Consider the following 55467-nt stretch of genomic DNA (forward strand, 5'->3'; position numbering starts at 1 on the left):
CCGTCGGCAGCTTGCCCTTGGTGAGGACCCAGCGGACCTCGTCGTCCAGGATCTCCGCCGCGGTGCCGGGGATCGAGTCGAGCCCGGCCTCCTTGGCGGCGATCAGCCAGTCGCGGATGGACATGCCGGTGCGGGTGGCCCCGTTGACGACCTCCATCGGGGAGAAGGCGTGGACGTGCATGCCGGGCACGCGTTCCTTCACCGCCCGCGCGATGTCGAAGTACGCGGTGCCGGGCAGGTCCGGGTGGATCCCGCCCTGCATGCAGACCTCGACCGCGCCGACGTCCCAGGCCTGTGCGGCCCGGTCGGCGACCTGGTCCAGGGAGAGGGTGTACGCGTCGGCGTCGGTGCGCCGCTGGGCGAAGGCGCAGAAGCGGCAGCCGGTGTAGCAGACGTTGGTGAAGTTGATGTTGCGCGTGACGATGTACGTGACGTCGTCACCGACCACGTCACGGCGCAGGGTGTCCGCGATCCGGCACAGCTCGTCCAGGGCCGGTCCGTCCGCGTGGAGCAGGGTCAGTGCCTGGGCGTCGGTCAGCTTCGTCGGATCGTCGGCGGCCTGGCTCAGCGCGCCCTTCACGTCGGTGTCGATGCGGGACGGGACCATGCCGGGCGCCGCCGCCTCGCGGAGCGCCTCCCAGTCCCCGTACACCTCGTCGAAGTCGTCGCGGCGGTCGCCGGTGCGGCCCTCGGTGTCGATGGTGCGGTGCAGATCGGTGCGGCCGGAGGAACCGAACTCCTCGTCCGGTTCCTGCCAGGGCAGGCCGACCGGGATCGCCCCTTCCTTCGCGAGCCCGGTCTCCGGGTCGGCGAGGGCGCGGACGTGCGGGAGGAGGCGGGGGTCGAGCCAGGGCTCGCCGCGCTGGATGAACTCCGGGTAGATGGTGAGGCGTTCGCGCAGCTCGAAGCCCACCTCGGCGGTCCTGGCGGCCAGCTCGTCGATGTGCGGCCAGGGGCGCTCGGGGTTCACATGGTCCGGGGTGAGCGGCGAGACGCCGCCCCAGTCGTCGATGCCGGCGCCGACGATCAGCGCGTACTCCGCGTCGACGAGGTTCGGCGGGGCCTGGATGCGGGCGGACGGGCCGAGGATGTGGCGGGCGACGGCGATGGCGGCGGCCAGCTCCTCCAGCTCCGCGTCCGGCATGGCGCGCATCGCCGTGTCGGGCTTGGCGCGGAAGTTCTGGACGATGACTTCCTGGATGCCGTGGTAGGCGCGGGCGGTCCTGCGCAGCTCGAAGAGGGAGTCGGCGCGCTCCTCGTACGACTCGCCGATGCCGATGAGGATGCCGGTGGTGAACGGGACGTTGGACCGGCCGGCGTCTTCGAGTACGCGCAGCCGCACGGCCGGTTCCTTGTCCGGGGAGCCGTGGTGCGGGCCGCCGGGCTCGGACCACAGGCGGGTCGCGGTCGTCTCCAGCATCATGCCCATGGACGGGGCGACGGGCTTGAGGCGCTGGAGGTCGGTCCAGGTCATGACGCCCGGGTTGAGGTGCGGGAGGAGGCCCGTCTCCTCGAGGACGCGGATCGCCATGGCGCGTACGTACGCGAGGGTGTCGTCGTACCCCTCGGCCTCCAGCCACTCCCTGGCCTCCGGCCAACGGTCCTCCGGCCGGTCGCCCAGCGTGAACAGCGCTTCCTTGCAGCCCATCGCCGCACCCTCGCGGGCGATCGCGAGGACCTCGTCCGGGGACAGGAACATGCCGTGGCCCTCGCGCCGGAGCTTGCCGGGGACGGTGACGAAGGTGCAGTAGTGGCACTTGTCGCGGCAGAGCCGGGTCAGCGGGATGAAGACCTTGCGGGAGTACGTGATGACACCGGGCCGGCCCGCCGCTGCCAGGCCCGCGTCGCGCACCCGGGCGGCGGACGCGGCGAGATCCGTCAGATCGTCGCCGCGCGCCTGGAGCAGGACGGCGGCCTCGGTCACGTCGAGGGCGACACCGTCTCTGGCACGCTTGAGGGCACGTCGCATGGAGTTGGTGGTGGGGCGTCCGCGCTGAGGATCGGTCATGAACCGAGCATACGAGCGAGTAGTCGGCCGGTGACCGGCCGGATCTCCCGCAGGTCACCCACGCCCCTGGCGCCTCGGCCGCGCAGCGGCTCTCGCCCCGTAGGCTCGGCCCGGTGATGGAAACGATCGTCTTCGACATCGGCGAGACACTCGTCCGCGACGACCGCTACTGGGCGTCCTGGGCCAACTGGCTCGGCGTCCCGCCGCACACGCTGAGTGCGCTGGTCGGGGCCGCGGTCGTCCAGGGCCGGGACAGCGCCGACGCGCTGAGCATGCTGCGCCCCGACATGGACGTCACCGAGGCCTCGCTGGCCCGCGCCGCCGCCGGGCGCGGTGAGCACCTGGACGAGTCGGACCTCTACCCGGACGTGCGGCCGGCGCTGGCGGAACTGCGGGCGCTGGGCGTACGGGTGGTGGTCGCGGGCAACGGGACGGCACGGGCCGGGGAGCTCCTGCGGGCGCTGGACCTGCCCGCGGATCTGGTGGCCACCTCGGACGAGTGGGGCGTCGCCAAGCCCGACCCGGCCTTCTTCGCGCGCATCCTGGAGCTGACCGGTTCGGACCCGCAGTCCACGCTGTACGTGGGCGACCACCCGGCGGGCGACCTGTTCCCGGCCAAGTCCTCGGGGCTGCGGGCGGCGCACATCCGGCGGGGCGCGTGCGGGTACTGGTGGGCGGACCACCCGGACGTGGTGGAGACCGCCGACTTCCGCATCAACGCGCTGACGGAGCTGCCGGCGCTGCTGAGCAAGGGCGCGGACGCACCGGAGCCGCCGCGAGCGAGGTTGCTGCGGGCGCTGTAGCCGGGTGCCCGCCGGCCGGACTCCGGTACGTCTGCTGAGCGAGGTTGCTGCGGGCGCTGTAGCCGGGTGCCCGCCGGCCGGACTCCGGTACGTCTGCTGAGCGTCGGCGGGCCGGGCACCGGGCAACCGGCCCGTCGACGCGGCTCCTCAGAGGTACGGCCGCTGGTCCGACTTGGCCTTCACGTACGCCTCCCGGGCCGTCCTGGTCTCCGGCGCGTCGGAGACCTCCGCGACCGGCACGTCCCACCAGGCTCCGGAGGAGGGCGAGGGGGCCAGCGGGTCCGTTTCGATGTGGATCACCGTGCACCGGTCGGCGGCCCTGGCCTTCGCGAGGGCGCCCCGGAGTTCGGCGATGCCGGTGACGCGCAGGACGTCCGCGCCCAGGCTCGCCGCGTTGGCCGCCAGGTCGACGGGCAGCCGGTCGCCCTCCAGCGCTCCGCTGTCCGCGTCGCGGTAGCGGTACCAGGTGCCGAAGCGCGGGGCCCCCACCGTTTCGGAGAGCGCGCCGATCGACGCGAAGCCGTGGTTCTGGACCAGGACCACGATGAGCTTGACCCCTTCGGCCACGGCCGTCACCAGTTCCTGCGCCATCATCAGGTAGGAGCCGTCGCCCACCATGACGAAGACCTCGCGCTCGGGGGCGGCGAGCTTCACGCCGAGCCCGCCGGCGATCTCGTAACCCATGCAGGAGTACCCGTATTCGACGTGGTACTGCTTCGGGTCCGCAGCCCGCCAGAGCTTATGCAGGTCGCCCGGGAGCGATCCGGCCGCGCAGACCACCACACCGTCCTCGCCGGCCGCCTCGTTGACCGCTCCGACCACCTCCGACTGGGCCGGCTTCGGGGTGTGGCCCAGGTGGTACGCGGCGTCCACGGCCGCGTCCCAGTCGCGGGCCAGGGCGGTGGTCCGGGCGCGGTGCTCCGCGGGGACCTGCCAGTCGGACAGTGCGGCGGTCAGCGCCTCCAGGGCGGTGCGGGCGTCGGCGACCATCGCCAGGCCGGCGTGCTTCACCGCGTCGAGCCGGGCCACGTTGATGTTGAGGAACCGGACTCCGGGGCCGGCGAACTGGGTGTGCGAGGCGGTCGTGAAGTCGCTGTAGCGGGTGCCGATGCCGATCACCAGGTCGGCCTCCCGGGCCAGCGCGTCGGCCGCCGTCGTGCCGGTGTGCCCGATGGCGCCCGCCGCACACGGGTGGCCGTGCCGGAGCGCGCCCTTGCCCGCCTGCGTCTCGGCGACCGGGATTCCGGTGGCGCGGGCGAAGGCGTCCAGCGCCGCGGTGGCGCCCGCGTAGACGACCCCGCCGCCGGCCACCACGAGGGGGCGGCGGGCGGCCCGGATCATGCGGACGGCGTCGGCCAGCACCTGGGGCTGCGGGGCCGGCCGGTCGATGCGCCAGACCCGGTGGGCCAGGAACTCCTCCGGCCAGTCGTACGCCTCCGCCTGCACGTCCTGGGGCAGCGCGAGCGTCACCGCGCCGGTGTCCACCGGGTCGGTGAGCGTGCGTACGGCCGCCAGCGCGGCGCCGATCAGCTGCTCGGGGCGGCTGATCCGGTCGAAGTACCGGGAGACGGGGCGGAAGGCGTCGTTGACCGTCATGTCGCCCGCCCACGGCATCTCCAGCTGCTGGAGCACCGGTTCGGCGACGCGCGTGGCGAAGGTGTCCCCGGGCAGGAGCAGCACGGGCAGCCGGTTGATGGTGGCCCCCGCGGCGGCGGTGATCATGTTGGTGGCCCCGGGCCCGACCGAGGCGGTGCAGGCGAACGTCGAGAGGCGGTCGGACATCCGGGCGTACGCGGCAGCGGTGTGCACCATCGCCTGTTCGTTGCGTGCCTGGTAGTACGTCAGGTCGCGGTTCTCCCACAGCGCCTGCCCCAGGCCCGCGACGTTGCCGTGGCCGAAGATGCCGAAGCAGCCGGCGAACAGGCGCCGGCTCTCCCCGTCCCGTTCGGTGTGCTGGGCGACCAGGAAGCGCACCAGTGCCTGGGCGACGGTCAGCCGGATCATGCCGTTCCTTCCGCGGAGGGTGTGGCCGGAGTGGAGCTCCAGGTTTCGCGGACCCAGGCGTGTGCCGGGTCGTCGGTGATCCGCCAGGCGCGCTCGTCGTGCGGGCCGGCCATCACGTTGAGGTAGTACATCGGGTAGCCGGGCAGCGCGGCCGACGGGCCGTGCCAGCCGTACGGGACCAGCACGACGTCACCGGTGCGGACTTCGGCCGTCTCGCCGGCGGGGCCGGGCGGGCTGCCGCCGAGCCGGTGCTGGCCGAAGCCGCCGCGGCCGATCTCGAAGTAGTAGACCTCCTCCAGCTCCGACTCGGTCGCGGTGTGCTCGTCGTGCTTGTGCGGCGGGTAGCTGGACCAGTTCCCGTCCGGGGTGAGGACCTCCACCACGATCAGCCGGTCGCACGCGAAGCCGTCGGCGCTGGCCAGGTTGTTGACCTGCCGGCGGCACGAACCCGTACCGCGCGTCTCGACCGGCACGTCCTTCGCCGGGCCGTGGCGGAACGGCAGGTCGCGCCGTGCGGTGCCGCTCGCCACCGCGAAGCGGCCGCCCCCGGGGCTGCTGATGACGGCGTCGCTGCGCCGGGGGACGTACGCGAAGTCGCTCACGCCCTCGAAGACACCGGGGCGGCCCGCCAGTTCGAACTCCTCGGCTCCGCAGCGCACCGAGCAGGCCCCGGACAGGGGCAGCACGATCACCTCGCGTTCCTGCGTACCGAAGGACTGCGCGCCGCCGGGGTCGAGTTCCAGCACTCTGAGTCCGGTGTGCCGCATGCCGGTGTCCACGGACCAGGGGCCGTGTGCGGTGCTGCCCGCGGGCTGGTGGCCGTCCATGGCGTCTCCTCTCACAGCAGGCCGACGGCGGTGTCCACCGCGGCGGCCACGTCGTCGTCGGGCGGGTAGAGCAGCGAGCGGCCTGCGACCAGGCCGCGCACGGTGGGGAGCCGGAGCGCCTTCTCCCACGAGGCGTACGTCTCGTCCGGGGTGCCCGGAGGGTCGCCGCCCAGCAGCAGCGCGGGCAGTGTCGACGCCTCCATCACCGCCTCCATGTTCTCGACCACCGGAACCTTCAGCCAGGTGTAGGCGGAGGTGCGGCCGAGTCCCTGGGCGATGGCCAGCGCGCGCGTCATCGCCTCGGGCCGCAGGTCGTTGGCCGCTCGCCCGTCGGGCCCGCGCCGGACCCAGAAGGGCTCGACCAGGGCCGTCAGCCTGCGGTCCGCGAGGGAGGAGACGGCGTCCGCGCAGCCGACCAGGGTGGTGGCGGTGGCGGGGTCGGTCGGGTCGATGCGCAGGAGCATCTTCCCGGCGTTGAAGCCCATCTCCTCGATCGAGGCGGCGTCGTAGGCGGTGAAGCGGTCGTCCATCTCGAAGACGGTCTCGGGCACGCCGCCGCGGTTCATCGAGCCGATGACGACCTTGTCCTCCAGGGCGCCGAGCAGCAGCAGGTCCTCCAGTACGTCGGGGGTGCCGAGCACGCCGTCCACGCCCGGGCGTTCCAGGGCGGTCAGCAGACGGTCGAGGAGTCCGGCGCGGTTCGCCATCGCGTCGGGCCTGCCGCGTACGGCGAGGGCGCCGCGGGCCGGATGGTCGGCGGCCACCAGCATCAGCCGGCCGGACGGCTGGATCATCGGGCGACGGCTGCGCCGCTGGGCCGCCTCCAGGATCGCCTCGGGCCGCCGGGCCCGGGTCTCCATCAGCGTCTGGAGTGCTCCGTCACGCATGCGGTGCCGCTTCGGGGGTGTGGGCGTGGTCCATCATGTCCTCCACCTGGGGGGTAGTCGGCATGTCGGGAGCGCAGAAGAGCCGCCCCGCGACGTAGGCGCCTGCGGCGTTGGCGAAGCGAAGGGTCCGCGTCAGTGGCCAGCCCGCGAGCAGGCCGTGGCAGAGGGCGCCGCCGAAGGCGTCGCCCGCTCCGAGGCCGTTGACGACGCGGACGGGGTGGGGTGCGACGACGACCCGCTCGGTGGCGGTGCGTGCCAGCACCCCCGCGGGTCCTTGTTTGACCACGGCCAGGTCGATGCCGGTGGCGAGCAGGGCGTCCGCCGCGGCGTCCGGGTCCCGTACGCCGACGGCCGCCTCGCACTCGTCGAGGTTGCCGACGGCCACGGTCGCCCCGGCGAGGGCGGCCCGCAGGGCGGGTCCGGCTGCCTGCGGGGAGGGCCAGAGGCCGGGCCGGTAGTCGAGGTCGAGGACGGTGATCCCCGACCGGTCGCGGGCGGTCAGGGCGGCGAGGTGGGCGGCGGCGCTGGGTTCGGCGGACAGTCCGGTGCCGGTGACCCAGAGCAGTCCGGCCGTGCGCACCTCGTCCAGGTCCAGTTCCTCGGGGTGGATCCGGAGGTCCGGGGTGCCGGGCGGGCGGTAGAACCAGATGGGGAAGTCGTCGGGCGGGAACACCTCGCAGAAGGTGACCGGGGTCGGGGGCCCCGCGACGGCGTGGACCCGGGCGGCGTCGACTCCGTAACGGCCGAGCTCGGCCCGGAGGTAGTCGCCGAAGGGGTCCTGCCCGGTGCGGCTGATCAGGGCGGTACGGCGGCCGTGCCGGGCTGCGGCGACGGCGACGTTGGCCGCGCTGCCGCCCAGCTGCTTGCCGAAGGTATCGACGTCGGCGAGGCCCACCCCCTGCTGGAGCGGGTAGAGGTCCACGCCGAGCCGCCCCATGACGAGCACCTCGGGTGCGTACCGGTCCGGGTCCGGTTCCGGGGCTGTCACGACGTCACCTTGCGCAGATGGGCGAGGGATGCCACGACGTCGGCCGACGGGCCTTCGCCCAGCGCGGGTTCGGCGTCGAGGACGGTGTCCTGTTCGAGTACGTACCACCCGTCGTAGCCGGCCCCGTCCAGGGCGGTGGTGATCGCGGAGATGTCCACGTCACCGCGGCCGAGCGGCTGGTAGAGGCCGGTCCGGACGGCTTCCGTGTACGTGACGTCCCCGGCCCGGACGCGGGCGGCGAGCGCGGCGTCGACGTCCTTGAGGTGGACGTGCGCGATGCGGTCGGCGGCCCGGCGGGCCAGGGCGACGGGGTCGTTGCCACCGGCCAGCAGATGGCCGGTGTCCAGGCAGAGGGGGACGGAGCTGCCGGTGAGGACGCGGTCGACCTCGTCCGGGCCCTCGACCATCGTGCCGATGTGCGGATGGAGGGTGGCGGTGATGCCCTCGGCGCCGGCGTGGGCGGCGATCCGGTCGAGGTTGGCCAGCAGGGTGTCCCATTCCCGTGCGGAGAGTTCGGGGCGGGCGTCGTAGCCGTCGGACCCGGTGGCGGCGGCCAGGACCAGCGTCCGCGCCGACCCGAACCCGGCCAGGGCGCGCCGGACTTCGGGCAGCGGGTCGCGGCCGGGGTCGTGGAGGACGACGGGGACGAATCCGCCGACGGCGGCCAGGCCGTGTCCGGCGAGCAGTTCCGCGCGGGCGTCGGGGTCCTGCGGCAGGAAGCCGTCGGGCCCGAACTCGGTGGCGGCGAGACCGGCGGCGGCCATCTCGTCGAGGACCCGCTCGGGGGCCATCTGGTGTCCCCAGCCGGGGACTTCGCACACGCCCCAGGAGATGGGGGCTCCGGCTACGCGGATCATCGGCCCGCCTCCTCTACTCGTACGGGACGGCCGGTGCGGCACGACAGGTCGGCGGCCTCGGCGACCAGCAGGGCGGCCAGCGCGTCGTCCCCCGTGCAGGGGCTGGGGCGGGTGCCCGCGGCGACTTCGGTGAAGGCGGTCAGCTCGGCGACGTACGCGTCGCGGAAGCGGCTGAGGAATCCGTCGTGGGAGACGGTCGCGGGCTGCGGTCCGCCGGCGGTGAAGCGGAGGGGGGCGTGGGGGTCGAGGCCGGTGGCCAGGGTACCGGCGGAGCCGGCCACCTCCATCCGTACGTCGTAACCGGCGCCGTTGTAACGGGTGGCGGTGCACGTCACCAGCGTGTCGTCGTCCAGGGTGAGGACGGTGACGGCGGTGTCGACGTCACCGGCGGCGGTGAAGTAGGGCTCGCCCCGGTTGGAGCCGGTGGCGCTGACCTCGACGACCTCGCGGCCGGTGACCCAGCGCACGATGTCGAAGTCGTGCACGGCGCAGTCGCGGAAGATGCCGCCCGACGCGGGCAGGTATCCGGCCGGTGGCGGCGCGGGGTCGGCGGTGCAGGCCCGGATGGTGTGGAGCCAGCCCAGTTCACCGGCGGCGACGGCGTCACGCAGCGCGGTGTAACCGGCGTCGAAGCGGCGCTGGAAGCCGACCTGGAGCGGCACGCCGGTGGAGTCGAGCTCGGCCAGCAGGGCACGGGTGTCGGCGAGGGTGCCGGCGATCGGCTTCTCGCAGAAGACCGGCACTCCGGCGGCGGCTGCGGCCCGTACGAGGTCCGCGTGGGCGGCGGTGGGAGCGGCGATCACGACGGCGTCCGGGCCGGAGGCCAGCAGTCCGTCGAGGTCGGCGGCGTGCTCGGCCCCGAGTTTGGCGGCCAGGTCGTGTGCCTGGCGTTCAAGGGCGTCGTGGAGGACGACCCGCGTCACGGCGGGCAGTCCGATCAGGGTCTCGGCGTGGAACGTGCCGATGCGGCCGGTACCGATGAGTCCGATGCGCATGCGCAAATGCCTCCGGATCGAGGAGGAGTGGATGCCTGTCCCTGATTTGTATCCTCGGCACTCACAACGAGTCAAGCATTTGTTCTGACATATATACGTACAGAGCTTGAGTCGAAGTGTGCGGCATACTGAGGGCCTGGTTCTACGTATCGAGGAGTCCCATGGAATCGATCACCAGGCTGATAAGCATCGACCGCAGCAGTCCCGTACCGCTGTACTTCCAGGTCGCGCAGCAGCTCCAACAGCTCATCGAGTCCGGCACGTTGGCGCCCGGCACCCGGCTGGAGAACGAGATCGCCCTGGCGGACAAGTTCGGGCTCTCCCGTCCGACGATGCGTCAGGCCATGCAGCACCTCGTCGACAAGGGGCTCCTCGCACGCAAACGCGGCGTGGGTACCCAGGTCGTCAACAACCGGGTACGCAGGCAGGTCGAGCTGACCAGTCTCTTCGAGGACCTCAAGCGGGACGACCGCCGGCCCCGCACCGAGGTGCTGTCCATGGCGACCGTGCCCGCCGCGGGCGCCGTCGCGGCCGCGCTCGCGCTCGAACCGGGCACGCCCACCGTGGCACTGCGCCGGCTGCGTTACGCGAACGACGAGCCGATAGCCGTCATGCAGAACCACCTTCCGGCGGACCTGCTGACCCTGACCGAGGACGAGCTCACCCAGTACGGGCTCTACGAACTGCTCAAGCGGGCCGGCATCGCCCTGCGCACCGCCCGTCAGAACATCGGGGCGCGCAGGGCCACCGCGGCGGAGGCCCGCCTGCTGGACGAGGGCCGCAGCGGCACGCTGCTCACCATGGAGCGCACGGTCCTGGGCGACGCGGAACGCCCGGTGGAGTTCGGCTCCCACCTCTACCGGGCGTCGCGGTACTCCTTCGAGATGACGCTCACCGCGCACTGAACGGCCCGGCGGGCAGCCCGCCCACCAAGGTGATGCTGATCTCCGACGGCCGGAACCCCGCTCCCCTCGCCGATCTGGTGACCCACCACTGCCCGGACGCCCTGCTCGTCCAGTCGGAGGACACGTACCTGGAGGTCCTGCCCCCCGGTGCCGGCAAGGAGTCCGCGCTACGGGAGTTGGCCGCCCGCTACGGCATGGACATCACCCGGATCGCCGCCATCGGGGACAACCCTAACGACACCGGCATGGTCCGCCTCGCAGGACTCGGCGCGGCGGTCGGCGACGGTCACCCGCAGGTCCTGAAGGCCGCGGACATCGTGGTCGCGCCCTGTTCCGAGGGAGCGGTGGCCGACCTGGTGGGCCGCATCCTGGACGGGCCGCTGCCGTGACCGACGCGCCCCGGCCTTCGAGGCGGCCGGGGCGCGTCACTCACGCTCCACCGCCTCGACCCGCCGGGCCAGGGCCTCGTTCATCGCACGGAACTGCGGGAGCGTGTCGGCCCTCAGCTGCCCTGCCACGAACGGCACGGCGACCCCGGTGAAGGACTCGCTCTGCGTGAGGCGGACCCGACCGCCCTCGATCTCCTCGATCACGAACCGGTGCTCCCCGTCCGCGATCCAGCCGGGCCCCATCTTCCCGATCCACCGCAGCTCCCGGCCCGGCTCCAGGGTCAGGACTTCCGGGGTGAAGACGGTGTCCCCGGTCCTGTCGTGCATCACGTTGCGCAGGGTCGCGCCCTCTTCGAGGCGGCCGCCCTGCGAGGTCACCTCCGTCGAGGTCATGAACGGGTTCCACTGCGGATAGGCGGCGAGGTCGGTCAGCACCTGCCAGACCTCGTCGGGCGACGCCTCGATCTCGATGGAGGCGGTCAGCCGGACGGGGTGGGTGTTGCTCCACGCCGTGTACCCGCCGAGCAGGGCGACGAGCGCCGCTCCAGCTCCGAGGAGTACGCGACGCCTGCGGCGCCGGGCGGGAACGGCGGCCGGAGCCTGAGCCGGATCCCGGGGTGCCTCGGCCGGCGTGGACGGTGTGGACGGTAAGGCGGCGGTCATCGTCGTACTTCCTCTCGTCAGGGGTTACGCGGTCCGGGGCCCGGCCCGCCTCAGGCGGCGGCACCCCGCAGCACACTGGTCACCAGCCGGTCGACGTACGCGGGGCCGAGGGGGCGGCCGGTGATGAGCAGCCGGTAGTACAGGGCCCCGGCCAACTGGTCGAAGAGCACCTCGGGCTCGGCGTCCTCACGCAACTCCCCCGCATCCCGGGCCTGTTCGATGAGCCGGAGCACCAGGGCGTTGCGCCGGACGAACATGGCCTGCACGGCGGAGCCAATGTCCGCGTGCCGCGCGGCGGCGGCGGCGACCTCCGCGACGAGCCCGGCGGACGCGTCACCCGACGCGGCGGGGCGCCCGGCGAGCCGCATACGTTCGAGGCCGTCGACGATCGCGTTGAGGTAGCGCGTGAGATCGGCGCGCACGTCGCCCCGGTACTCGACGGGGACCTCATCCTGCATCCGCGCCACGACGGCGACGACGAGGTGGTCCTTGGTGGGCCATCGCCGGTACAGCGTGGTCTTGGCGACCCCGGCCTTCACCGCCACTTCGTCGACCGAGAAGGCGTCGTAGCCGCGTGCGAGCAGCAACTCCAGGGCCGCGCCGATGAGGCGGGCATCCGCCGCCTCACTGCGCGGCCGACCGCGCCGGACTACCGGTTCCACGGGCCCACCCCTTATCGCTACAACCGTTTCGTAAAACGAAGGTAGCGCCGGCCGGGGCATTACGCAACGGCTGTAGCGAAAATTGCTCCTGGGTAGCCACGGCCCGGAACGGTGATCAAGTGCACACTTCATTGCATGAGTGACACACTGCCGATCGCAGAGGCCCGCGCACACTTCGACTCCCTTGTCCTCAGGGCCTCGAGCGCGCGGGAGCGCATCACCCTCACCGACCACGGCCGGCCCGCTGCCGTACTGATCAACCCGCAGGAACTCGCTGAACTCGAAGACGCACTGGCCCTCGCCCAGTACCAGGCACGGCAGGCACCCGGCACCGTCGAAACGGTTCCCCATGACCAGGTCCGCGCGCGACTCGGCCTGGCGCGGCGTCGCCGTACCTGATCAAGCCCAAGTCTCCGTGATCGTGATGCACGTCGGTCGCGTCGGCTGACCGTCGCCGCGCGGTCGCGCGAAATCCAAAGTTGAGAGCGAAGTGGACAGATCAGGCGCCCACATACGAGACGCTCCGGCCCCGAACTACACCCACATCGCTCTCAACTCGGTCTACAGACGATGCCCGTCAGCCGAGGCGGAGCGGCAAGCGCGCGGCCAGGCCGCCGAGTCGGGCCGTTTCCGCCGCGGTCGGGGCCCGTCGCCCGGTGCCGATGAGCACGGCGTCCCGGTGATCTCGCACGCTGCTGGACGTCGCCCGCAAGGACCCCACGCGGGACCGGGGCGAACTCATCGACCGTCTGCACGCGGTGAATACGCGGGCGATCGACCTCACCGAGGCGCTCCTACTGCTCAGCCGCGGCGACCGCTCCACCTTCACGAGGGAAAGCGTCGACCTCTCCCTCCTCGCCGAGGAGGCCGCCGAAACGCTGCACCCCCTCGCCGAACGGCGCCGGATCACATTCGCCGTCCCCGGCGGACCGGCCCTGACCAGGAGCTCCGCGGAGCTCCTGCTGCGGATGGTGACGAATCTCGTCCAGAACGCGGTCGTCCACAACCGCCCCACGGACGGCATGGTGACGGTCCACACCGAGGCGCACGGCGACACGAGCGTGCTGCGGGTCGAGAACACGGGCCGCCGGCTTCCCCCGGAACTCGTACCGCCCCTGACCGAACCCCAGCGCGGTACGGAACGCGTACGCACCCACGAACACGCGGGCGTCGGGCTCGGACTGGCCATCGTGCACAGCATCGTCCGCGCCCACGCCGGAACCCTCGACCTCATCGCCCGCCCCACAGGCGGTCTCCTCGTGACGGTCCGGCTTCCGGGCACGGGGCCTCGGACAGCACCGAGGACGCACGAGTAGCCGCTGCGAGTGGACCGTCTGTCAGACCTGCCTGGGATGCTCCGAGCATGGAAATGACAGTGCAGCTGACGATCGACTGCTCCGATCCGCAGAGAATGGTGACTTTCTGGGCCGAGGCCCTGGGCTACGTCCCTGAGCCTCCTCCGGCCGGGCACACCACGTGGCGTGCCTACTGGGCGGAAATGGGGGTGCCCGAGGCGGAGTTGCCACCCGGCGCCGGGGATATTCCGGAGTCGATCATCGATCCCGCGGAACACGGACCGCGGGTGTGGTTCCAGCAGGTTCCGGAGCCGAAGGCCGCCAAGAACCGGTGGCACTTCGACCTGAAGGTCGGTGGCGGCCGCGATGTCCCGCTGGACGTCCGCACACAGCGGGTCAAGGCAACGGTGGAACGGCTGGTCAAAGCCGGTGCCACCGTGCTGCGGATCAAGGACGAGCCGGACATGGGGCTCTTCGCCGCCGCCATGCAGGACCCCGAGGGCAACGAATTCGACGTCGTCTAAGGGCTGTTGCGGCGGCGCCCGCCACAGTTCGCCCGCAACAGCCGCCCTGTCCGGGCCCGGGGCAACTCGTATGCGCCCCGGGCCCTCAGGAGTGCGCGGCCCCCTCAGTAGTGCACTGCGGCCCCGCCGGCCCGTCCACGTCGGCCGCTGCCCGGGCGAAGCCGCGGACGAGTGGGGACTCGCTCGCGGTGCGCCATGCGAAGGCCCAGCGGCAGGGTGGAGCGTCCCGGATCGGGACGAAGGCCAGGCTCGGCCAGGTGTAGAACTCGGCCACCTCGGCCGTCACCCCGGCGGTGGCCTGGCCCGACGAGACGACGCTGAGGGCCTCCTGCCAGGTGGAGACCTTCGGGCCGCGGCGGACGGGACGGCCGGCAGGGGTGTACCGGGGATTGAAGACCTCCTCCATGCAGACGGGGATCGACCCGCCTTCGACCACGGCGCAGTCGCCGAGATCCTCCAGGCAGATGGATTCACGCGTCGCGAAGGGGTGGTCCGCGGAGGTCATCAGCAGCACCTCGGAGGCAAACGATGTCGGGCTGATGCTCAGGTCCGGCTCGCCGACCGGAAGCCACAGGTGTGCCACGTCCACGTCGCCCGATTTCAGCAGGTCCAGCGGAGAGGCGGGCTGTATTTCGCGGTGCTGGATACAGGCGTTCGGGTGGCGGGCCAGGAACAGCTCCAGCGTGTCCTTGATCTGCAGGGAGTACGGGCCGAGCGTGCCGAGGGCCAGCGTGCCCGAAGCACCCTGAGCGGTGGCCCGGGCCGTCGCGACCCCTTGCATGATCTGCTGGTATCCGCCCCTGAGCGCTCTGTACAGCTCCTCGCCGAGGGGAGACAGGTGCACGGTACGGGTGGTGCGGTAGAAGAGGGGCCCGCCGATGCGGCGCTCCTGCTTCCTGATCGACTGGCTGATACGGGCGGGGCTGATGCTCAGCCGCTCGGCCGTACGGCTGAAGTGCAACTCCTCCGCCAGCGTCAGGAAGATCTCGATCTCCCGCATCTCCATGCGTGCGCCCCGGATTCTGTATCTCAGAGTTAAAAGACGTTATCAGGACCGTAGTTGATGCAAAACGTGGGCGGCGGGAAGATGTGGGCGCACCCGCGCGGGAACGCGCTGCGGGCGGCGGGACACGGGCCGAGCGGCGCGCGTTCGAATCGACGTGACGGGGGAAGTCGGCGTGGCGGTACCGATGGGGTACGTGGTGACGATATCGATCCTCGCCTGGTGCACGTTCTTCTCCGTGGTCGCACCCCGCCGACCCCAACCACTCGCGAAGCTGAGCTTCTTGTTCGGCATGGTCCTCAACGAGGTGCCGTTCCTCGGCATCCTCGTCGCGATCGCCTCCACGGCCCTGGCCGCCGCCCAGGACGATCTGGGTTCGACGGTCGCCAAGGCGACGGTCGCAGTGGCCGCGGTCGTCACCGCGGGCCTGGCCGTGTCGGCGTGGGGTGGGCTGCGCACGGACCAGGCCGTCACGCGGGCTCTCGACGAGGGGCTGGGCACCGGCTGGCGGGATCGTGTGCATGTGCCGCTGCGCCGCCATCGGCCGTGGCTCCGCATAGTGCTGCTGGTGGGCTTCATGCGGCGGCGTGGTGTGAAGCGGATCCCGAACATCAGCTACGGGGACGCGGGACGCCGGAATCTCCTCGACGTCTACCGCCACCGCGACACACCGCCGGACGCGCCGGTCCTCGTCTACTTCCACGGCGGCCACTACACCAGCGGTGCGAAGAACCGCGAAGCGCGCCCCCTGCTGTACCAGCTCGCCTCCCAGGGCTGGATGTGCATCAGCGCCAACTACCGGCTCCGCCCCCAGACCACCTTCCCCGGCCATCAGATCGACGCCAAGAAGGTCATCGCCTGGGTCCGTGAGCACGGCTCCGAGTACGGCGGTGACCCGTCGAAGCTGTTCGTCGCGGGCAGCTCCGCCGGGTCCAACATCGCGGGACTGTGTGCGCTCACGCCGAACGACCCGACGTTCCAGCCCGGATTCGAGTCGGTCGACACCTCGGTCACCGCGGCGATCTGTTTCTACGGCTTCTACGGCCACTACTTCGGCACCGCGCCGGATGAGCCGCCGCCCCCGCCGCAGCCGCAGGGATACATCCACGCCGGCGCACCCCCGTTCCTCATCGCCCACGGCACCAAGGACGCGCTGGGGACCGTCGAGGGCGCCCGGGACTTCGCCGCTCAACTGCGCCGAACCTCGGACAACGCGGTGGTGTACGCCGAACTGCCGGGTGGTCAGCACTCGTTCGACATCTACCACTCCGCCCGCTCCGAGGCGGTCGTGGACGGCGTCGAGGCCTTCACAGCGTGGGTACTGGGCGCACCGCAGCGCACACCGGACTCGGCCGGCCGGTGAACCGGTAGGCCAGGCGCGCTACCGTCGCTCCCCCTTCCCTGCCCGGTCGGCCGCATCACGGGTCAGCCGGGCGCGCTCCGCCGGGTCCAGCGCGGCCCGTGCCGCCGTCAGGGCCAGGCCGAACGCGCCGTCGAGGATCGCCGCGTCCGCGGACGGCGACGTGCCGTGGTCCGCGAACGCGGCGGTGTGCGGCGTCGCGTCGCCCACCTCGTACCCGAGAAGCGGATGGATGGCCGGGACGACATGGGACACGTTGCCCATGTCGGTCGACGCGACCGCGGCGTCGGACATCTCGACGGTGCGGCCGCGAACGGCCATCGCGTGCCGGTAGGACGTGGCCAGCGAGGTGTCCTGGCGGAGGTCGGCGAAGTCGTTGCCGACCCGGGTCAGCGCCATGGTGCAACCGGTCGCGAGGGCGCCCGCCTCCAGACAGGCGCGCACGCGTCGCTGGATCACCCGGAGGCCGTCGATGGACGGGGACCGCATCTCGAACGCCGCCCGGGCCCGCTCGGGTATCACGTTGACCGCGCTGCCGCCTTCGGTCGTGATCGTCGAGACGACGGACCCCGGAGGGAGCTGTTGCCGGGCCAGCGCGATGGCCGTCTGCGCGATCACGAGGGCGTCGAGCGCGTTGACGCCGCGGTCCGGCGCCGCTGCGGCGTGGGCGGGAGCCCCGGTGAAGGTGACGTCCCACCGGCACAGGGCGAGCGAGCGCCCGCCGACGGCGTCGTGGTTCGACGCGTGGGCCATCATCGCCAGTGCCACGTCGTCGAAGTGGCCGCTGTCGATCAGACTGGCCTTGCCTCCGAAGGTCTCCTCCGCAGGGGTGCCCAGGACCTTGACGCTCACGTCCAGCGTCTCGGCGAGAGGGCCGAGGGCGAGGGCCGCGCCGACCGCGGCGGCGGCGTTCACGTTGTGCCCGCACGCATGGCCCATCCCCGGCAGCGCGTCGTACTCGACGCAGATGGCCACCACCATGGGCGCGTCGCCCTTCCGGAAGCAGAACGCGGTGGGAAGGTCCGCCGGTGTCGGCTCCCGCTCGAAGCCGGCCCCGCTCAGCAGGGCGCTGACGCGCTGTGCCGCGCGGACCTCCTCGCCACCGAGCTCGGGGTCGGCGTGCAGGGCGTGGCTCAGGGCGACGAGCGGTTCACGGTGCTCGTCGATGAGGGCGGAGACCCGGTCGACGATGCCTTCCGGCACACCGGCGAGGCGTGTCACGCGATCACCTCGTCCGGGTCGACGGCCGCGGGCCGTACGTAGCGCAGACCGATCAGGGAGGCGACCAGCGCACCCGCCGCCAGTGTCATCCAGATCGCGACCAGTCCGCGCGAGGTGATGTGGCCGTCGGACAGGAAGGCCGACGACAGCAGTTTGACGACGGCGGCGCCGACCGCGATGCCTATGGACAACGCCAGCTCGTTGATCCCGGCAGCGGTGGCGGTCAGTCCGGGAGCCACGCCTTCGACCGAAAGGGCGCGCGTGGAGGCCTGGTAAAGGCCGAGGCCGACGCCGAAGAGCGCGAGCCCGACGCAGTACCCGGGCAGTGAGCGGTGGAGCAGGGCCATCGTGGCGAATGCCCCGCACAGCACCAGTCCGGAGCCGGCCAGGGCGGAGCGCTCGCCGAGCTTGCGCATCAGCCGGGTGGTGAGCAGCGAGGCGGCGAAGGACGTCGCGGACACGACGAGGAACAGGGAGGCGATCTGCAGCGAGCTGAGACCGAACCCGTAGCCGGCCTCTTCGGAGTGGGAGAAGAGGAAGAGGGCGTTGGTGCTGATGTAGCTGATCGAGGCGAAGCCGAAAAAGAACGTAGCGCCCGACACCACGCGCACCTGCGGCAACTTGAACATCGACAGGTCGACGAAGGTGCGCTGCCGCGTGGTGTCCCACCGGACCCAGACCACGAGCAGCAGCAGCCCGCCCACGCCCGCCGCGACGGTGCGCGGATCCGCCCAGCCCCAGTCCGAGCCCATCGAGATGGCCGTGACGGACCCGATGAGCCCGAGCGAACAGGTCAGCAGGGGGACGACGGCGATCGGTTCGTGGGTGCGGGCGTCGACGTCGGGCACGAGCCGGACGAGGACGAGGGCGACGACGGCGAAGGGAACGGCGACCCAGAACCCGTGGGTGGGCGTGTCCCTGCCCACCAGTCCGGCGAGCAGACCGCCGAGCCCGACGGTGGCCATCAGCACCGCGATCATCGCGCTGACTCCGGTACGCGTATGGCGTGGTCCGGCCAGGCGCACGATGCCCATCATGAGCGGGATGAACCCGACGACGCTGGTGAGCAGGACGACGCCGGTCATGACGGTCCACAGCCTGGGGTGCACGGCCATCAGGACGACCCCGACCGTCACCAGCACGATGTTCGCGCGCAGAACCGGGCGGTACCCCCAGGAATCGCCGAGCTTCGAGATGATCGGTGTCAGCACGGCGAAGCCGAGCTGCGACAGCAGGAAGATCCCGTTGATCGTCGCGTCGTTGATCGACAGCACGGGGCCCAGCGCTGGCAGAAGCGGGTTGATGTAGCCCTGTGTGATGCCGCTGAGAGCCTCGATCAGGGCCATCGCCACGATGACGGTGCCGATGCTTCGGCTGATCGGCAGTGGTGCGTCGGCCCGGGTTTCTGTCCCCATCGCGTCCTCACTCTCCACTCTCACTCATCCGGCTGCGGTAGAAGGAGTGCCAAGCTAGGTTGCCGCCCATAGGAATCCAGGAATCCAACGAGAACAGCCATGGGGAACAGAGAGATGCAAGAATCAGCCATCTTGTCGGAGCTGGATCTCGCGATCATCAACGCGCTGCAGATCAGTCCCCGCGGCGAGTGGTCCCGCATCGGCGCGGCCCTCGGCATCTCGGGTGCCACCGCGGCACGTCACTGGGAACGGCTCACGCGGGAGCGTCTCGCCTGGATCGCGACCATGCCCGGCCCCCGGTTCGCCGACGACGGGACCGCCGCCCACGTCTTCCTCTCCGCCGCGCCCAGATACCACGCCGAACTCGCCGAACGGCTGTGCGCGGAGCCGGCCGCGGCCACGGTCGCACGCGTCACCGGGGGACACGACTTCCGCGTCGACTGCTTCACGCGTACGCACGAGAGCCTGGACCAGATCATTTCCGAGCGGCTCTCCGGGCTCCCGGGCGTCACCCGCACGGAGACCGCGTACGTCACCCGGGTGCACCGGCAGAGTTCCTCATGGCGCAGCGGTGTCCTCGACCAGCAGCAGTCCCGGTCCGTGGCCGTCGCCTCCCTGTCGGCGCACCGCCGCAGGACAGCCTTCGACGCGGTCGACTCGACACTGCTCGATGCACTCGGCGGCGACGGCCGTCTCAGCTGGGCAGAGCTGGGCGCGCTCTGTGCCATCTCCCCGCAGACCGCACGCAGGCGGGTCGAGCAGCATCTGGCATCCGGGTACCTCGTCCTGCGCTGCGAGTTCGCGACGTCCGTGGGCCGGCCGACCCGAGAGGCGAGCCTGATCCTCAACGTCCCCGCGAGCCACCTGGAGGACGCCGGCCGGTACGTGGCCGGCCTGCCCAACTGCCGGGTCAGCATCCAAGTGCTCAGCGTGCACAACCTGGTGGCGACGTTCTGGGTCCACGACCTGAACGAGATCCACGCGTACGAGACGGAGATCGAGGCCCGCGCTCCCGGCACGGTCGCGATCTCCCGGAGCGTGACCGTGCGCACCTACAAGCGGGTCGGCCACCTCCTGGACCGGGAGGGCCGCAGCATCGGACGGGTGCCCCTCCCGATGTGGCAGCCGGAGTGAACGGCTGCGCTCCCGCGCACATGCGCTACGTGGCCGAGGCCCTCGGGAGTACTTCAGGTGGTCCCGAAGTCCTCGGGACTACCTGAAGCACTCCAGGATCAGCGGCAGGTCCTGCAGCCACTCCCGGAGCCGGGCCCGTTTGCGGGCCGCGAGCACGCACGGGTAGGCGGCGCCGTTGCGGAGGCGAACCGTCACCCCGAGGTGTTTCGGGCTCAGGGCCGCGTACTCGACGGTACTGATATCCGCCCAGGTGAACCGCACGTCACCGGCAGGCGTTCCGAGCTCGACCCCCACCGCGTCGATCAGGAGAAAGCTGTCCGAGCTGACCGCCATGAAGTCGAGGTCGGCCCCGGTGTCGGGCTCCTGGTAATTCGGCGGACCGAATCCGGTGGGCGCCTGGTGGAATGGGACGGGCCCGGCCGGGGCGTAGGAAGGCAGTGGCGGTACCGCCGGCGTCGGGGCGTACGTCGGGGTGTACGTCGCACCACCCGGCACGAACAGGTCCAACAGACGCCCGGGCGTCGGGCGTTCACCGGGCTCCTTCGCCAGGCACGACGCCACGATCGGCCGCAGACCGTCCGGCACCACGGCCAGATCCGGGGCCTCGTGCACCGACCGGTACATCAGGCCCATCGGCGTGCCCGCCCCGAACGCGGCCCCGCCCGCCGCCGCGACGAGCACGGCGCCGAGCGCGAACACGTCGGCAGCCCCGCCGACCTCCTGCCCCTGCGCCTGCTCGGGCGCCAGGAACCCCGGTGTCCCGAAGGCCACCCCGGTGGCCGTCAGACGCGTCGACTCGAGCGCCCGCGCGATGCCGAAGTCCAGGACCCTCGGCCCGTCCGAGGCCATGATGATGTTCCCGGGCTTCAGGTCGCGGTGCACCAGCCCGCAGCCGTGGATCGCCCCCAGCGCCTCGGCGAGCGCCGCGCCCAGCTGCCGTAGCCGCACCTCACCCATCGGCCCCTCGGCCTCGATCAGCGCGCCGAGCGTGGGCCCGGGGATGTACGCCGTGGCCAGCCAGGGCGCCGCCGCTGCCGGGTCCGCGTCCACCACCGGTGCCGTATGGAAGCCGCCCACGCTGCGTGCGGCCTCGACCTCGGCGCGGAACCGCTCCCGGAAGTGCGGGTCGGTCGCCAGCTCCGAGCGCGCCACCTTCACAGCCACCGCACGCCCGCCGCGCGAACGCGCCAGATAGACGACGCCCATCCCGCCGGCGCCCAACTCCCGCTCCACGGCGTACCCGCCGACACTCTCCGGCAGGCTCACACCGTCCGCCCCGTACCCCATGCGCTGCACGCCCCCTGTGTTCCGGCGGCTCAGTATGACGCAGGCGCGGTGGAAGGGCTCAGCCGGTCGCGGTGTTGTCGACCTTGAAGTCCATGCTGACCTTGCCGCCCACGACCGACTTCGCGGTCACCGTCACGCCGTACAGCTTGCCCTCCGACGCCAGCTGGCAGCGGATGGTGGCACCCACCTTCGCCGGAAGGTCCGCGGGGCAGGAGAAGGCGTCGGGCGCCTTGCCGACCTGCGCGGTCAGCGCGGCCTTGCCCTGGCGGGCGACCTCCGCCCTGCTCACCGACTGACCACCGGCGCCGGTGTCAGTACCGGTGCTCGCCGCATCGGTGGGCGTCGGGTCCGCGGAGCTGCCGGCACCCGCCGAGCCGTCGACCTTGAAGTCCATGTTGACCGTCTTGCCGTCGACCGACTTCGCGGTGACCGTCATGCCGTACTTCTTGCCGTCCGCGGTGAGCTCGCAGCGTACGGTCGCGCCCACCTCGGCCTTGAGGTCGTCCTCGCAGGTGACGTCGTCGGGCTCCCGGCCGACCTGCTTGCCCAGGGCCGCCGACGCCTGCTTCGCGACCTCGTCCTTCTTCACTTCCTTCGATCCCACACTCGCCGAACAACCCGCCGCGAACGCCACGGCCAGCAGCGCCCCTGCTGCCCGCACCACGATCCGGCTCCCCGTCGACTGCTGCACTGGGCCCCCTAAGTCAAGAAATGTTCACGTCAAGCTCCTGGACGCGCAAACTCGCCGCACTGGTTCCCGATTGCAACGTCCGCCCACACCGTCTTCCCGACCACCCGCTCGGCCACGCCCCACTTCGCCGCCAGCGCCTCGACGAGACGGAGACCGCGCCCCGCCTCCGCGTCGATCGCCTCTGCGCACAGTTCGGGCCGCCGTTCCCTCCGCGCGTCCGACACCTCGATCCGGAGCCCGCCCGCGCCCGCCGTCAGCCGCAGCTCGAAGTCGCGCCCCGGCACGCACCCGTGCACCACCGCGTTCGTCGCCAGCTCGGCCACGATCACCGCCACGTCGTCGGACAGCTCACTCCCGTACGGCACTCCCCACTCGTACAGCCGGTGCACGGCCAACCGGCGCGCGAGCCGGGCACCACGGTGGGTGGAGCTGAAGCGCTGGACGAACTCGGCGCCCGCAAGGGTGATTTCGACGTTCATGTGACTCAGCGTGGCCGCGTAACCGTACGCTGACCAGGAGTGACACCACGACGCCGTGAAGCTGTACGGGTCCTCCCTGCCGGCTGTACGGGCGTGTCGGGCCGTGACCGGACGGACAGAGGCGGTACGGGGCAGATGGCGAACGCGGAACGCGAAGAACGGCCGGAGCGGCCGGCCGAGTCGGACGGTACGGCGCAGCTGTTCAGGGCGCTGGGCAAACAGATCAAGTTCCTGCGCGAACGTGCGGGCATGAGCCAGCGGGATCTGGGACTCGCGGCGCATTGCGGGGAGGACCTGGTGTCGGCGGTGGAGCGGGGGGTGCGGACGCCTCAGCCGGATTTCCTTGAGCGCGTGGACCGGGTTCTCGACGCGGGCGGGGTGCTGGTGGCGGCGGCGGATGAGGTGCGGGAGGCGTTGGCGCGGGCGCGGACTCGGCATCCGGCTTGGTTTCGGGACTACGCGCGAACCGAGGCGGAGGCAGTGGTCCTCCACGAGTACAGCAATCAGGCAGTACCTGGGCTGCTTCAGACTGAGGACTATGCCCGTGCCGTCTTCACGCAGCGGCGTCCACTTTTGGACGAGGCCACGATCGAGAAGCGGGTGGCCGACAGGATTGCGCGCCAGCAGATCTTCGAACGATGGCCTGCCCCCACCTTCAGCTACGTACTCGAGGAGTCGGCCTTACAACGACCCATCGGGGGGCGAAATGTTCAGCGGCAACAGTTGAAGCGGATTCAGCAGGTTGGTCTCATGCGGACAGTTCAGTTGCAGGTGATGCTCACCGACTGCGAAGAACACCCGAGCCTGGGTGGCTCCTTCACCCTGCTGACCCCCAGAGGACGGCAGCAGGTCGCATACATGGAGGTGCAGGGCTACCCCAGGTTGGTCACCGACCCGGATGAAGTCAGCGTGTTCGCGGAGCGCTATGGGATCATCCGAGCGCAGCCTCTCACCCCGAGGGAGTCCCTGACGCTGATCGAGAAGATGCTGGGAGAGCGATGAACACCGAGCAACTGCGCTGGTTCAAGAGCAGCTACAGCGACGGTGAGGGCGGCAACTGCATCGAGGTCGCCTATGACTGGCGCAAGTCCAGCTACAGCACCGGCGAAGGCGGCAACTGCATCGAGGTAGCCGCCTCCCCCGCCACCATCCACATCCGCGACTCCAAGAACATCCCCGGCCCCCACGTGGACGTGGCCCCCGCCGCCTGGTCCACTTTCGTCGCGTACGCCTCCCGGGGCTGACCCGGAGTTGAGAGCGATGTGGGCGCATTCACACGCCCCCGGCCGCATCTGCGACGCCCAATTCACTCTCAACTTCCCACCGCCACCACGGCTCCACCCTCCAGTCGGAAGCCCAGCGACGACCCGGATCGGATCGCACGCCACCGGGTCGCGGGAATCCACGATCCGGTCTCCGCGTCGTGGATTCCCGCGTCCCGGTTTCCCGCGACGTAAAAGCTTTTAAGGGCTCTTGGAAGAGAACTAAATACCCACCCAACCCGCCCGGCGTCCTCGTCACCCGCACGAGTGAGGTTCGCGAACTGGGCTGGATCTGCACCCGGTTGCGTGGCATATGCTCGCCGCACCAAACTTCAGACAGCTGACGGCCCCCGCCGGGACGACAATCCCGAGCGGGGGCCTGACCAACACGGAAGAGACAACTTCCTGATGGCTACCTCGCAGGTTATCGCGCGCCCTTACGCCCCGCCCTCTGGCGTCGAGCATGTCAACGTCCGCCACACGGAGCGCTTCACCGTCGTGGGCAATCACCTCAGCCAGCACCCCGAACTCTCGCTTGCCGCCAGGGGTCTCGCCCTCCACATCCAGTCGCTGCCGCCCGGCGCCAAGGTCGGCATCAAAGCCCTCGCCGCCCGCCTGCCCGCCGACAGCGAGCACCGCATCGCCGAGGCCCTGCGGGAGCTGGAGGAGCACGGGTACTTGAAGCGCACCCGGGTGCGTTCGCCGGAGGGCAAGGTGTACACGCGCACGGTGTCGTACAACCACCCGGACCCCGCCGCCCTCGACAAGGCACAGACGCAGACGGTCAAGCCCCGCAAGCCCCGCCCGACCCCGGCCCCCTCGCCGAAGCCCACCCCCGCACCGCCCCCGCCTCCGTCGCGGCCCGCAGAACCCGCCCCCCTCCCCCGCGTGCCCGCGCCCACCGCCAAGAAGCCCCCGCGCCCCCCGCTTCCGCAGCCGCTCAATCCCCGGCCGCAACTCCTCCACGCCGCAGCGCTCCTCCTCGTCGGGCTACAGAACCAGGACCGCGAACTCGTCCTCACCGAGGAGCAGATCGACTTCCTCACCCCTGGTGTCGCCGCCTGGTTCGAGCGGGACGCCTCGCCCGCCGCCGTACGCAAGGCGCTCACCGAGGATCTGCCCCGGCCCGTGCGGTTCCCGGCGCAGTTGCTGAGGCATCGCCTCACCGTCTCCCTGCCGTCCGGGCGCTCCCTGCCCGCCGCCTATCGGGCCGTACCCATGCAGAACTGCGACGACTGCGACCGCGGGTTCAGGGCGTCCGAACCAGGCAGGTGCGACGACTGCGGGAGTGAGAGGCGCAGCGCTCCGTCAGCCTGAAGCCGTGGGCCGGGCAGCGTCTTGGTGTTGAGGGCCGTATCCACAGCGGGCAGGATGGTGGCAACGTCGCGTTGAGGGGAAGCGGGTGGGGTGATGAGGCCGGGGGGCCGGCTCTGCGCCGGTCTTGGCGGGGTGGTCCTGGTAGCGGTCGCCGCAGTGTCCGGCTGTCAGGAAACCGGCGGCCCCCGTCCCGATGTGGAGGACTCGGGCATCACCATCCGGTACGAGACGCCGGCGGGCTCCGACCGTGACGATGCCGCGTTCCTGCGCAGGCGGAAGGTCGTGGAGGAGGCCGCGTCGGCGGTTGCTGCTCTGGTCGAGGTGGACCAGCGGATATCCGTCGGCGTGGTCTCGTGTGACGGCGAAGGATCCTCCTACGATCCCGAGCTCACTCACGTGGAGATCTGTTACGACGAAGTCTCCGAAACCCGGGAGCTTTTCCGGCGGGCCGAACCCGAGCGGGCCGAACCCCAGCGGGCGGACGACAACGTGGTGGCCGTCATGCGGGAAACACTGTTCCACGAAACGGCGCACGCCCTCGTGGACACTCTCGAACTGCGCGTGCACGGCCGGGAAGAGGACTTCGCCGACCAGTTCGCCGCCCTGATGCTGCTGCGCAGGAGCGTCACCGGCGAACAGCAGCTGCTCGCGGCCGCCGAGGCCTGGTACCTGTCCGACGTCACGAACGAGGACGTCGACGACGAGCCCGACGAGCACTCCTCGGACGGTCGGCGTGCGGTCAACCACCGCTGCTACGTCTACGGCGCCGCTCCCGGCCGCCACCGGGACTTGGTGAGCCCCGATGCTCTGCCCGCCGAGCGGGCGAAGGGATGCGGCACGGAGTGGAACGCCGTACGCGCGTCGTGGATGACAGCACTCGCACCGCACCTGCGGAAGGGCTGAACCTTCCGCACGCATCCCGCCGCGATGACTGCCCCCGCTCAGCCGACGACGGAGAAGAAGATCGCGGCGTCCTCGGCCCGCAACCCGGCGCCCACGTGGGTGGCCCAGTCCGAGTGCCACCCGTCGAGAGCCTCGATCAGCTCCGACAGGTCGTACCTGATGTCGGCATCGATCCGGTCCAGCACCTCGCGGTAGGCCTGAATCGCAGGCCCGGCCTTCTCCATCGGCCAGCACCCGATCTCCGGTGAGCCCTCCACGGGCCGGGGAATCGGGAACGTGATCTCGGACGGCGGGCCGCTGTAGATGTACTGGCTGGGCAGCAGATCCGCCGCAACGCCCGCCGCACTCAGTACGTCGTCCAGAGCGGTGAAGACAGTGATGGGGCTCCGGTAGCTCGCCAGAGTGGACATGTCACTGCCGTTGTGGTCGATGACGATCTGGAGAGCCGAGTAGTAGGCGTTTCCGGCCCATTCAGCCGTGGAGTCGGCACGCCCCGAGACGAGGTGCTCCAGAGCCTCCTGCACCGGAAGCCCCCAGTCCACGTCCTGATCATCCAGATCCTCCTGGCGTGCTCGCGCCGCCCCCCGCATGCGGTCCAACCACCGCACATCGTCGGCACTCAGACTCTGTCCGGGAAGAAAGCGTGCGATTCTTCCGCGGCTCGCCATGCTGTAGTTCACGATCTTGCTCATGGAGCCATGCTCTCAGGAGGCTCCCGGCTGATCCCGTACGGATGCGGCCCACGTCGCACAGCGACAACTGCGACCGCGGATCGGGGCCCGGGCCAAGTAGGACGTCGGGAGGTCTGCAGCCCTCCGGTCGTACGGATTCGACGATCCCCGGTCCGCCGGTCAGCTCAGGCGGGCCTCGGCGTACGCCTCCATCGCGTCGCGCTGGTACGCGGCCAGGCCGTCGGCGATCCGGTCGAAGTTGGCCCGCATACGGGGGTCTTCGACGTACGTCCGGCCCAGGCCCCGGTAGGCCTCCGCGTTCGGGGTCCAGAACCGGCAGATGCCTTGGTAGTGCGCTTCCGTCTCCGCCTGCACGGCGGGGTCGTCGGCCGGGGTGCCCGCCACCATGAACTCCGCGAAGCGGATCATCTGCGCGGTGGCCTCGAGCTGCCACGCCTCCTGGTCCGCATCAGTCATCGTGTCCTTGGCCCCGCGGGCCTCCTCCCACGCCTCGGGCCATCGCTCGCGCACCTCGGCGTCGTCCTCCGCCGTGTGCTCAAGGCCCTCGAACAGGTTCTCCGGCCTGTTGATCTTCGCCATGGTGTTGCCGTCCTTTCCTTCCTCCAGTTCGGTGATGGTCCGCTCGACCGTGCGGACGAGCGTGTCCAGTCGGTCACGCTCCTCGCGCAGCCGCCTGTGGTGCTCCCTCAGCGCGCTCACCGGGTCGGTGCGCTCGTCCAGGACGCGGCGGATCTCACGCAGCCCCAGGCCCAGCTCCCGCATCAGCAGGATCCGCTGCAGTCGCAGCAGTCCGGCCTCTTCGTAGGAGCGGTGCCCGTTGCTCCCGAAACCCGCAGGCGGCAGCAGGCCGATCTCGTCGTAGTGCCGCAGCGTCCGGGACGTCACCCCGGACATCCGCGCCACCTCCGCGATCGACCAGGCCATGGCCGCGACTCCCTTCACCGGGCCGGTTCCTCCGGCCACACACACGACCGTAGGAGTTGACGCAACGTAAAGCGCAAGCCGGCGACGGGAACGGGGGGCGGAGCTCGTTCCCGGACGGGGAGGCCGGGTGACCGCACGGCCGTGCGACCATTCCGCCGTGGCCCCTGAACAGATACCCGGATCGGCCGGTCCGGACGAACGCCGGCTGACCGGTCTGGCACTCAACCCGGCCGCACCCGTCGACGTCCTGCTGCGGCTGCTCGCGCTCGAGTTTGCAGCCGTACGGGTGGCGCTGTGCCGGGACCGGGTGCTGCCCGGGCCCGTGGTGGACGCGGTCGTGGCCCACCCGGACTGGAGGACCCGCGGCTTCTTCGCCGAGAACCCGTACGCGGATCCGGAGCAGCGGGCACGGCTGGTGGACGATCCGGAGTATCGCGTACGAGGGCGTCTGGCCCGGGAGCCCCGGGCCGCCGACGATGTGTGCGCGCCCCGGCCGTTGCCGGACCGGACCGTCGTACGGATCATCGAGACGTACGAGAGCGACAACCTGTGGGAGCTCAACCGGCTGATCTCACCCGGTCTGCAGCGTGCGATGACCACTCACCCCTCGGCGAAGGTCCGCTGCATGGGGATCGGCCGCCTCTCCTGGGAGTCCCTGACACCCGACGTACGGGACGCCCTGCTGGCCGACCCGGACCCAGGGGTACGGAAGGCGGCCGACGCGACCAGACACTATTACGAACGGCTCCGCGACCCGGACGCGGTGCGGGAGGACCTTCCCGCGCACCACTGCCATGCGCGTACTCACCTGTTGATGTACGGAGCACTCGCCCCGGATGTCGTGGCGGAGGCGCTGTCGCAGAACGCGTGGCTGATCGCCTTCAACGACAGCACGCCGCCGGAGACCGTGGCCCTGCTGGCCGCCCACCCGGACCCCGAGGTGCGTGCCCAGGTCGCCGCCCGGCCCGACCTGGGGCCCGCCGAGCGCCGAGCGCTCGCCGTGGACCCCGACCCGGGGGTGCGGCTCGCACTCTCCGTGCATCCGGCGCTGAGTGAGGCGGAACGGGCCGCGATCGACTACGAGGTGGAGCAGGACGAGGCGTACTGCCTCTGGCCGGTGTACGACCCGGAGTCGGTGCCCGACCTGGAGATCGTCCGCGCCCAAGCGCTGTCCGCACACCCGCTCCTGCGTCGGCGGGCCGCCGACGAGCCGCATCTCCCCGCCGACCTGGTCGCGCTCCTCGCGGACGACTCCGACCTCGGCGTAAGGGTCCTGCTCGGCCAGAACCATCCGGACGCCCCGGCCGCGCTGCTGCTCCGCTGCTTCCTGGAGCACACCGGGCGCGACCGGTGGCATGTGACCCGTCACGGCAACTTCCCCCGCGCCGGGCTCGCCCGGTTCGCCGGCGCCGAGGATCCGGCGGTCCGGCGGCTGGCCCTGCTCGACCCGGCGATCCCGGCGGAGACCGCCGACCGGCTCACCCGCGACCCCGACCCGCAGGTCCGCGAGGATGCGGCACGCCACCCGCGCCTGCCGCAGGACCGCATCGTGGCGCTCCTCGACGCCCCCGAGCTCGCCCACCGGGCCGCCGCGAACCCGGCGCTGCCTGCCGCGACGATGTACGAACTGATCGCCGCGGTCGGGCAGCCGGTGCCCTAGAGGCACTCGGCTCTCAGAGGTACTCGGCGAACGCGTCCAGCGTCCGCAGGACCTCCGGTTCGGCAGCGGGGGGCAGTTGGAGGACGATCTCCTCGATGCCCAGGTCCGCGTAGTGCGCCAGCTTGCCCGGGCTCGGCAGGACCGCGTACGGGATGACCTGGAGGTCCTTCGGGTCGCGGCCCGCCGCCTCCCAGACGGTACGGAGCTTGGGCACGGACTCCGTGAGGCCCCGGCCGCCGATCGGCATCCAGCCGTCCGCGTACTCCGCGATGTGCGCGAACAGCTTCGGGCCCGCCCCGCCGCCGATCAGAGTGCGCGGGCCGACCACCGGACCGCGTGGCTCCTGGACCGGCTTCGGGTAGGCGTGGCTCGCCCGGACCGAGCCGAACTCGCCGTCGTACGCCGTCGGTTCGGCTGACCACAGCGCGCGCATCAGCGCCATCCGGTCACGGCCGAGCTCCCGGCGCGTCGACCAGTCCACGCCGTGGTCCGCCGCTTCCTCCACGTTCCAGCCGAAGCCGAGGCCCAGGGTGAAACGGCCGCCGGAGAGGTGATCGAGGGTGGCGATCTGTTTGGCCAGATCGATCGGGTCGTGCTGGGTGATCAGCGTGATTCCGGTGCCCAGATCCAGCCGTTCGGTCACCGCGGCAGCCTGCGCGAGGGCGACGAACGGGTCCAGGGTGCGGCCGTACTCGGGCGGCAGGTCGCCGCCCGCCGGGTAAAGAGTTTCCCTGCTCACCGGGATGTGCGTGTGCTCCGGAAGATAGAGCCCGGCGAATCCCCGCTGCTCAAGCTGGTGCGCGAGCCGCACCGGTGTGATCGTTTCGTCGGTGAGGAAGATCGTTGTGGCGATCCGCATACGAGAACACCTCCGTCGTTGTCTGGTGGCGGCTCAAACGTATGCCGTACGGTGCGCAATGCCGAGGCTTCGGCGACTTCGGGGGAGGTCTTTCACCATGATCCGTACGCGCACCCGCACCGCTCTCACCGCTCTGTTCCTGACGGGCGTGCTCGTCGGCGGCGCACCCGTCGCGGCATCCGCCGCCGCGCCCGCGCCCGCATCCGCTGCCTCCCGTACCGCGTCGGTACAGGGCGCGGGACACGTGGAGGGGGCGGCAGCCGTCCACACCGGCGTGCGCGAGGCCGCTCACGCGTACAAGAGCAAGAACAAGAGCAAAAGTAAGAGCAGGAGCAAGAAGCGGCGGAAGCACAGCTCCGGCGGGTTCGGCGGCGGGCTGATCGTGGGCATCGTCCTCGCCGTGCTCGTGGTCGGCATCATCGCGTTCGTGCTCGTCGCCCGCGCACGGCGCAACTCATAGACGCCGCGCCACTCGCCACCCCGGTCGGGCGGCGAGTGGCGCGGTCCCTCACTGTGCCGGGAGGGAGTGCATCACGCGCCGCGCCGCAGCGGAGCGCATGGTGGGTGCCACCAGGGACACCGTGTCGCCCGCAGACGCGATCTGCATGGTGGTGTTCGTGCCCTGGTAGAACCAGCGCCAACTGCCCGATCCGGGTGCGGTTACCGTCGTACTGACCTGGCCCGCGCTGTTGGTCTTCACCGTCTTCACCGTCGTGTACGAGGCGGCGCCGGCCTTCCTGAACTGCAGCTTCAGGCTCTGGCCGCCGTAACCCCGGTACCTCAGCGCCTCCCAGTCGGCCCGGGCCAGCGCGCCGGTGACCTTGACCTGCTTGGTGGTGTCGAACCGGCTGGGGCGGGTCGCGGACGCCGTCAGCGTCGCCGCACGCTTGAACTTGAACGGGGCGAGCGCGTCGTAGATCCAGTAGTCGCCGTCGTTGGCGTTGACGATGCCGTAGACGCCCCAGTCACCGGCCGCGTCGTTGGCGTTGCGCTCGCTGTACCAGGGGAACCAGCTGGGATCGATGCGCATCGTCGCCGTGCAGTCCGAGGTGGTGCTGCTCAGCTTCTTGCAGGTGACCCCGACCGTCTCGATCGGAGCACCGTAGGCGCTGTGGGTGCTGCCCGCGTCGATATCTCCCACCCCCTTGACGCCCGAGTTGTCCTTGACTGTCAGCTTGACCGGGAACGTCACCAATCCGCTGATGCCGACGATGACGCTTTTCCCGTTATTGGTCACCCCCTTGACGACACGAATGTCGCCCCGTCCCTCGGCGTGCGCCGATGACGCCCCCAGCACGGTCATGACCACCGAAGTGGCCACCGCGCCCCACAGCACATGTCTTCGCATGTCCCCTCCTCCTCGCCCCCGCGCCGGGTCCGGCGCGGACGCGTCGGCACAGACTAGAGCGGGCCTCCGGGGGCTCGTTCCCGGGGTCGGTCAGCGGTGTCCGGGGTTCGGCCCGGGGGCGTGCGTGGATGCCTTAACTCCCCTTCACCTCATGCTGATTCGTCCGCCTCGCCCCTCGTTCACCCGGCGTTCATGGGCCCCGTTCACGGTGTCGGGTACGGACGGAAGCCCGTCTCGGACCACGACGCCCCGGGAGCCCTCCCATGCCCGCACCGCATCCCGCGCACCGCCCGATCGCCAGGCGCGGCCTCCTCGTCACCACGGCCGCTTCCGCCCTAACGTTGGGGACCGTGAGCTTCGCCGACGCCGCAGACGCCCCGGAAGCAGACTCCCCGGAGGGCGCGACCAGGGCCCGGACCGTGCGCGGCGTCCTGCCCACCGGGTCGCCCGACTACGTCTACCTGCCGGTCGAGGTACCGCGCGGGGTCGCCGAGATCGCGGTCTCGTACGCGTACGAGAGGCCGCCCGTCCCGGCCGGTACGCAGGGCAACGCCCTCGACATCGGTGTCTTCGACGAGCGCGGTACGGAGCTGGGCGGGCCGGGGTTCCGTGGGTGGTCCGGCGGGGCGCGCAGCAGCTTCTTCATCCGGGCCGACGCGGCGACACCCGGCTATCTCGCGGGGCCGGTGCGCGCCGGGACCTGGCACATCGCCCTGGGGCCGTACACCGTCGCGCCCGAGGGGCTGCCGTACGAGGTGACGGTCACCCTGCGCCTCGGTCCGGCCGGGTCCACGCCGGAGCCGGTCTACCCGCCGGAGCGTGCGAAGGGGCGCGGGCGCGCCTGGTACCGCGGGGACTGCCATCTGCACTCCGTGCACTCGGACGGCAAACGGACGCCGGCCGAGGTCGCCGCCGCGGCGCGCGCGGCCGGGCTCGACTTCATCAACAGCAGTGAGCACAACACCACGTCCGCACACGGCGCTTGGGGCGGGCTTTGGGGCGACGACCTGCTCGTCCTCACGGGCGAGGAGGTCACCACCCGTAACGGCCACGTGCTCGCCCTCGGCACCGAGCCGGGGACCTGGGTGGACTGGCGCTACCGGGCCCGGGACAACCGGCTCGGGCACTACGCCGGGGCCGTGCGCCGGGCCGGTGGACTCGTCGTGCCCGCCCATCCGCACGCCACCTGCATCGGCTGCCACTGGAAGTTCGGCTTCGGCGAGGCGGACGCGGTGGAGGTGTGGAACGGGGCGTACACGCCGGAGGACGAGATCGCCCTCGCCGAGTGGGACAACTCGCTGGTGTCGGCGGCTCGTTCATCCCGTGGGTGGGTTCCCGCCATGGGCAACAGTGACGCCCACCGGGAGCCGGACAAGGTCGGGCTCCCGCAGACCGTCGTGCTCGCCGAGGAGCTGTCGCGCGACGCGGTCCTGGCCGGTATCCGGGCCGGGCGCTCCTACATCGCCGAGTCGTCGGCCGTCAGCCTGGCCTTCGGCGCCTCGGGCGGGCGCGGGCAGCATGCCGGGATCGGCGAGCGGCTGCGGGTCGCCGGGGACGACACCCCGGTCACCGTACGGCTGGAGGTCACCGGGGCGCCCGGCTGCACCGCACACTTCGTCACCGACCAGGGCACTCTGTTCACGGCCACGCTCCCGGAGTCCGGCACGGGGTCGGCGCAGTGGCGGACGACGCCCGCCTACGCCGCGTATGTGCGCGCCGAGGTCCGCCACCCCGCCACGGTCCCGGGCCTGCCCGGAGCCCTCGTGGCGCTCACCAATCCGGTGTTCCTGGAGGGCTAGGCGGTCGCCTCCGCACGCTCAGGGGCGGGTGACGCAAGGGCGCGCAACCGCTGCGCGCAGGAGCGCTGCTGTACGTACGCGAGACCCGCGACGACCGTCCCGAGCACCAGCCAGCCCGCCGGTCCGGCCGCCATCACCACCCCGGTCAGCAGCGGCGGCCCGGCGGACTTCTGGATGGACTGGGACATGCCCGCCACTCCCAGGTACGCGGCCCGCGCGTCGGGCGGTGCGAGCAGGACGGCCAGCTCCCACGAGCTGACCGAGCGCATCAGCTCCGCCAGGGTGACCAGCACCGCCGCCGCGAGCAGGACCACCGCGGCGGTCCAGGTCCCGCACCGGGTGGCGGCTGCGAGCAGGGCGCAGCACGCGAACATCAGGACTCCGTACAGGGAGACCGTCCGCAGCACCCGGTGCGGGCCCTCCGCCCTGTTGGAGATGGTCAGTTGGAGGGTGACGACCAGCACGGTGTTGATGACCAGGACGGCCGGTACGAGGGCGTGCGGCGCGGACGTACTGCTCACCAGCCACAGCGGCAGGCCGACGCCGAGGACCGAGTCGTCGAGGTTCATCGGGATGTCGAGGAGGACGAAGCGGAGGTAACCGCGGTCCCGCCACGGGCTCTTCGGCCGGCCGGGCTCGCGGGCGGCCGCCGGGGTGGTGCCGGGCGCCTCGCTCTTCGCCACTTCCACCGTCACCGTGTCGCGCGGCTCGCCGGTGCGGCGGACCAGGAGTGCGGCGACGACGAAGGACAGCGCGTTGGCGAGGATCATGGCGCGGTAGGCGTCCGTGGTGCCGATGGCCAGCCCGATGGCCGCCAGTCCGGCGCCGACGCCGTATCCGGCGTTGGCCGCGCTGCGGGACAACGCCTGGTAGGCGGCGCGGCGTTCACCGGCCGCACGGGTGGCGAACAGCATCTCCAGCGTCTTCGCCGAGCGGTCCGCCAGGTAGGTGACGGCGATGACCGGAAGCAGCGCCTCGAAGCCTGTGCACAGCAGCACGAGCGCCAGGGTCACCAACCGAAGCAGGTGGCAGCCGATGAGCAACGGGCGGACCGGGAAGCGTCCGGCCAGGCGTCCGGCCAGGGGTGATCCGACGATGCCCGCGACGCCGGCCGCCCCCAGCAGTACGCCGATCTGCTGGGGGCTCAGGTGCGTGACGAAGGTGAGGTAGAGGACCGAGGAGGCGGCCCACAGGCCCGAGCCGGTGCGGTCCACAGCCAGGGCGAGGAGCATGATCCGGGCGTCCCGGCCACCCGGCGGGTTCCGCAACTGGGCCAACAGCCCCGGCCCGCCCCCGGCCTCGGCCTTCCGCCCACTCCCGCTTCCCGCAGTGCGGCGCACCGCCCACCCCCGGTTATCTCGACATCAAGAGATCTGCAGACCCGGGGAAGCCTGCCGGGAGTTATTCTCGATGTCAAGATACTTGATGGCGAGATACTCGCTCTCGCGTGCGGGCCCGGCTCAGCCCGGCCAGACGATCGCCTGGAGTTCGCTGTACGCGTGCAGCGCGTACGAGCCGACGTCCCGGCCCACCCCGCTGCGCTTGAACCCGCCGAACGGGGCCTCCATGTTGCGGCCGATGGTGTTCACCCCGACCCCGCCCGCGCGCAGCCGGCGGGCGACGCGGAAGGCGCGGGCCACGTCGCCGGACCAGACGTAGTCGATCAGTCCGTAGTCGCTGTCGTTGGCCAGCGCGATGCCCTCCTCCTCGTCGTCGAAGGGGACGACCACCACGACCGGGCCGAAGATCTCCTCCCGCACCACCCGCATGTCGTTGGTGCAGTCGGCCAGCAGCGTCGGCGCGACGTAGAAGCCGCGGCCGGTCGGGTCCGGGCGCTCGCCGCCCGTGACGACCCGGGCCCCTTCCTTCCGGCCCAGCTCCACGTACGACTCGATGCGGTCGCGGTGGGCCGCCGAGATGACCGGGCCGACAACCGTGCCCTTCGCCTTCGGATCGCCGACCGTCAGATACCCGGCGTACGCGGCGAGCTTCTCGATCAGCGCGTCGTGGACGCCCCGTTGGACGAGGACGCGGGTCGGAGCCGTACAGATCTGTCCGCTGTAGAAGGAGAACGTCGTCCCGATCCCCGCCACCGCCGAGTCCAGGTCGGCGTCGTCGAGCACCACGGCGGCGCCCTTCCCGCCCAGCTCCATCAGCTGCCGCTTCATGGACCGGCCGCAGACCTCCGCGATGCGCTGCCCGACCGAGGTGGAGCCGGTGAAGCTGACCATGTCGACGTCGGGCGAGTCGACCGCCGCCTCGCCCACTTCGGCGGCCGAGCCGCTGACGACGTTGACGACGCCGGCCGGTACGCCGGCCTCCGCGAGGGCCTCCGCCATCCGGTAGACGGAGAGCGGGTCCTGCGGGGCCGGTTTCACGACGACCGTGTTGCCCATCGCGAGCGCGGGGGCGATCTTGCCGGCCGGGTTGGCCCAGGGGTTGTTGTACGAGGTGATGCAGGTGACGACGCCGACCGGCTGGCGGACGGCGAGCGCCCCGAAGATCCCGGCCCGGCCCATCGGCCCGGCCTCGTTGATCTGCGGCGGTATCGCCTCCTCCACCGGTTCCAGCGCCCCCTTCGCGTACCGGCGGAAGCGGGCCGCGCCCACGGCGACCTGCATCCCGCGGGCCGTACCGGTGGTGGCGCCGCTCTCCGCCTGCGCGAGGGCGGCGTTGGCGAGGAAGTCGCGCTGCATCAGCTCCGCGGCGCGGTCGAGGATCGCGGCGCGTTCCTCGGGGCGGGTGCGGGACCAGTGGCCGAAGGCGTCGCGGGCGGCGGCCGCCGCCTCGTACACCTGGGTGCGGCTCGCCTCGGGGGCGAGGCCGACCGTCTCCTCGGTGGCCGGATCGACCACCTCGTAGTGGCCGTCGGCGGGTTCGGTCCACTCGCCGTTGATGAAGAGGCGCTGAGGTGTGGTGGTCATACCGTGCTCACCGTCCGGGTGTCGCGGCCGGAACGCAGCACCGTGCCGGGGACCGCGCCGGTCACCTTGTCGTCGCGCAGGGTCTCCACCCCGTTGACGCGGACCGACACGATGCCCAGGGCCTTGGAGTCCAGCCGCGGGCTGTCGCCCGGCAGGTCGTGGACGAGGGTGGCGGGGCCCGCGTCGATGCGTTCGGGGTCGAAGAGCACGAGGTCGGCGTGGAAGCCCTCCTCGACGCGGCCGCGCTCGCGCAGGCCGAAGAGCCGGGCCGGGTCGTCGGTCAGCATCTTGACGGCCCGTTCCAGCGGCATGAGCTTGCGGCCGCGCAGACAGTCGCCGAGGAAGCGGGTCGTGTACGGGGCGCCGCACATCCGGTCCAGATGGGCGCCCGCGTCGGAGCCGCCGAGCATGACGTCCTCGTGCTCCCAGGTCCGCTGCCGCAGCGCCCACGAGTCGGGGTCGTTGTCGGTGGGCATCGGCCACAGGACCGTCCGCAGGTCGTCGGCCGCGCAGATCTCGACGAGGCAGTGGAAGGGGTCCAGTCCCCGCTCGGCGGCGATGTCCTTGACGACGCGCCCGCTGAGGCCCTCGTTCGCCTCGCTGTAGGTGTCGCCGATGACGTACCGGCCGAAGTTCGCGAGGCGGCGGAAGACGCCGGCCTCCTTGCTGTCGGCGCGGCGCAGCATCTCGGCGCGGGTGTCCGCGTCCCGCAGCCGCTCGATGCGTTCCGGTACGGGGAGGGCGAGGATGTCGCCCCAGCCGGGGATCAGGTTGAGGGCGCAGAAGGTGCCGAGCGACATGTTCATCGGGGTGAGGATCGGCATCGTCAGCGCGACGACCCGGCCGCCCGCGCGACGGGCCCGCTCGCCGGCGATCAGCTGGCGCGGGACGCGTTCGGGTACGGAGGCGTCGATGGTCAGGACGTTCCAGTTCAGCGGGCGCCCGGCGGCGGCCGTCATGTCGACGAACAGGTCGATCTCGTCGTCCGAGAACTGGTCGAGGCAGCCCGCGACGATGGCCTCGATCTGGGTGCCCTCGTGCTCGCCGACGGCACGGGAGAGCGCGAGGAGCTCCTCCGGCAGCGCGTGCCGGGAGGCGACCGGCTGCCCGTCGCCGTCGGAGTGCGTGGAGGACTGGGTGGTGGACAGGCCCCACGCCCCGGCGTCCATCGCGTCGTGGAACAGCGCCAGCATGGCGTCGAGTTGGGAGGGCGTGGGCTGCCCGCCGACCGCGTCGGCGCCCATGACGTGGCGGCGCAGCGCGCAGTGCCCGACCATGAACCCCGCGTTCACGGCGATCCGCCCGTCGAGTGCGTCGAGGTACTCGCGGAAGCTGGACCAGCTCCAGTCGACGCCTTCCTCCAGGGCCTTCAGCGCCATGCCCTCGACCCGCGACATCATGCGCCGGGTGTAGTCGGCGTCCTCGGGCCGGTCCGGGTGGAGCGGGGCGAGGGTGAACCCACAGTTGCCGCCGGCGACGGTGGTGACGCCGTGGTTCATCGACGGGGTGGCGTACGGGTCCCAGAAGAGCTGGGCGTCGTAGTGCGTGTGCGGGTCGACGAACCCGGGTGCGAGAACGAGGCCGGTGGCGTCCTCGGAGGTCGCTGCCTCCTCGGCGACGGTTCCGGGCTCCGCGATGACGGCGATGCGGCCGGCCCGGATGCCGATGTCCGCGCGGTAGGAGGGCCCGCCGGTGCCGTCCACGACGGTCGCTCCGCGGATGAGGTGGTCGAGCATGACGGGGTCCTTCCTCCATGGTGGATTTGTTGCGCCGGGGTGCGTACGGCCGCGGTACGCACCCCGGCTCGCGGAGCGGCGGTCCGGGAAGACGCCGCCCGCAGACTTGCGCCCCGCCCCGGGGCTCCGCCCCGGACCCCGCGCCTCAAACGCCGGCGAGGCTGGTTTTCGCCGGGGCAGAATCAAGCCCCTCCGGCGCTTGAGGAGCGGGGGTGCGGGGGCGGCGCCCCCGCGACTATGCCGCGTCGCGGAACCGCGTGGTCCGATGCACCGGATCCGTGTCGATCTTCGGAATCACGTGCTCCCCGATCAGCTTGATCGAGTTGATCGTGTCCTCGTGACTGATCCCGATCGGCAGCCCGAAGCTCAGCTGGTCCGCCCCGGCCTGCTCCCAGCGCCGGCACTGCGTCAGCACCTCGTCCGGGTCGCCGCAGATCATCAGCTCCTCGGCGATCAGCAGCTCGATGATCTCCTCGGAGTACTCCGGCAGCAGCTCCGGCCACTCCGGGATCCCCTCCGGCCGGGGGAACGTGTCGTGGTAGCGGAACAGCAGCGACTGCAGGTAGTTCAGCCCACCGCCCACCGCGATCTCGACGGCCTTCTTGTGGGTCTCGGCGCAGATCGCCGTGGAGGTCACCATCACGTTGTCGTTGACGAAGTCACCGACCGGCTCGGCGTCCTTGACGGCGTTCTTGTACGACTCGACGACCCACTCCATGTCGGAGACCTTCTGCACGCTGAAGCCCAGCACGCCGAGGCCCTTCTTCCCGGCCATGGCGTACGAGGGCGGCGAGCCGGCCGCGTACCACATCGCCGGGTGCGACTTCCCGTACGGCTTGGGCAGGATCTTGCGCGGCGGCAGCGACCAGTGCTTGCCCTGGAAGCCGACGTACTCGTCCTGGAGCCACATCTTGGGGAACTCGGCGATGGTCTCTTCCCAGAGTTCCTTCGTGTGGTTCATGTCGGTTATGCCCGGCATGAACCCGAGGATCTCGTGGGTGCCCGCCCCGCGACCGGAGCCGAACTCGAAGCGCCCCTCCGAGAGGTGGTCCATCATGGCGACCTTCTCGGCCACCTTCACCGGGTGGTTGACCGGGGCGAGCGGGTTGAAGATGCCGGATCCGAGGTGGATGCGTTCCGTGGCGTGGGCGAGATAGCCCAGGTACACATCGTTGGCCGAGAGATGCGAGTACTCCTCCAGGAAGTGGTGCTCGGAGGCCCAGGCGTACTTGAAGCCGGACTTGTCCGCCTGGATGACGTACTCGGTCTCCTCGATCAGCGCCTTGTGCTCTGCCTCGGGGTCCGCCTTGGCCCGCGCGGCGGGCACGTACCCCTGTACAAAGAGCCCGAATTCCAAGGGGGTTCACCGTCCTCAATCGTTTCTGACACACCGTCAGATTCTGCTGCGTCCGACTGTTCCACCGACACCCCGACCCGTCAATACCTGACGCTCCGTCAGCCGAGGCGAAGTGGGGGCCCGGTCAGAAGAGACTCACCCCCGCCAGCCATCCGCCGTCGATGACGAACGGCTGACCGGTGATGTACGAGGAGTCGTCCGAGGTCAGGAAGAGCGCCAGCGCCGCCACCTCCTCGGGCCGGCCGATCCGCCCGAGCGGCACGAGCTTCTTGTACAGCTCACTCACGGCCGCCGCCGTCTCCTCCGGATCCGCGTCCGGGTCCAGCGCCGCCGGATTGGTCATCGGGGTGTCCACGGCGCCGGGGCACATGGCGTTGACCCGGATGCCCTTCGTGGCCAGCTCCACGGCCGCCACCTTGGTCAGCCCCAGCACGGCGTGCTTGGTCGCCGCGTAGGCGCCGACGAACGCCATGCCGGTGAGCCCGGTGTACGAGGAGGTGTTGACGATGGTGCCACCGCCGGCTGCCTCGATCTCGGGCGCGACGTTCCGGATCCCCAGGAAGGCCCCCACCTGGTTGACCTGCACCACCTGCTGGAACTCCTCCAGCGGCGTGGACACCAGTTCGTTGAAGCGCAGGATCCCCGCATTGTTCACCAGCCCGTCGATCTTCCCGAAGGCACCCTTCGCGGCGGCGACGGCAGCCCGCCAGTCCGCCTCCTGGCTCACATCCAGGTGCACGAAGAGCGCGACGCCCTCCCCCAGCTCCTTGGCGAGGGCCTCGCCCTGCTCGTCGAGCACGTCGGCGATCACCACCCGCGCGCCCTCGGCGGCGAACAATCGCGCCTCCTGCTCACCCTGTCCGCGCGCCGCGCCGCTGATCAGTACGACCCGCCCGTCCAGCTTGCCCATGGCCTGACTCCTACCTGTCGATGTTGCCGAGGTGAGGTGCGACTTCGGCGGCGAACGCCGCCATCTGATCGGTCAGTTCACTTCTGCTGCGACTGCGGAAGCGCACCTGGATCTGGTGCACGCCCATCGCGCCGTACTCCCGCAGCGACTCCGCGAGGGCCTCCGGCTTCCCGCTGAGCGTGCGCCGCCCCACGGACCAGCCCGGCTCCCCCACGTACAGCGGCTCGGTGATGGCCCCGACGACGATCGGCCTGTCCACCCCCGCCGCCTCGCGGAGCGCGTACAGCCGCCCGATCTGCGCGGGCAGCTTCTCCCGCGGGTCCCCCTGCGGCAGCCACCCGTCCCCGCGCACGGCGGCCCGGCGCACCGCCGCGGGCGAGGACCCGCCCACCCAGACGGGCACCCGCTCCTGGGCCGGCCGGGGCAGCTGGCCGAGCCCACTGAAGGAGAACCGCTCCCCCGCGAACTCCGGGTACTCCTCGGGCCCGAGCGCCGCCTTGAGCGCGTCGATACTCTCGTCGAGCACACCGCCCCGCCCGTCGAAGTCCGCCCCGAGCGCCTCGAACTCCTCCCGCACGTGCCCGGCCCCGACCCCGAGGATCAGCCGGCCGCCGCTGAGGTGGTCGAGGGTGGCGTACTGCTTGGCGGTGGCGAGCGGATGCCGCAGCCCGACGACGGCGACATGGCTCATGAGCAGCACGCGCTCGGTGATCCCGGCGAGGTAGGCGAGGGTAGCCACGGGGTCGTACCAGACGGTGCTCATCGCCCCCGCGAGTCTGCGGGGGATGGCGACGTGGTCACAGCTCGCCAGGTAGCCGAACCCGACCCGGTCGGCGGTGCGGGCGATCTCGGCGAGGTCGGCCGGGGCGACCCCGGCCTCCCACGGCTCTGCGTAGATGGCGCTCTGCGACTGGATCGGGAGCTGCATCCCGTACGACAGCGGTCCGGCCGGCAGTATCGGCACCGAACGGCCTCCTTCCCCTGGAATGACCCTGACGGAATCTGACGGCTCGTCATATTCCGAGTGAGCGGATTCATCGTCGTACCTGACGCTCCATCAGACAAGGGGTGCCCGGGAAGAAGGAGCTCAGGGCAGCTCGGACAGGGGCAGCCGAATCGGCGGCCGGACACTCCTCGTCGTCACCACCGTCGGGCCGCAATCGCCGGACGGGCTTGTGTGCGGGTGCTCCGCGCGGTGCGGTGCGCCTCTGTCCGGTGGGTGGGGGTGGGGTCCCTCCGGGGAGACTCCTCAAAAATGGCGTGTGCACCCGACAACGGACAGGTGCCCGGGTCGTACGCCATTTTCTGCGGGGACTCCCCTGCACGCCCCCACCCGGTCCCGGCCGCGTCTGCACGCCGGTGGGACGAATGGTGCAGACGCGGGACGGCCGGGTTCGGGGGCGTGCAGGGGAGTCCCCGCAGGACGACGAACAGATACCCGGGTCCGCTGCGTACCCGCCGAACGTTCGTCGTCCGAGGAGACGCCCCGGAGGGACCCCGAACCCCCACCCACCGGGGTAAGGCGCCGCGCAACGCGGAGCACCCGCACCAACCAGCCCGTCCGGCGCTTGAGGACAAGAACCCGCGCCACGTCCTACTTCCGGTACAACTCCTCGATCTCCGCCTCGAAGTCCCGCGCGATCGCGTCCCGCTTCAGCTTCAGCGACGGCGTCAGATGGCCGGCGGCCTCGGTGAAGTCCACCGGCAGGACCGTGAACTTGCGGATCGACTCCGCGCGCGAGACCAGCCGGTTGGCCTCGTCCACCGCGCGTTGCAGCGCCGTGTGCAGGTCCTCGTCGTGGATGAGGTCGCGCATCGGGACGTCCTGCTTCTTCTTCATCTGGCGCCAGTGGGACAGGCCGTCCGGCTCCAGGGTGATCAGGGCGGTGATGAACGAGCGGTTGTCGCCGACCACCATGCACTGGCTGACCAGCGGGTGGGCGCGCAGCCAGTCCTCCAGAGGGGCCGGGGTGACGTTCTTGCCGCCCGACGTGATGATGATGTCCTTCTTGCGGCCGGTGATCGTGAGGTAGCCGTCCTCGTCGAGCGCGCCCAGGTCGCCCGTGGCGAACCAGCCGCCGTCCAGGGCCGGGACGGCTTCGCCGCGCTCGGCGTCCCAGTAGCCGTGGAACACCTGGCCGCCGCTGAGCAGCACCTCGCCGTCCTCCGCGATGCGTACGGCGGTGCCGGGCATCGGCCAGCCGACCGTGCCCAGGCGGGGTTTGAGGGGCGGGGTGACGGTGGCGGCGGCCGTGGTCTCCGTCAGGCCGTAGCCCTCGAAGATCTCGATGCCCGCGCCCGCGTAGAAGGCGGCGAGCCGGCGTCCCAGCGGGGAGCCGCCGCAGATCGCGTAGCGGACGTGGCCGCCGAGCGCGGCCCGGATGCGGCGGTAGACCAGCGGGTCGTAGAGGGCCCGGGCGGCGCGCAGGCCGAGGCCCGGGCCGGGGCCCGTGCCGTGTTCGGCGGCCTCGACGGCCTGCCCGTAGCGCTGGGCGATGCGGGCGGCCCGGTCGAAGGACGAGGCGCGGCCCATCTTCTCAGCGGTGGCCCGGCCCGTGTTGTAGACCTTCTCCAGTACGTACGGGATGGCCAGCAGGAACGACGGCTTGAAGCCGGCCATGTCGGCGAGCAGGTCCTCGGTCTGGATCGACGGGGCATGGCCGAGGCGGACCCGGGCGCGCAGACAGCCGATCGCGACCATCCGGCCGAAGACGTGCGACAGCGGCAGGAACAGCAGGGTGGACGCCGGGTACTTGCTGACGGACTTGAAGACCGGGTGCAGCAGCTCGATGGCGTTGTCGACCTCGGCGAAGAAGTTGCCGTGTGTCAGGACGCAGCCCTTGGGACGGCCGGTGGTGCCCGAGGTGTAGATGAGGGTGGCCGGGGTCTCCGGTTCCAGGGTGGCGCGGCGGGCGACCAGGGCGTCGTCGGGGATGTCCTGGCCGAGCTTCCTCAGCCGGCCCAGCGCGCCCGTGTCGAACTGCCACAGGTGCGTGAGGTCGCCGAGCTGTCTGCGTTCCTGGCTGATGATCCGGCCCTGTTCGGCCGTCTCGACGGCGCAGGCGACCGCGCCGGAGTCCTGGAGTATCCAGCGGGCCTGGAAGGCGGACGAGGTCGGGTAGATGGGGACGGTGACCAGGCCGGCGGCCCAGGACGCGAAGTCGAGCAGCGTCCACTCGTAGGTCGTGCGCGCCATGATCGCGATGCGGTCGCCGCCCCGCAGGCCCTCCGCGATCAGGCCCTTGGCGACGGCGAGTACCTCGGCCGCGAACTCCGCCGCCGTCACGTCCTGCCAGCTGCCGTCCGGCTGCTTGCGGCTGAGGACGGCGTCGGCCGGTGCCTCGCGGGCGTTGTCGAACGGGATCTCGGCCAGCGAGCCGCGGCGGACGGGCGGGGCGAACGCCGGTACGGAGACCTGCCGGACGCTGCCGTCGGCGGCCCTGACCTTCGTCGGCTCGACCAGGACGGGGGCGGAGGGTGCGGGGGAAGGGGCGGGTGGCGTGGACACGTGCGGCTCCTCGGCATCGGGGTCGGGCGGTTCACCTGGTCCGTCCGGCGGCAGGCCCTGATGCCTTCGCCGAACCGTGCTCAACTTCTTTACCGTCAGGCGCGTTCGAGGATCGCCGTAACCCCCTGGCCGCCCGCCGCGCAGATCGAGATCAGCCCGCGGCCCGGGGCGCCGCGCTCCGCGAGGAGCTTGGCCAGGGTCGCGACGATCCTCGCGCCCGTCGCGGCGAACGGGTGCCCGGTGGCGAGGGATGACCCCGCCACGTTGAGCCTGTCCCGGTCGACGGGCGCGAGCCCCTGCTTCTCCCAGGCGGCCAGCGTGGCCAGCACCTGGGAGGCGAAGGCCTCGTGGACCTCGAAGAGGTCGAAGTCCTCGACACCCAGCCCGGCCCGCTCCAGCATCCGCGGGACGGCGTACGCGGGCGCCATCAGCAGCCCGTCCTCGCCGCCCACGTAGTCCACCGCGGCCGTCTCGTGGAGCGAGAGGTACGCCTGCGGCTCCAGACCGTGGCGCTCGGCCCACTCCTCGCTCGCCAGCAGCACGGTCGCGGCGCCGTCCGTGAGCGGGGTGGAGTTGCCCGCGGTCATCGTCGCGTCCGGGTGGTCCGCGCCGAACACCGGTTTCAGCGTGCCGAGTTTCTCCACGGTGGAGCCCGGGCGCAGGTTCTGGTCGCGGTCCAGGCCGAGGTACGGGACGACGAGGTCGTCCAGGAAGCCCCGGTCGTACGCGGCGGCGAGCCGCTGGTGGCTGGTGGCGGCGAGGAGGTCCTGGTCCGCGCGGCCGATGTCCCACTGCCGGGCGGTGACCGCCGCGTGGTCGCCCATCGAGAGACCGGTGCGCGGTTCGGCGTTGCGCGGGATGTCCGGGACGAGGTGCCGGGGTCGTACGCCCGCAAGGGCCTTGGCCCTGCCGCCCGTCGACTTCGCGCGCCGGGCCGACAGCAGCAGCCTGCGCAGTTCGTCGTTGACGCCGAGCGGCGCGTCGCTCGTGGTGTCGGCGCCGCCCGCGATCGCGGATTCGACCGCCCCGAGCATGATCTTGTTGGCGGCGGCGATCACCGCCTGGAGGCCGGTGCCGCACGCCTGCTGGATGTCGTACGCGGGGGTGCGCGGGTCGAGTCGCGAGCCGAGCACGGTCTCCCGGGCCAGGTTGTAGTCCCGGCTGTGCTTGAGGACCGCACCCGCGGCGAACTCGCCGACCTGCTGCCCCTGGAGCCCGAACCGCTCGAGAAGACCGTCCAGCGCGGCGGTGAGCATCTGCTGGTTGGAGGCCTGCGCGTACGGCCCGTCGGAGCGCGCGAAGGGGATACGGCTGCCACCGATGACCGCGACCCTGCGGGGCTGCGGGAGTGCGAGGGGGATCAACTCGACCAACTCATCTCGACCAACTCCTGACTCTTGAGTAACCTTACTCCAGAGTAAATCTACGACCGAGCAGGAGTCTGGACAATGGCCGACCGCTATCTGCACCTCACCGGCACAGCAACCGGCCGATTCCTGACCCGGAGAATCGGCCTGCCGCAGCCCGCCCGGCTGCGCCGCTGGACCCTGGAGACCCCGTCGCTGCCCGGCCCGGTCATCCACCTCACCGCCGGGGACTCCACCGTCACGGACGAACTCACCGCCGTCCTCGCCGCATGCGGCCCGGAGGTCGTGGCCCGCGCCGACCGGCCGGCCGGAATCGTCCTGGACGCGACGGCCGTGGACACCGCCGCCGGGCTCGGAGCCGTACACGCCGCACTGCACCCCGTCGTCCGCTCGCTCACCACGGGCGGCCGCATCGTCGTCCTCGGCACGCGCCCCTCCCCGGACGACCACCACCAGGCCGCCGCCCAGCAGGCCCTCGAAGGGTTCGTACGCTCACTCGGCAAGGAGATCGGCAAGGGCGCCACGGTGCAGCTGGTGCGCATCGCACCCGGCGGGGTCGCCGGTGCCGAGTCCACCCTGCGGTTCCTGCTCTCGCCCCGGTCCGCGTACATCAGCGGCCAGGTCATCGAGGTCAACGACGCCGCCCCCGCCCCCGTCGCCGACTGGGCCGCCCCGCTCGCCGGCCGCACCGCACTGGTCACCGGCGCCGCCCGCGGCATCGGCGCCTCCGTGGCCTCGGTGCTGGCCCGGGACGGCGCCCACGTCATCTGCCTGGACATCCCGCAGGCCCAGGAGGACCTGGTCCGCACCGCCGACCGGCTCGGCGCCACCGCCCTGCCGCTGGACATCACCGCGGACGACGCGGCCGCAAGGATCTCCGCCGCCGCCCCGGACGGCCTCGACATCCTCGTCCACAACGCCGGCATCACCCGCGACCGCCGCCTCGCCAACATGCCCGCCGACCGCTGGGCCTCGGTCATCGACGTCAACCTCGACAGCGTCCTGCGCACCACCGACGCCCTGCTGAAGTCCGGCACCGTCAACCACGGCGGCCGGATCGTCGCCACCGCCTCCATCGCCGGCATCGCCGGGAACAACGGCCAGACCAACTACGCGGCCAGCAAGGCCGGCATCATCGGCCTCGTCCGCTCCCTCGCCCCGCGCGCCGCAGCCGACCACGGCGTCACGGTCAACGCGGTCGCCCCCGGCTTCATCGAGACGAAGATGACCGCCGCCGTCCCGCTCTTCATCCGCGAGGCGGGCCGCCGGATGAACTCCCTCTCGCAGGGCGGCCTCCCGGTCGACGTCGCCGAGACGACCGCCTGGTTCGCCCAGCCCGCCTCCAGCGCCGTCAACGGCCAGATCGTCCGGGTCTGCGGCCAGAGCCTGCTGGGAGCGTGACGCGGATGCCGAACCTGCTCCTCTCCCTGGTGCGCGGCGCCCTCACCTCCCCGTTCAAGAAGGCGGGCAGGCCGGGCGCCACGCTTCCGGCCGGCCGACTCCACCTGCCCGCCGCACCGGTCGCCCCCGGCCCGCTGGCCGCGTACCGCAGGATCTGCGGCTTCGCGGGGACGGGCGCCCTCCCGGTCACCTACCCACACGTCCTGGGCTTCCCGCTCGCCATGCGGCTGATGACCGCCCGCCGCTTCCCGCTGCCGGTCACCGGACTCGTCCACACCTGGATCGAGATCACCGCACACCGCACGCTTCACCCCACGGACCGACTCGAACTCACGGTGTACGCAGAGGCGTTGACGCCGCACCGGCGCGGCACCGAAGTCACCATGACCACGGAGGCGAGGCTGGCGGGAGAGCTGGTGTGGGAGTCCCGCAGCGGCTATCTGTCCCGGCACGCGACGCGCACGGGTTCGGTCCCGGCCCCCGCCGTCCCCGGACTACCGCTCCCCGCCGTCGCCGAGTGGCGGCTGCCCGCCGACCTCGGACGCCGCTACGGAGCCGCGTCGGGCGACCGCAACCCGATCCACCTGTACCCGCTGACCGCCCGGCTGTTCGGCTTCCCCCGCGCCATCGCCCACGGCATGTGGACCGTCGCCCGCTGCCTCGCCGAAGCCCCGCAACCGCACCTGATCCACTCGGTACGGGCCGACTTCAGGGCCCCCGTCCTGCTGCCCGGCACCGTCACCTACGCCTCGGAAGGCACCGCGTTCCAGCTGCGCGGCGACGGCGACCGCGTCCACCTCACCGGGACGACGGCGCGGACTGCCCCGGAGGCTGCCAGGGACGGCCGTTCATAAGGTTCTCCAGACCGGCCCAGGAGAAGTTCATCAAGGTGGCCGCCGCCTCCTTGGCCGAGACGCCCGGAGTCTCGTTCGCCCACCCGGCGAGCGACTCCGCAGCGCCCACCAACGCCTGCGCCAGACCCGCCACATCGCGGTCGGCGAGCGCCGGATCGTGGTGCACCTCGCGCGCCGCGGCCCCGATCAGACTCGTCACGAACGCAACGATCTCCTCACGCATCACGTTCACCTCACCGGCGAACGGCTCCCCGTGCGTCCGCGCCTGCCGGTACAACACCGCCCAGCCGTCCGGGTTCTCCGCGGTGTGCGTGAAGAACGCCCGCAGCCCCTCCCAGAGTTGCCGGTCGGCCGGCTGCCCCGGCTCCACCCCTGCCTGCACCGCCTCGACCAGCGCTTTCGCCTCACGCGCGATGCAGGCGGAGAAGAGTTCGTCCTTGGAATTCAGGTAGAGATAGACCAACGGCTTGGACACCCCGGCCAGCTCCGCGATCTCGTCCATCGAGGCCGCACGGAACCCGCGCTGCCCGAAGATCTGCACCGCGGCATCCATCATCTGCTGCTCACGCACCGCGCGCGGCATCCGTTTGCTCTTCACAGCACCCACGTCGACTTCCTCCCACCCCCGATGCCCTACTCCTCGGTAAGGGTACGGCGCGGCCCTCCTCGCTGCCGTACGGACGGAAGCGGACCGGCCGCGATGGCCGGTAACCGTCCACCGGTATGCACCCCTGTGGGATGACCCGTGTACGACCCTGGTCCCACCCCGGGGTCGGCCCCGGGTCCGACGATTTCGGCCTGCACCGCCGCCTAGTGTCCAGGCATGACCACGAGACTCCCCAGTCGGACGGCTGTCGCCTTCCTCTCCGCCACACTCCTGCTGGCCGCACCCGTCGCCACCGCCCAGGCCTTACCGGCACCGACACCGGCACCGTCGGCCTCAGCCACCACCACGCTCGAACTGCCCCGCCCGACCGGCCCGTACACCGTCGGCGCCGAGATCCTGCACCTCACCGACCACGAACGCACCGACCCCTGGGTGCCCGAAGCCGGGGACCGTGAGCTCATGGTGTCCGTCCACTACCCGGCCCGTGCCGCGGGCGGGAGCACCGCCGCCCCGTACATGAGCGACGAAGAGGCCCGCCTGATGCTGGCGGCACGCGGGCTGGACGGCATCGTGCCCGCCTCCGTCGTCAGCTCCACCTCCACCCACGCCCGTACGGACGCTCCCGCCGCCCGGGGCCGGTTCCCCCTCGTGCTGCTCTCCCCCGGCTTCGGCACGCCCCGCGCCACTCTGACCTCCCTCGCGGAGGACCTGGCGAGCCGCGGCTATGTCGTGGCGAGCGTCGATCACGCCTACGAGTCCACCGGAACGGCGTTCCCCGGCGGACGGGTCCTCACCTGCACGGCCTGCGACGTGGCCGAGGCGGCACCGGACGACGAGGCCGAACGGGAGGTGCTGAGGACCGTCTCCACCGGACGGGCCGCCGACCTCTCCTTCGTGCTCGACCGGCTGACCGGCGCCCGACCGGCCTGGAAGAACTCCCGCATGATCGACAGGCGCCGGGTCGCAGTGGCGGGCCACTCCATCGGCGGCAGCGCGGCCGCCTCGGCGATGCTCGCCGATCCTCGCTTCGATGCCGGGGTCAACATGGACGGCACCTTCTTCGAGCCGGTCCCCCGCTCGGGCATCGGGAACCGTCCGTTCCTGATGCTCGGCACCGACGCGGGCCACCACCCCGGCAGCCTCGATGGGTCCTGGGACAAGGGCTGGCACCACCTGGACGGCTGGAAGCGCTGGCTGACCGTCAAGGACTCGGGCCACTTCACCTTCACGGACTTCCCGGAACTCAGCGAGCAGCTCGGCCTGCCGGTGGACCCGGAGGCCCCCCTCTCCGCCGACCGGTCGACACGGATCACCCGTGGCTACGTGGCGGCCTTCCTCGACCAGCATCTGAGGGACCGGCCCCAGCCCCTGCTGAACGGCCCCACACCGGGCAACCCCGAGGTCGTCTTCCAGCAGCCCTGACGGCCCCACCACGCACAGGAGCGCCCCCGGCCACTGCGGACCGGGGGCGCTCCTGTTGTTCTCGCGGGCCGAGACGAGCACCGGGACGAGCGCCTGGCCGCCCACGTTCGTAACCGGACGGCATGTATGCACGTTGTACGGCGCGGTACGACAGTCGGAGGGATCCATGTCCAAGCCGCAACGTGTGGCCATCTACGTCCGCATCAGCAAGGACCGCAAGGGTCAGGAACTCGGCATCAAGCGCCAGGAGAGCACGTGCCGGGAGTTGTGCGCCCGCCTCGGGTGGACCGTCTACAAGGTGTACTCGGAGAACGACACATCCGCCTCCACCACCAGCAAGCGCAAGCGCCCCGCATACACGGAGATGCTGTGCGACGCCCGTGATGGGGTGGTGGACGCGATCGTCGTCTACTCCATCGACCGCCTGACTCGTCGCATCTCCGAACTGACCGGTTTCCTCGAAGATCAGAAGGAGCACGGCTTCGCGTTCGCCACGACCGAGGGCGAAGACACCAATACGGCCAACGGGCGCATGATCCTGACGATCAAGGGTGCCGTCGCTCAGCAGGAGACGGAGCGCATGTCGGAGCGTATCAATGGCTCGTTGCTTCAGCGGCGCGAGAAAGGCAAGCCACACGCAGGCGGTCCCCGCGTCTTCGGGTTCGTACCGGACTCGGGCTTTCAGGAGATCGTTCCCGAGGAGGCGGAGTTGATCGTGCGAGGCTACGACATGCTCATGAGCGTCCCGGCGAAGACGCCCGGAGACGTGGTGCGTCTCTGGAACGAGGCGGGCGCGCGATCTCCCGGCGGAACCGCCTGGTCGATCCAGAAGGTCAAGCGGGTGTACCGGTCCGAACGGATCGGCGGGATCATCACATACAAGGGGCAGGACATCGGGGACAGCATCTATCCTCACCCGCTTACTCGCACGCAGTGGCACAACGTCCAAACGGTTCTGAACGAGCGCGCAACTCCCGCCGCGCAGGGCTCCGGCAAACGCAAGCACCTGTACTCAGGCTTTCTCAGGTGCGGACACTGCCAGTCGATCATGCGTGTTCAGTGGGCAACGATCCAGGGCCGAACGTTCCGACGGACGCTGTGCCACTCGGGCCAGGTAGGGCACAACGGTGAACTGGGCTGCGGGAAGGTGAGCCGGTCGTACGCCTGGATCGAGGAACAGTTGAACGAGGTGATCGAAGCTGCCTTGGCGTCGCGCCGACCGCAGCCGCTGGAGGCACCCACGGAGGACTTGTCGGGGCCGATCGCCGTGTACGAGGAGCGGATCAGGAACCTGCGCCGTCGGTGGAAGGACGGCAACATGACAGACGAGGACTACTTCGACTCGCTCGGTCACCTTCGCACCGAATTGCAGGCCCTTCGTACCCGCGAATCGGCAACGATCGTCAGGCAGTCGCGCCGCGTGGTGGACGCCTTGGCTGTGTGGAACGACGCAGCCAAGAACCTTGACCGACGTCGGGCGATCGTTGCGCAGGTGATCGAGAAGGTCGAAGTCTTCAGCATCGGCCGAGGACGCCGGAGGCCGCCAGAACTGGATTCGATCAAGGTGACCCCGGTCGGAGATTCCGATGAGCCGGAGGCAGAGTAGTCCCTGCGACCCGATCCACGCAGGTTCCTCGCTGCGGGCGAAGCCCGCCGCGAGGGAAGCGGGCCCAGTACCTCGGACGTCGGACCCAGGAGCTCGACATGAAGCACGAAGAATCCCCCCACCAGCACGGCAGGGGGATTCTTCAGCGTTGAAACGAGGTATGACGCGCCGACGTTACGCGGCGACTGCCACCTTCTCGCGCGGCTCGGACGGCTCCTCGATCGGGGAGGCCGAGGCCGAGTTGAGCTTGTCGCGGTCGAGGATTCCCTCTCGTGCTGCCACGATCAACGGTGATACGACCTGGCCGGCCACGTTCGTCGCCGTCCTCATCATGTCCAGGATCGGGTCGATCGCCATCAGCAGGCCGACACCCTCCAGCGGGAGGCCCAGCGTCGACAGGGTGAGGGTCAGCATGACCGTGGCGCCGGTCAGACCGGCGGTGGCCGCCGAGCCGATCACCGAGACGAACGCGATGAGGACGTAGTCACCGACACCCAGCTGCACGTCGAAGATCTGCGCGATGAAGATCGCGGCGAGCGCCGGGTAGATCGCGGCGCAGCCGTCCATCTTGGTCGTCGAACCGAACGGGACCGCGAAGGAGGCGTACTCCTTCGGGACGCCGAGGCGCTCGGTGACCTTCTGGGTGACCGGCATCGTGCCGACCGAGGAGCGGGAGACGAAGGCCAGCTGGATCGCGGGCCAGGCGCCCTTGAAGAACTGGAGCGGGCTGACCTTGGCGACGGTGGCGAGCAGCAGCGGGTAGACGCCGAACATCACCAGGGCGCAGCCGATGTAGACGTCGGCGGTGAAGGTCGCGTACTTGCCGATCAGGTCCCAGCCGTAGTCGGCGATGGCGTAGCCGATGAGGCCGACGGTGCCGAGGGGGGCGAGGCGGATGACCCACCACAGGGCCTTCTGGAGGAGCTCCAGGACGGACTCGCTGAGGGTGAGGATCGGCTGGGCCTTCTCGCCGAGCTGGAGAGCGGCGATGCCGGCGACGGCGGCCATGAAGACGATCTGGAGGACGTTCAGCTCGGTGAACGGCGTGATCACGTTGTCCGGGATGATGCCGGTCAGGAAGTCGAGCCAGGAGCCGGAGTGCTCGGGGAGCTTGCCGTCCTTCGGCGTGAGGCCGGTGCCGGAGCCCGGGTTGGTGATCAGGCCGATCGCGAGGCCGATGGCGACCGAGATGAGCGACGTGATCATGAACCAGAGCAGCGTGCGGGTGGCCAGCCTGGCGGCGTTGTTGACCTTGCGCAGGTTGGTGATCGACACCAGGATCGCGAAGAAGACGAGGGGCGCGACGGCCAGCTTCAGCAGCTGGACGAAGATGTGGCCGACCTTGTCGAGCGTGGTGTAGAGCCAGCTGATGTCCTGGCTGCGGGCGAGCCAGCCGAGGAGCACGCCGAGCACGAGGCCGGCGACGATCTGGGCCCAGAACGGGACCTTGGGTATGCGGAAACCGGAGCCGGTGGGCTCATCGGTGGTGGACGCGGGGTTCGCGGACACGGACACACTCCAGATGTGACGCATCGGGACGCACGGAGGCGTAGTGCGGGGGACGGGGGTGCGGCGCCCGTGTCAGGGACGGCGCCGCTGCATGATGCCGGTATCAGACGTTGCGGCAACAGACCGCGGACATACAGCGGCAGAGATCGACATGCAGGCGCTCCACGAGCGGGATGCTCGCGGCAGGTCCGAGGCGCACAGCTGTCTTCATGTCGAACACGTTAACACTTGAACTTTGAGAACCTCAAAGGTCTTCTTTGGGCTTCTTCGGCCTTCCGGTGCGGCCGGTGGCTCGCGTTCCGGCCCAACCCCAACTCCAGGGACGCGAAAACCCCAGTACAGGAGCGTCGGGCTCCGGTGCTGGGGTTTCGGAAAGGAAGGGGGTGAGTGTGAGGAAGCTTACAAGTTCCTTACTCTGCCCTCACGCAATCACTACTGGGTGACGCTGTCCTCGCGCGTGCGGTTCGACTCGAGGCGGGCCTTGGCCCGGTCGACCGAGGACACGATCTGCTCGGACATCTCGTCGCGCTGCTTGCGCAGGAGTACGTAGCTGAGCGGCGCGGAGAGCACCAGTGCGAGCAGGACGACCCAGATGGCGTTGGCCCCTCCGGCGCCGGACGGGATGAGCCCGAAGTTGACGGCGATCGCGGCGACGACGAGGCAGCCGACGAAGATGCTGAGACGCATCGCGGTGTACCGGATCGTTGCGCTCGGCTTGGCAGCGGACACAGCTGGCCTTCTCTCTACGTGCGACAGTCCTGCCCGACCAGTGAAGCATGCCCCACAATCGATCAGTTCGGAGGGCTACGCCAATCACGCGCCGCCCCTGCCCGCCGGGTGCGCTCAGCCGAGCGGCAGCAGCATGATGACGTCGTCCCGGTCGTCGCCCTCGGCCACCCGGATCGCCGCCGGCACCCGTCCGACCTCCTTGTATCCGCAGGCACCGTAGAAGCGGTCGGCGCCCGTGCCGCCGCGGCAGGTGAGCCGGATCGCCTCGATGCCGTCGATGGAGCGCGCGGCGTCGGCGGCCGCGGCCATCAGGTCGCGGCCGTAGCCGCGGCCCTGGTGGCGGGGGTGGACCATGACGGTGTAGATCCAGAGCCAGTGCGCCATCAGCCGGTGCGTGTTGTGGGTGAGGAAGGCCGTCGCGGCGACGGCGCCCTCCTCGTCGTAGCCGACGAGGAGGCGGGTCCGGCCCTCGGTCATGGCGACGAGGTGCTTGACCAGCTCCGGTCGCACGTCCTCGGCCGTCACGGGCGGCACAAAGCCCACCGCGCCGCCCGCGTTGGACACGTCGGCCCAGAGTGCGGCTATACCGTCCCGAACGGACCGGTCCATCTGGGGATCCAGCTCAAATGTAAGCGCCATAGGTGCAGATTAACCATTACTTGCTGTCGGCTCAACCACCGTCCGGAACGCGAGAAAGCTCCGGCCGGGGACGGCGGCCGGAGCTTTCGTACTGCACTGCGCGCGCGACGGGGCGCGCGCCGGGTCAGACCCGCATCGGCTGCGGCGACTCCCGCCGCTCTGCGTCCGGGCCCGGGTACTCGCGAAGGATCTCGTACCGGGTGTTGCGCTCCACGGGCCGGAAACCGGCGTCGCGGATCAGGTCCAGCAGATCCTCACGGCCGAGCTTGTTCGGCGTGCCGTAGTTGTCCGCGTCGTGCGTGATCTTGTACTCGACGACCGAGCCGTCCATGTCGTCCGCGCCGTGCTGGAGCGCGAGCTGGGCGGTCTGCACGCCGTGCATCACCCAGAAGACCTTGACGTGCGGGACGTTGTCGAACAGCAGCCGGGAGACCGCGAAGGTCTTCAGCGCCTCGGCGCCGGTCGCCATCGTCGTCCGCGCCTGGAGCTTGTTGCGGACCTTGCCGTCCTTCATGTCGACGAAGTCGTGCTGGTAGCGCAGCGGGATGAAGACCTGGAAGCCGCCGGTCTCGTCCTGCAGTTCACGCAGCCGCAGCACGTGGTCGACGCGGTGACGGGGCTCCTCGATGTGCCCGTACAGCATCGTCGCCGGGGTCTTGAGACCCTTCTCGTGCGCGAGCCGGTGGATGCGCGACCAGTCCTCCCAGTGGGTGGCGTGGTCGACGATGTGCTGGCGGACCTCCCAGTCGAAGATCTCCGCACCGCCGCCGGTCAACGACTCCAGACCGGCCTCGATGAGCTCGTCGAGGATCTCGGAGGCGGTGAGCCCGGAGATGGTCTCGAAGTGGTGGATCTCGGTGGCGGTGAACGCCTTGAGGGAGACCTCCGGCAGCGCTTCCTTCAGCGCGCTCAGCGAACGCGGGTAGTAGCGCCACGGCAGGGTGGGGTGCAGCCCGTTGACGATGTGCAGCTCGGTGAGGCTCTCGCCCTCCATCGCCTTCGCGAGACGGACGGCCTCCTCGATGCGCATCGTGTACGCGTCCTTCTCCCCCGGCTTGCGCTGGAAGGAGCAGTACGCGCACGAAGCGGTGCACACGTTGGTCATGTTGAGGTGACGGTTGACGTTGAAGTGGACGACGTCACCGTTCTTGCGCGTGCGCACCTCATGGGCCAGACCGCCGAGCCAGGCCAGGTCGTCGGACTCGTAGAGCGCGATCCCGTCCTCGCGGGACAGCCGTTCGCCGTCCCGGACCTTCTGCTCCAGCTCGCGCTTGAGTCCCGCGTCCACTAGGGCGCCTCCCATTTCCTCTTCGTAACAGACTCAGCTCACCGTACGCCTAGCCCTCTTCGGGAAGGTCTCCGACCCGGTTCTCCCACTTGGTGGAGAGCACGATCGTGGTACGCGTACGGGAGACGCCCCTGGTGCCGCTGAGGCGGCGGATGGTCTTCTCCAGGCCATCCACGTCACCGACCCGGACCTTGAGCATGTAGGAGTCGTCGCCGGCGATGAACCAGGCGTCCTCGATCTCCGCGAGGTCCTTCAGCCTGCGGGCCACGTCCTCGTGGTCGGCGGCGTCCGAGAGCGAGATGCCGATCAGGGCCGTGACCCCGAGGCCGAGCGAGGCCGCGTCGACGGTGGCGCGGTAACCGGTGATGACGCCGGCGGTTTCCAGCCGGTTGATGCGGTCGGTGACGCTGGGCCCGGAGAGCCCGACGAGCCGCCCCAGCTCGGCGTAC

Annotated in this window: 51 protein-coding genes and 2 pseudogenes (2 of these 53 cut by a window edge); 19 read left to right on the forward strand and 34 right to left on the reverse strand. The window is 71.0% G+C overall.

What is annotated here, in order from left to right; all coding sequences use genetic code 11:
* Positions 1 to 2008, reverse strand: partial view of a bifunctional FO biosynthesis protein CofGH gene (locus ACIBJG_RS12740; protein ID WP_399307493.1) — the 5' portion only. It extends 575 nt beyond the left edge of the window; the window shows 2008 of its 2583 coding nt (coding positions 1-2008); the start codon lies at positions 2006 to 2008; the stop codon falls past the left edge of the window.
* Between the two features lie 116 nt (positions 2009 to 2124).
* Here ACIBJG_RS12740 and ACIBJG_RS12745 point away from each other — a divergent pair, with 116 nt between their 5' ends.
* Positions 2125 to 2811, forward strand: a complete 687-nt coding sequence (locus ACIBJG_RS12745) for an HAD family hydrolase (protein ID WP_399307642.1) — start codon at positions 2125 to 2127, stop codon at positions 2809 to 2811.
* Positions 2812 to 2958: 147 nt separating this feature from the next.
* On the opposite strand, the gene iolD is transcribed toward ACIBJG_RS12745, so the two are convergent.
* From iolD to ACIBJG_RS12775, 6 genes are read right to left on the reverse strand one after another with little or no spacing between them, the layout of a single operon-like run.
* Positions 2959 to 4815 (reverse strand): 3D-(3,5/4)-trihydroxycyclohexane-1,2-dione acylhydrolase (decyclizing), encoded by a 1857-nt coding sequence (iolD, locus tag ACIBJG_RS12750; RefSeq protein ID WP_399307494.1) that lies wholly within the window; start codon positions 4813 to 4815, stop codon positions 2959 to 2961.
* A complete protein-coding gene (gene iolB, locus ACIBJG_RS12755) occupies positions 4812 to 5642 on the reverse strand; it encodes a 5-deoxy-glucuronate isomerase (protein WP_399307495.1) in 831 nt (276 codons plus the stop codon). Before iolB ends, iolD begins: the two co-directional genes overlap by 4 nt.
* A gap of 11 nt (positions 5643 to 5653) precedes the next feature.
* Entirely contained in the window at positions 5654 to 6529 is an 876-nt protein-coding gene (locus tag ACIBJG_RS12760) for a deoxyribose-phosphate aldolase (protein ID WP_399307496.1), read from the reverse strand.
* On the reverse strand, positions 6522 to 7466 hold the full coding sequence (gene iolC, locus ACIBJG_RS12765; RefSeq protein ID WP_399307643.1) for a 5-dehydro-2-deoxygluconokinase: 945 nt from the start codon (positions 7464 to 7466) through the stop codon (positions 6522 to 6524). Before iolC ends, ACIBJG_RS12760 begins: the two co-directional genes overlap by 8 nt.
* Positions 7467 to 7513: 47 nt before the next feature.
* On the reverse strand, positions 7514 to 8371 hold the full coding sequence (locus ACIBJG_RS12770; protein ID WP_399307644.1) for a TIM barrel protein: 858 nt from the start codon (positions 8369 to 8371) through the stop codon (positions 7514 to 7516).
* On the reverse strand, positions 8371 to 9369 hold the full coding sequence (locus tag ACIBJG_RS12775) for a Gfo/Idh/MocA family oxidoreductase (RefSeq protein ID WP_399307497.1): 999 nt from the start codon (positions 9367 to 9369) through the stop codon (positions 8371 to 8373). The genes ACIBJG_RS12770 and ACIBJG_RS12775 overlap by 1 nt, the downstream gene beginning before the upstream one ends.
* A gap of 161 nt (positions 9370 to 9530) precedes the next feature.
* Here ACIBJG_RS12775 and ACIBJG_RS12780 point away from each other — a divergent pair, with 161 nt between their 5' ends.
* Positions 9531 to 10274, forward strand: a complete 744-nt coding sequence (locus ACIBJG_RS12780) for a GntR family transcriptional regulator (protein ID WP_399307498.1) — start codon at positions 9531 to 9533, stop codon at positions 10272 to 10274.
* Positions 10271 to 10663 (forward strand): HAD family hydrolase, encoded by a 393-nt coding sequence (locus ACIBJG_RS12785; protein ID WP_399307645.1) that lies wholly within the window; start codon positions 10271 to 10273, stop codon positions 10661 to 10663. Before ACIBJG_RS12780 ends, ACIBJG_RS12785 begins: the two co-directional genes overlap by 4 nt.
* Before the next feature lie 36 nt (positions 10664 to 10699).
* Here ACIBJG_RS12785 and ACIBJG_RS12790 read toward each other — a convergent pair whose 3' ends face one another.
* Together ACIBJG_RS12790 and ACIBJG_RS12795 are read right to left on the reverse strand one after the other, a co-directional pair.
* Positions 10700 to 11326 (reverse strand): SRPBCC family protein, encoded by a 627-nt coding sequence (locus ACIBJG_RS12790; RefSeq protein ID WP_399307499.1) that lies wholly within the window; start codon positions 11324 to 11326, stop codon positions 10700 to 10702.
* 50 nt (positions 11327 to 11376) lie between these two features.
* Positions 11377 to 11988 (reverse strand): TetR/AcrR family transcriptional regulator, encoded by a 612-nt coding sequence (locus ACIBJG_RS12795; RefSeq protein ID WP_399307500.1) that lies wholly within the window; start codon positions 11986 to 11988, stop codon positions 11377 to 11379.
* Between the two features lie 135 nt (positions 11989 to 12123).
* On the opposite strand from ACIBJG_RS12795, the gene ACIBJG_RS12800 reads away from it, so the two are divergent.
* A complete protein-coding gene (locus tag ACIBJG_RS12800) occupies positions 12124 to 12387 on the forward strand; it encodes a type II toxin-antitoxin system Phd/YefM family antitoxin (protein WP_399307501.1) in 264 nt (87 codons plus the stop codon).
* Positions 12388 to 12565: 178 nt separating this feature from the next.
* Here the strand turns inward: ACIBJG_RS12800 and ACIBJG_RS12805 are convergent.
* Positions 12566 to 12667 (reverse strand): annotated as a pseudogene (locus ACIBJG_RS12805) (maleylpyruvate isomerase); the annotation flags it as partial.
* Between the two features lie 4 nt (positions 12668 to 12671).
* On the opposite strand from ACIBJG_RS12805, the pseudogene ACIBJG_RS12810 reads away from it, so the two are divergent.
* Positions 12672 to 13304 (forward strand): annotated as a pseudogene (locus ACIBJG_RS12810) (sensor histidine kinase); the annotation flags it as partial.
* 47 nt (positions 13305 to 13351) lie between these two features.
* Positions 13352 to 13807 (forward strand): VOC family protein, encoded by a 456-nt coding sequence (locus ACIBJG_RS12815; RefSeq protein ID WP_399307502.1) that lies wholly within the window; start codon positions 13352 to 13354, stop codon positions 13805 to 13807.
* A gap of 85 nt (positions 13808 to 13892) precedes the next feature.
* Here ACIBJG_RS12815 and ACIBJG_RS12820 read toward each other — a convergent pair whose 3' ends face one another.
* Positions 13893 to 14813, reverse strand: a complete 921-nt coding sequence (locus tag ACIBJG_RS12820; protein WP_399307503.1) for a LysR family transcriptional regulator — start codon at positions 14811 to 14813, stop codon at positions 13893 to 13895.
* 196 nt (positions 14814 to 15009) lie between these two features.
* Here ACIBJG_RS12820 and ACIBJG_RS12825 point away from each other — a divergent pair, with 196 nt between their 5' ends.
* Entirely contained in the window at positions 15010 to 16173 is a 1164-nt protein-coding gene (locus ACIBJG_RS12825; protein WP_399307504.1) for an alpha/beta hydrolase, read from the forward strand.
* Positions 16174 to 16191: 18 nt separating this feature from the next.
* Here ACIBJG_RS12825 and ACIBJG_RS12830 read toward each other — a convergent pair whose 3' ends face one another.
* A complete protein-coding gene (locus tag ACIBJG_RS12830) occupies positions 16192 to 17391 on the reverse strand; it encodes an amidohydrolase (protein WP_399307505.1) in 1200 nt (399 codons plus the stop codon).
* Entirely contained in the window at positions 17388 to 18806 is a 1419-nt protein-coding gene (locus ACIBJG_RS12835) for an MFS transporter (protein WP_399307506.1), read from the reverse strand. The genes ACIBJG_RS12830 and ACIBJG_RS12835 overlap by 4 nt, the downstream gene beginning before the upstream one ends.
* 132 nt (positions 18807 to 18938) lie before the next feature.
* Between ACIBJG_RS12835 and ACIBJG_RS12840 the strand changes: the two genes are divergently transcribed.
* Positions 18939 to 19940: an Lrp/AsnC family transcriptional regulator gene (locus ACIBJG_RS12840; RefSeq protein ID WP_399307507.1), complete on the forward strand. Its 1002-nt coding sequence runs from the start codon at positions 18939 to 18941 to the stop codon at positions 19938 to 19940.
* Positions 19941 to 20018: 78 nt separating this feature from the next.
* On the opposite strand, the gene ACIBJG_RS12845 is transcribed toward ACIBJG_RS12840, so the two are convergent.
* The 3 genes from ACIBJG_RS12845 to ACIBJG_RS12855 are packed head-to-tail and all read right to left on the reverse strand — an operon-like array spanning position 20019 to position 22397.
* Entirely contained in the window at positions 20019 to 21227 is a 1209-nt protein-coding gene (locus ACIBJG_RS12845) for a serine/threonine-protein kinase (RefSeq protein WP_399307646.1), read from the reverse strand.
* A 58-nt stretch (positions 21228 to 21285) separates the two neighbouring features.
* Positions 21286 to 21918 carry a DUF4333 domain-containing protein gene (locus ACIBJG_RS12850; RefSeq protein WP_399307508.1) on the reverse strand — a complete coding sequence of 211 codons (633 nt, stop codon included), beginning with the start codon at positions 21916 to 21918 and terminating at the stop codon, positions 21286 to 21288.
* A 29-nt stretch (positions 21919 to 21947) separates the two neighbouring features.
* Complete coding sequence (locus ACIBJG_RS12855) at positions 21948 to 22397, reverse strand: ATP-binding protein (RefSeq protein WP_399307509.1); 450 nt, start codon at positions 22395 to 22397, stop codon at positions 21948 to 21950.
* Between the two features lie 135 nt (positions 22398 to 22532).
* On the opposite strand from ACIBJG_RS12855, the gene ACIBJG_RS12860 reads away from it, so the two are divergent.
* The 4 genes from ACIBJG_RS12860 (at position 22533) to ACIBJG_RS12875 (ending at position 25879) form a co-directional block, all read left to right on the forward strand.
* Positions 22533 to 23399: a Scr1 family TA system antitoxin-like transcriptional regulator gene (locus tag ACIBJG_RS12860; RefSeq protein ID WP_399307510.1), complete on the forward strand. Its 867-nt coding sequence runs from the start codon at positions 22533 to 22535 to the stop codon at positions 23397 to 23399.
* Positions 23396 to 23641, forward strand: a complete 246-nt coding sequence (locus ACIBJG_RS12865; protein WP_399307511.1) for a DUF397 domain-containing protein — start codon at positions 23396 to 23398, stop codon at positions 23639 to 23641. The genes ACIBJG_RS12860 and ACIBJG_RS12865 overlap by 4 nt, the downstream gene beginning before the upstream one ends.
* A gap of 426 nt (positions 23642 to 24067) precedes the next feature.
* Positions 24068 to 24976: a helix-turn-helix domain-containing protein gene (locus ACIBJG_RS12870; RefSeq protein WP_399307512.1), complete on the forward strand. Its 909-nt coding sequence runs from the start codon at positions 24068 to 24070 to the stop codon at positions 24974 to 24976.
* A gap of 93 nt (positions 24977 to 25069) precedes the next feature.
* Positions 25070 to 25879: a DUF4344 domain-containing metallopeptidase gene (locus tag ACIBJG_RS12875; protein WP_399307513.1), complete on the forward strand. Its 810-nt coding sequence runs from the start codon at positions 25070 to 25072 to the stop codon at positions 25877 to 25879.
* A gap of 38 nt (positions 25880 to 25917) precedes the next feature.
* Here the strand turns inward: ACIBJG_RS12875 and ACIBJG_RS12880 are convergent, their stop codons facing one another.
* Both ACIBJG_RS12880 and ACIBJG_RS12885 read right to left on the reverse strand, forming a co-directional pair.
* On the reverse strand, positions 25918 to 26571 hold the full coding sequence (locus ACIBJG_RS12880; protein WP_399307514.1) for a hypothetical protein: 654 nt from the start codon (positions 26569 to 26571) through the stop codon (positions 25918 to 25920).
* A 159-nt stretch (positions 26572 to 26730) separates the two neighbouring features.
* On the reverse strand, positions 26731 to 27495 hold the full coding sequence (locus ACIBJG_RS12885; protein WP_399307647.1) for a MerR family transcriptional regulator: 765 nt from the start codon (positions 27493 to 27495) through the stop codon (positions 26731 to 26733).
* Positions 27496 to 27652: 157 nt separating this feature from the next.
* Here ACIBJG_RS12885 and ACIBJG_RS12890 point away from each other — a divergent pair, with 157 nt between their 5' ends.
* Positions 27653 to 29155, forward strand: a complete 1503-nt coding sequence (locus ACIBJG_RS12890) for a hypothetical protein (protein WP_399307515.1) — start codon at positions 27653 to 27655, stop codon at positions 29153 to 29155.
* A 13-nt stretch (positions 29156 to 29168) separates the two neighbouring features.
* On the opposite strand, the gene ACIBJG_RS12895 is transcribed toward ACIBJG_RS12890, so the two are convergent.
* A complete protein-coding gene (locus ACIBJG_RS12895) occupies positions 29169 to 30014 on the reverse strand; it encodes an LLM class F420-dependent oxidoreductase (RefSeq protein WP_399307516.1) in 846 nt (281 codons plus the stop codon).
* Positions 30015 to 30111: 97 nt separating this feature from the next.
* Here ACIBJG_RS12895 and ACIBJG_RS12900 point away from each other — a divergent pair, with 97 nt between their 5' ends.
* The gene (locus tag ACIBJG_RS12900; RefSeq protein ID WP_399307517.1) at positions 30112 to 30474 is read left to right on the forward strand and encodes a hypothetical protein; all 363 of its coding nucleotides are present in this window, start codon (positions 30112 to 30114) and stop codon (positions 30472 to 30474) included.
* A 48-nt stretch (positions 30475 to 30522) separates the two neighbouring features.
* On the opposite strand, the gene ACIBJG_RS12905 is transcribed toward ACIBJG_RS12900, so the two are convergent.
* Positions 30523 to 31362 carry a hypothetical protein gene (locus ACIBJG_RS12905; protein ID WP_399307518.1) on the reverse strand — a complete coding sequence of 280 codons (840 nt, stop codon included), beginning with the start codon at positions 31360 to 31362 and terminating at the stop codon, positions 30523 to 30525.
* 263 nt (positions 31363 to 31625) lie between these two features.
* Here ACIBJG_RS12905 and ACIBJG_RS12910 point away from each other — a divergent pair, with 263 nt between their 5' ends.
* The gene (locus ACIBJG_RS12910; protein WP_399307519.1) at positions 31626 to 33161 is read left to right on the forward strand and encodes a CehA/McbA family metallohydrolase; all 1536 of its coding nucleotides are present in this window, start codon (positions 31626 to 31628) and stop codon (positions 33159 to 33161) included.
* Here ACIBJG_RS12910 and ACIBJG_RS12915 read toward each other — a convergent pair.
* The 8 genes from ACIBJG_RS12915 to ACIBJG_RS12950 all read right to left on the reverse strand — a co-directional run bounded on the left by ACIBJG_RS12915 (position 33158) and on the right by ACIBJG_RS12950 (position 44969).
* Entirely contained in the window at positions 33158 to 34393 is a 1236-nt protein-coding gene (locus tag ACIBJG_RS12915; RefSeq protein WP_399307520.1) for an MFS transporter, read from the reverse strand. The genes ACIBJG_RS12910 and ACIBJG_RS12915 overlap by 4 nt on opposite strands.
* 228 nt (positions 34394 to 34621) lie before the next feature.
* Complete coding sequence (locus ACIBJG_RS12920) at positions 34622 to 36085, reverse strand: aldehyde dehydrogenase family protein (protein ID WP_399307521.1); 1464 nt, start codon at positions 36083 to 36085, stop codon at positions 34622 to 34624.
* Positions 36082 to 37821: an amidohydrolase family protein gene (locus tag ACIBJG_RS12925; protein WP_399307522.1), complete on the reverse strand. Its 1740-nt coding sequence runs from the start codon at positions 37819 to 37821 to the stop codon at positions 36082 to 36084. The genes ACIBJG_RS12920 and ACIBJG_RS12925 overlap by 4 nt, the downstream gene beginning before the upstream one ends.
* Before the next feature lie 235 nt (positions 37822 to 38056).
* Entirely contained in the window at positions 38057 to 39178 is a 1122-nt protein-coding gene (locus ACIBJG_RS12930; RefSeq protein ID WP_399307523.1) for an LLM class flavin-dependent oxidoreductase, read from the reverse strand.
* A gap of 124 nt (positions 39179 to 39302) precedes the next feature.
* Complete coding sequence (locus tag ACIBJG_RS12935; protein WP_399307524.1) at positions 39303 to 40088, reverse strand: SDR family NAD(P)-dependent oxidoreductase; 786 nt, start codon at positions 40086 to 40088, stop codon at positions 39303 to 39305.
* 10 nt (positions 40089 to 40098) lie between these two features.
* Positions 40099 to 41052 carry an LLM class F420-dependent oxidoreductase gene (locus tag ACIBJG_RS12940; protein ID WP_399307525.1) on the reverse strand — a complete coding sequence of 318 codons (954 nt, stop codon included), beginning with the start codon at positions 41050 to 41052 and terminating at the stop codon, positions 40099 to 40101.
* Positions 41053 to 41682: 630 nt separating this feature from the next.
* Positions 41683 to 43596 carry an AMP-dependent synthetase/ligase gene (locus ACIBJG_RS12945; RefSeq protein WP_399307526.1) on the reverse strand — a complete coding sequence of 638 codons (1914 nt, stop codon included), beginning with the start codon at positions 43594 to 43596 and terminating at the stop codon, positions 41683 to 41685.
* 95 nt (positions 43597 to 43691) lie between these two features.
* On the reverse strand, positions 43692 to 44969 hold the full coding sequence (locus tag ACIBJG_RS12950) for an acetyl-CoA C-acetyltransferase (protein ID WP_399307527.1): 1278 nt from the start codon (positions 44967 to 44969) through the stop codon (positions 43692 to 43694).
* 75 nt (positions 44970 to 45044) lie between these two features.
* Between ACIBJG_RS12950 and ACIBJG_RS12955 the strand changes: the two genes are divergently transcribed.
* Together ACIBJG_RS12955 and ACIBJG_RS12960 are read left to right on the forward strand one after the other, a co-directional pair.
* Positions 45045 to 46364 carry a 3-oxoacyl-ACP reductase gene (locus tag ACIBJG_RS12955; RefSeq protein WP_399307528.1) on the forward strand — a complete coding sequence of 440 codons (1320 nt, stop codon included), beginning with the start codon at positions 45045 to 45047 and terminating at the stop codon, positions 46362 to 46364.
* Between the two features lie 5 nt (positions 46365 to 46369).
* Positions 46370 to 47218 (forward strand): MaoC/PaaZ C-terminal domain-containing protein, encoded by an 849-nt coding sequence (locus ACIBJG_RS12960; RefSeq protein WP_399307529.1) that lies wholly within the window; start codon positions 46370 to 46372, stop codon positions 47216 to 47218.
* On the opposite strand, the gene ACIBJG_RS12965 is transcribed toward ACIBJG_RS12960, so the two are convergent.
* A complete protein-coding gene (locus tag ACIBJG_RS12965; RefSeq protein ID WP_399307648.1) occupies positions 47163 to 47801 on the reverse strand; it encodes a TetR/AcrR family transcriptional regulator in 639 nt (212 codons plus the stop codon). The genes ACIBJG_RS12960 and ACIBJG_RS12965 overlap by 56 nt on opposite strands.
* A gap of 240 nt (positions 47802 to 48041) precedes the next feature.
* Between ACIBJG_RS12965 and ACIBJG_RS12970 the strand changes: the two genes are divergently transcribed.
* Both ACIBJG_RS12970 and ACIBJG_RS12975 read left to right on the forward strand, forming a co-directional pair.
* Positions 48042 to 49247 carry an alpha/beta hydrolase family protein gene (locus ACIBJG_RS12970; RefSeq protein WP_399307530.1) on the forward strand — a complete coding sequence of 402 codons (1206 nt, stop codon included), beginning with the start codon at positions 48042 to 48044 and terminating at the stop codon, positions 49245 to 49247.
* A gap of 166 nt (positions 49248 to 49413) precedes the next feature.
* Complete coding sequence (locus tag ACIBJG_RS12975) at positions 49414 to 50853, forward strand: recombinase family protein (RefSeq protein WP_399307531.1); 1440 nt, start codon at positions 49414 to 49416, stop codon at positions 50851 to 50853.
* Between the two features lie 174 nt (positions 50854 to 51027).
* Here ACIBJG_RS12975 and ACIBJG_RS12980 read toward each other — a convergent pair whose 3' ends face one another.
* The 5 genes from ACIBJG_RS12980 to ACIBJG_RS13000 form a co-directional block, all read right to left on the reverse strand.
* Positions 51028 to 52362 carry a dicarboxylate/amino acid:cation symporter gene (locus ACIBJG_RS12980; protein ID WP_399307532.1) on the reverse strand — a complete coding sequence of 445 codons (1335 nt, stop codon included), beginning with the start codon at positions 52360 to 52362 and terminating at the stop codon, positions 51028 to 51030.
* A gap of 432 nt (positions 52363 to 52794) precedes the next feature.
* Positions 52795 to 53049, reverse strand: coding sequence for a DUF4229 domain-containing protein (locus tag ACIBJG_RS12985; protein WP_399307649.1), 255 nt, complete (start codon positions 53047 to 53049; stop codon positions 52795 to 52797).
* Positions 53050 to 53205: 156 nt separating this feature from the next.
* A complete protein-coding gene (locus tag ACIBJG_RS12990; RefSeq protein ID WP_399307533.1) occupies positions 53206 to 53730 on the reverse strand; it encodes a GNAT family N-acetyltransferase in 525 nt (174 codons plus the stop codon).
* Positions 53731 to 53854: 124 nt separating this feature from the next.
* On the reverse strand, positions 53855 to 55018 hold the full coding sequence (gene mqnE, locus ACIBJG_RS12995) for an aminofutalosine synthase MqnE (RefSeq protein ID WP_399307650.1): 1164 nt from the start codon (positions 55016 to 55018) through the stop codon (positions 53855 to 53857).
* A gap of 49 nt (positions 55019 to 55067) precedes the next feature.
* On the reverse strand, positions 55068 to 55467 hold the 3' portion of the coding sequence (locus tag ACIBJG_RS13000; RefSeq protein ID WP_399307534.1) for an Lrp/AsnC family transcriptional regulator. Its footprint extends 56 nt past the window's final position; the window shows 400 of its 456 coding nt (coding positions 57-456); its start codon lies off the right edge, out of view; its stop codon occupies positions 55068 to 55070.

This window comes from Streptomyces sp. NPDC050422 (assembly GCF_044458665.1).
Taxonomy (GTDB): Bacteria; Actinomycetota; Actinomycetes; order Streptomycetales; family Streptomycetaceae; genus Streptomyces.

Coding starts and splice junctions, on each gene's coding strand:
- ACIBJG_RS12745 (WP_399307642.1), top strand. CDS start 2,125: ATGGAAACGATCGTCTTCGACATCGGCGAGACACTCGTCCGCGACGAC.
- iolD (WP_399307494.1), bottom strand. CDS start 4,815: ATGATCCGGCTGACCGTCGCCCAGGCACTGGTGCGCTTCCTGGTCGCC.
- iolB (WP_399307495.1), bottom strand. CDS start 5,642: ATGGACGGCCACCAGCCCGCGGGCAGCACCGCACACGGCCCCTGGTCC.
- ACIBJG_RS12760 (WP_399307496.1), bottom strand. CDS start 6,529: ATGCGTGACGGAGCACTCCAGACGCTGATGGAGACCCGGGCCCGGCGG.
- iolC (WP_399307643.1), bottom strand. CDS start 7,466: ATGGGGCGGCTCGGCGTGGACCTCTACCCGCTCCAGCAGGGGGTGGGC.
- ACIBJG_RS12775 (WP_399307497.1), bottom strand. CDS start 9,369: ATGCGCATCGGACTCATCGGTACCGGCCGCATCGGCACGTTCCACGCC.
- ACIBJG_RS12780 (WP_399307498.1), top strand. CDS start 9,531: ATGGAATCGATCACCAGGCTGATAAGCATCGACCGCAGCAGTCCCGTA.
- ACIBJG_RS12790 (WP_399307499.1), bottom strand. CDS start 11,326: ATGACCGCCGCCTTACCGTCCACACCGTCCACGCCGGCCGAGGCACCC.
- ACIBJG_RS12800 (WP_399307501.1), top strand. CDS start 12,124: ATGAGTGACACACTGCCGATCGCAGAGGCCCGCGCACACTTCGACTCC.
- ACIBJG_RS12815 (WP_399307502.1), top strand. CDS start 13,352: ATGGAAATGACAGTGCAGCTGACGATCGACTGCTCCGATCCGCAGAGA.
- ACIBJG_RS12820 (WP_399307503.1), bottom strand. CDS start 14,813: ATGGAGATGCGGGAGATCGAGATCTTCCTGACGCTGGCGGAGGAGTTG.
- ACIBJG_RS12835 (WP_399307506.1), bottom strand. CDS start 18,806: ATGGGGACAGAAACCCGGGCCGACGCACCACTGCCGATCAGCCGAAGC.
- ACIBJG_RS12845 (WP_399307646.1), bottom strand. CDS start 21,227: ATGGGGTACGGGGCGGACGGTGTGAGCCTGCCGGAGAGTGTCGGCGGG.
- ACIBJG_RS12855 (WP_399307509.1), bottom strand. CDS start 22,397: ATGAACGTCGAAATCACCCTTGCGGGCGCCGAGTTCGTCCAGCGCTTC.
- ACIBJG_RS12860 (WP_399307510.1), top strand. CDS start 22,533: ATGGCGAACGCGGAACGCGAAGAACGGCCGGAGCGGCCGGCCGAGTCG.
- ACIBJG_RS12865 (WP_399307511.1), top strand. CDS start 23,396: ATGAACACCGAGCAACTGCGCTGGTTCAAGAGCAGCTACAGCGACGGT.
- ACIBJG_RS12870 (WP_399307512.1), top strand. CDS start 24,068: ATGGCTACCTCGCAGGTTATCGCGCGCCCTTACGCCCCGCCCTCTGGC.
- ACIBJG_RS12875 (WP_399307513.1), top strand. CDS start 25,070: ATGAGGCCGGGGGGCCGGCTCTGCGCCGGTCTTGGCGGGGTGGTCCTG.
- ACIBJG_RS12880 (WP_399307514.1), bottom strand. CDS start 26,571: ATGAGCAAGATCGTGAACTACAGCATGGCGAGCCGCGGAAGAATCGCA.
- ACIBJG_RS12885 (WP_399307647.1), bottom strand. CDS start 27,495: ATGGCCTGGTCGATCGCGGAGGTGGCGCGGATGTCCGGGGTGACGTCC.
- ACIBJG_RS12895 (WP_399307516.1), bottom strand. CDS start 30,014: ATGCGGATCGCCACAACGATCTTCCTCACCGACGAAACGATCACACCG.
- ACIBJG_RS12900 (WP_399307517.1), top strand. CDS start 30,112: ATGATCCGTACGCGCACCCGCACCGCTCTCACCGCTCTGTTCCTGACG.
- ACIBJG_RS12905 (WP_399307518.1), bottom strand. CDS start 31,362: ATGCGAAGACATGTGCTGTGGGGCGCGGTGGCCACTTCGGTGGTCATG.
- ACIBJG_RS12910 (WP_399307519.1), top strand. CDS start 31,626: ATGCCCGCACCGCATCCCGCGCACCGCCCGATCGCCAGGCGCGGCCTC.
- ACIBJG_RS12915 (WP_399307520.1), bottom strand. CDS start 34,393: ATGCTCCTCGCCCTGGCTGTGGACCGCACCGGCTCGGGCCTGTGGGCC.
- ACIBJG_RS12920 (WP_399307521.1), bottom strand. CDS start 36,085: ATGACCACCACACCTCAGCGCCTCTTCATCAACGGCGAGTGGACCGAA.
- ACIBJG_RS12925 (WP_399307522.1), bottom strand. CDS start 37,821: ATGCTCGACCACCTCATCCGCGGAGCGACCGTCGTGGACGGCACCGGC.
- ACIBJG_RS12935 (WP_399307524.1), bottom strand. CDS start 40,088: ATGGGCAAGCTGGACGGGCGGGTCGTACTGATCAGCGGCGCGGCGCGC.
- ACIBJG_RS12955 (WP_399307528.1), top strand. CDS start 45,045: ATGGCCGACCGCTATCTGCACCTCACCGGCACAGCAACCGGCCGATTC.
- ACIBJG_RS12960 (WP_399307529.1), top strand. CDS start 46,370: ATGCCGAACCTGCTCCTCTCCCTGGTGCGCGGCGCCCTCACCTCCCCG.
- ACIBJG_RS12965 (WP_399307648.1), bottom strand. CDS start 47,801: ATGCCGCGCGCGGTGCGTGAGCAGCAGATGATGGATGCCGCGGTGCAG.
- ACIBJG_RS12970 (WP_399307530.1), top strand. CDS start 48,042: ATGACCACGAGACTCCCCAGTCGGACGGCTGTCGCCTTCCTCTCCGCC.
- ACIBJG_RS12975 (WP_399307531.1), top strand. CDS start 49,414: ATGTCCAAGCCGCAACGTGTGGCCATCTACGTCCGCATCAGCAAGGAC.
- ACIBJG_RS12985 (WP_399307649.1), bottom strand. CDS start 53,049: ATGCGTCTCAGCATCTTCGTCGGCTGCCTCGTCGTCGCCGCGATCGCC.
- ACIBJG_RS12990 (WP_399307533.1), bottom strand. CDS start 53,730: ATGGCGCTTACATTTGAGCTGGATCCCCAGATGGACCGGTCCGTTCGG.